The 57,671-nt window shown below is 70.4% G+C and carries 45 protein-coding genes, 3 tRNA genes and 4 pseudogenes (1 of these 52 running past the window's edge); 28 read left to right on the plus strand and 24 right to left on the minus strand.

Annotated features, from left to right (window positions below; all coding sequences use genetic code 11):
• On the plus strand, nt 1–246 hold a 246-nt coding region (locus tag ACFHWS_RS13700), incomplete at its 5' end, for a hypothetical protein (protein ID WP_416568304.1).
• 511 nt (nt 247–757) lie between these two features.
• On the opposite strand, the gene ACFHWS_RS13705 is transcribed toward ACFHWS_RS13700, so the two are convergent.
• From ACFHWS_RS13705 to ACFHWS_RS13730, 6 genes are all read right to left on the minus strand, one after another.
• Complete coding sequence (locus tag ACFHWS_RS13705) at nt 758–1,840, minus strand: Gfo/Idh/MocA family protein (protein WP_416554778.1); 1,083 nt, start codon at nt 1,838–1,840, stop codon at nt 758–760.
• Between the two features lie 18 nt (nt 1,841–1,858).
• On the minus strand, nt 1,859–3,025 hold the full coding sequence (locus ACFHWS_RS13710; RefSeq protein ID WP_416554580.1) for a Gfo/Idh/MocA family protein: 1,167 nt from the start codon (nt 3,023–3,025) through the stop codon (nt 1,859–1,861).
• A 107-nt stretch (nt 3,026–3,132) separates the two neighbouring features.
• The gene (locus tag ACFHWS_RS13715) at nt 3,133–4,446 is read right to left on the minus strand and encodes an ABC transporter substrate-binding protein (protein ID WP_416554582.1); all 1,314 of its coding nucleotides are present in this window, start codon (nt 4,444–4,446) and stop codon (nt 3,133–3,135) included.
• 59 nt (nt 4,447–4,505) lie between these two features.
• Nucleotides 4,506–5,411 carry a carbohydrate ABC transporter permease gene (locus ACFHWS_RS13720; protein ID WP_416554584.1) on the minus strand — a complete coding sequence of 302 codons (906 nt, stop codon included), beginning with the start codon at nt 5,409–5,411 and terminating at the stop codon, nt 4,506–4,508.
• Nucleotides 5,404–6,339, minus strand: coding sequence for a carbohydrate ABC transporter permease (locus ACFHWS_RS13725; RefSeq protein ID WP_416554586.1), 936 nt, complete (start codon nt 6,337–6,339; stop codon nt 5,404–5,406). Before ACFHWS_RS13725 ends, ACFHWS_RS13720 begins: the two co-directional genes overlap by 8 nt.
• Before the next feature lie 224 nt (nt 6,340–6,563).
• Nucleotides 6,564–7,601 (minus strand): LacI family DNA-binding transcriptional regulator, encoded by a 1,038-nt coding sequence (locus ACFHWS_RS13730; RefSeq protein WP_416554588.1) that lies wholly within the window; start codon nt 7,599–7,601, stop codon nt 6,564–6,566.
• 340 nt (nt 7,602–7,941) lie between these two features.
• Here ACFHWS_RS13730 and ACFHWS_RS13735 point away from each other — a divergent pair, with 340 nt between their 5' ends.
• Nucleotides 7,942–11,250: a carbohydrate-binding protein gene (locus tag ACFHWS_RS13735; RefSeq protein ID WP_416554590.1), complete on the plus strand. Its 3,309-nt coding sequence runs from the start codon at nt 7,942–7,944 to the stop codon at nt 11,248–11,250.
• 152 nt (nt 11,251–11,402) lie between these two features.
• Here the strand turns inward: ACFHWS_RS13735 and ACFHWS_RS13740 are convergent, their stop codons facing one another.
• The gene (locus tag ACFHWS_RS13740) at nt 11,403–12,773 is read right to left on the minus strand and encodes a PHB depolymerase family esterase (protein WP_416554592.1); all 1,371 of its coding nucleotides are present in this window, start codon (nt 12,771–12,773) and stop codon (nt 11,403–11,405) included.
• A 171-nt stretch (nt 12,774–12,944) separates the two neighbouring features.
• Between ACFHWS_RS13740 and ACFHWS_RS13745 the strand changes: the two genes are divergently transcribed.
• The 7 genes and pseudogenes from ACFHWS_RS13745 to ACFHWS_RS13775 all read left to right on the plus strand — a co-directional run bounded on the left by ACFHWS_RS13745 (nt 12,945) and on the right by ACFHWS_RS13775 (nt 21,589).
• A complete protein-coding gene (locus ACFHWS_RS13745) occupies nt 12,945–14,075 on the plus strand; it encodes a LacI family DNA-binding transcriptional regulator (RefSeq protein WP_416554594.1) in 1,131 nt (376 codons plus the stop codon).
• A gap of 78 nt (nt 14,076–14,153) precedes the next feature.
• Nucleotides 14,154–16,015 (plus strand): annotated as a pseudogene (locus ACFHWS_RS13750) (alpha/beta hydrolase family protein).
• Between the two features lie 5 nt (nt 16,016–16,020).
• Nucleotides 16,021–16,179, plus strand: coding sequence for a hypothetical protein (locus ACFHWS_RS13755; RefSeq protein WP_416554596.1), 159 nt, complete (start codon nt 16,021–16,023; stop codon nt 16,177–16,179).
• Nucleotides 16,180–16,275: 96 nt separating this feature from the next.
• Nucleotides 16,276–18,153 (plus strand): annotated as a pseudogene (locus ACFHWS_RS13760) (RiPP maturation radical SAM C-methyltransferase); the annotation flags it as partial.
• Nucleotides 18,154–18,235: 82 nt separating this feature from the next.
• Nucleotides 18,236–18,958: a DUF5825 family protein gene (locus ACFHWS_RS13765; RefSeq protein ID WP_416554598.1), complete on the plus strand. Its 723-nt coding sequence runs from the start codon at nt 18,236–18,238 to the stop codon at nt 18,956–18,958.
• A gap of 47 nt (nt 18,959–19,005) precedes the next feature.
• Nucleotides 19,006–20,208: a cytochrome P450 family protein gene (locus ACFHWS_RS13770; RefSeq protein WP_416554600.1), complete on the plus strand. Its 1,203-nt coding sequence runs from the start codon at nt 19,006–19,008 to the stop codon at nt 20,206–20,208.
• A gap of 28 nt (nt 20,209–20,236) precedes the next feature.
• Complete coding sequence (locus ACFHWS_RS13775; RefSeq protein WP_416554602.1) at nt 20,237–21,589, plus strand: MFS transporter; 1,353 nt, start codon at nt 20,237–20,239, stop codon at nt 21,587–21,589.
• 45 nt (nt 21,590–21,634) lie between these two features.
• Here the strand turns inward: ACFHWS_RS13775 and ACFHWS_RS13780 are convergent, their stop codons facing one another.
• The gene (locus ACFHWS_RS13780; protein WP_416554604.1) at nt 21,635–21,940 is read right to left on the minus strand and encodes a carboxypeptidase-like regulatory domain-containing protein; all 306 of its coding nucleotides are present in this window, start codon (nt 21,938–21,940) and stop codon (nt 21,635–21,637) included.
• A 295-nt stretch (nt 21,941–22,235) separates the two neighbouring features.
• Nucleotides 22,236–23,213, minus strand: coding sequence for a trypsin-like serine peptidase (locus ACFHWS_RS13785; RefSeq protein ID WP_416568305.1), 978 nt, complete (start codon nt 23,211–23,213; stop codon nt 22,236–22,238).
• Nucleotides 23,214–23,461: 248 nt separating this feature from the next.
• Here ACFHWS_RS13785 and ACFHWS_RS13790 point away from each other — a divergent pair, with 248 nt between their 5' ends.
• Nucleotides 23,462–23,839: a hypothetical protein gene (locus ACFHWS_RS13790; RefSeq protein WP_416554608.1), complete on the plus strand. Its 378-nt coding sequence runs from the start codon at nt 23,462–23,464 to the stop codon at nt 23,837–23,839.
• Nucleotides 23,839–27,453: a caspase, EACC1-associated type gene (locus ACFHWS_RS13795; RefSeq protein ID WP_416568306.1), complete on the plus strand. Its 3,615-nt coding sequence runs from the start codon at nt 23,839–23,841 to the stop codon at nt 27,451–27,453. Before ACFHWS_RS13790 ends, ACFHWS_RS13795 begins: the two co-directional genes overlap by 1 nt.
• Nucleotides 27,454–27,640: 187 nt before the next feature.
• On the opposite strand, the pseudogene ACFHWS_RS13800 reads toward ACFHWS_RS13795, so the two are convergent.
• Nucleotides 27,641–28,072, minus strand: a pseudogene (locus tag ACFHWS_RS13800) (NUDIX hydrolase); the annotation flags it as partial.
• Nucleotides 28,073–28,139: 67 nt separating this feature from the next.
• On the opposite strand from ACFHWS_RS13800, the gene ACFHWS_RS13805 reads away from it, so the two are divergent.
• A complete protein-coding gene (locus tag ACFHWS_RS13805) occupies nt 28,140–28,796 on the plus strand; it encodes an HAD family hydrolase (RefSeq protein WP_416568307.1) in 657 nt (218 codons plus the stop codon).
• Between the two features lie 191 nt (nt 28,797–28,987).
• On the opposite strand, the gene ACFHWS_RS13810 is transcribed toward ACFHWS_RS13805, so the two are convergent.
• Both ACFHWS_RS13810 and ACFHWS_RS13815 read right to left on the minus strand, forming a co-directional pair.
• A complete protein-coding gene (locus ACFHWS_RS13810) occupies nt 28,988–29,956 on the minus strand; it encodes a phosphotransferase (RefSeq protein WP_416568308.1) in 969 nt (322 codons plus the stop codon).
• A complete protein-coding gene (locus tag ACFHWS_RS13815) occupies nt 29,920–31,263 on the minus strand; it encodes a hypothetical protein (RefSeq protein WP_416568309.1) in 1,344 nt (447 codons plus the stop codon). Before ACFHWS_RS13815 ends, ACFHWS_RS13810 begins: the two co-directional genes overlap by 37 nt.
• 892 nt (nt 31,264–32,155) lie before the next feature.
• Here ACFHWS_RS13815 and ACFHWS_RS13820 point away from each other — a divergent pair.
• Nucleotides 32,156–32,326 (plus strand): hypothetical protein, encoded by a 171-nt coding sequence (locus ACFHWS_RS13820; RefSeq protein WP_416568310.1) that lies wholly within the window; start codon nt 32,156–32,158, stop codon nt 32,324–32,326.
• A gap of 143 nt (nt 32,327–32,469) precedes the next feature.
• On the opposite strand, the gene ACFHWS_RS13825 is transcribed toward ACFHWS_RS13820, so the two are convergent.
• Nucleotides 32,470–32,545 (minus strand) — tRNA-Lys (locus tag ACFHWS_RS13825).
• A gap of 186 nt (nt 32,546–32,731) precedes the next feature.
• Here ACFHWS_RS13825 and ACFHWS_RS13830 point away from each other — a divergent pair.
• Both ACFHWS_RS13830 and ACFHWS_RS13835 read left to right on the plus strand, forming a co-directional pair.
• Entirely contained in the window at nt 32,732–34,012 is a 1,281-nt protein-coding gene (locus ACFHWS_RS13830) for an Ig-like domain-containing protein (protein WP_416568311.1), read from the plus strand.
• Nucleotides 34,013–34,234: 222 nt separating this feature from the next.
• Nucleotides 34,235–35,551 carry an Ig-like domain-containing protein gene (locus ACFHWS_RS13835; protein WP_416554636.1) on the plus strand — a complete coding sequence of 439 codons (1,317 nt, stop codon included), beginning with the start codon at nt 34,235–34,237 and terminating at the stop codon, nt 35,549–35,551.
• 74 nt (nt 35,552–35,625) lie between these two features.
• On the opposite strand, the gene ACFHWS_RS13840 is transcribed toward ACFHWS_RS13835, so the two are convergent.
• A tRNA-His gene (locus ACFHWS_RS13840) sits at nt 35,626–35,701 on the minus strand.
• 131 nt (nt 35,702–35,832) lie between these two features.
• Nucleotides 35,833–36,423, minus strand: a complete 591-nt coding sequence (orn, locus tag ACFHWS_RS13845; protein ID WP_416554638.1) for an oligoribonuclease — start codon at nt 36,421–36,423, stop codon at nt 35,833–35,835.
• A 72-nt stretch (nt 36,424–36,495) separates the two neighbouring features.
• On the opposite strand from orn, the gene ACFHWS_RS13850 reads away from it, so the two are divergent.
• The gene (locus ACFHWS_RS13850) at nt 36,496–37,788 is read left to right on the plus strand and encodes a glycosyltransferase family 87 protein (RefSeq protein WP_416554640.1); all 1,293 of its coding nucleotides are present in this window, start codon (nt 36,496–36,498) and stop codon (nt 37,786–37,788) included.
• Here ACFHWS_RS13850 and ACFHWS_RS13855 read toward each other — a convergent pair.
• Both ACFHWS_RS13855 and ACFHWS_RS13860 read right to left on the minus strand, forming a co-directional pair.
• Complete coding sequence (locus ACFHWS_RS13855) at nt 37,742–38,563, minus strand: YcnI family protein (RefSeq protein WP_416568312.1); 822 nt, start codon at nt 38,561–38,563, stop codon at nt 37,742–37,744. The genes ACFHWS_RS13850 and ACFHWS_RS13855 overlap by 47 nt on opposite strands.
• Before the next feature lie 13 nt (nt 38,564–38,576).
• Entirely contained in the window at nt 38,577–40,241 is a 1,665-nt protein-coding gene (locus ACFHWS_RS13860; RefSeq protein WP_416554780.1) for a copper resistance CopC/CopD family protein, read from the minus strand.
• Nucleotides 40,242–40,413: 172 nt separating this feature from the next.
• On the opposite strand from ACFHWS_RS13860, the gene ACFHWS_RS13865 reads away from it, so the two are divergent.
• Genes ACFHWS_RS13865 through ACFHWS_RS13875 form a run of 3 tightly spaced genes read left to right on the plus strand, consistent with a single transcriptional unit; the run spans nt 40,414 to nt 42,828 of the window.
• Complete coding sequence (locus ACFHWS_RS13865; RefSeq protein WP_416554644.1) at nt 40,414–40,878, plus strand: DoxX family protein; 465 nt, start codon at nt 40,414–40,416, stop codon at nt 40,876–40,878.
• 32 nt (nt 40,879–40,910) lie between these two features.
• Nucleotides 40,911–41,621, plus strand: a complete 711-nt coding sequence (locus ACFHWS_RS13870; protein ID WP_416554646.1) for a DsbA family protein — start codon at nt 40,911–40,913, stop codon at nt 41,619–41,621.
• Nucleotide 41,622: 1 nt separating this feature from the next.
• Complete coding sequence (locus ACFHWS_RS13875; protein WP_416568313.1) at nt 41,623–42,828, plus strand: hypothetical protein; 1,206 nt, start codon at nt 41,623–41,625, stop codon at nt 42,826–42,828.
• Here the strand turns inward: ACFHWS_RS13875 and ACFHWS_RS13880 are convergent.
• From ACFHWS_RS13880 to ACFHWS_RS13895, 4 genes and pseudogenes are all read right to left on the minus strand, one after another.
• Nucleotides 42,808–43,539 (minus strand): annotated as a pseudogene (locus tag ACFHWS_RS13880) (energy-coupling factor ABC transporter ATP-binding protein); the annotation flags it as partial. The gene ACFHWS_RS13875 and the pseudogene ACFHWS_RS13880 overlap by 21 nt on opposite strands.
• 68 nt (nt 43,540–43,607) lie before the next feature.
• Nucleotides 43,608–44,378 (minus strand): cobalt ECF transporter T component CbiQ, encoded by a 771-nt coding sequence (cbiQ, locus tag ACFHWS_RS13885; RefSeq protein WP_416568314.1) that lies wholly within the window; start codon nt 44,376–44,378, stop codon nt 43,608–43,610.
• A 6-nt stretch (nt 44,379–44,384) separates the two neighbouring features.
• Complete coding sequence (locus tag ACFHWS_RS13890) at nt 44,385–44,795, minus strand: PDGLE domain-containing protein (protein ID WP_416568315.1); 411 nt, start codon at nt 44,793–44,795, stop codon at nt 44,385–44,387.
• The gene (locus tag ACFHWS_RS13895; RefSeq protein ID WP_416568316.1) at nt 44,792–45,535 is read right to left on the minus strand and encodes an energy-coupling factor ABC transporter permease; all 744 of its coding nucleotides are present in this window, start codon (nt 45,533–45,535) and stop codon (nt 44,792–44,794) included. Before ACFHWS_RS13895 ends, ACFHWS_RS13890 begins: the two co-directional genes overlap by 4 nt.
• 134 nt (nt 45,536–45,669) lie before the next feature.
• On the opposite strand from ACFHWS_RS13895, the gene bcp reads away from it, so the two are divergent.
• The 3 genes from bcp to ACFHWS_RS13910 all read left to right on the plus strand — a co-directional run bounded on the left by bcp (nt 45,670) and on the right by ACFHWS_RS13910 (nt 46,967).
• A complete protein-coding gene (gene bcp / locus ACFHWS_RS13900) occupies nt 45,670–46,161 on the plus strand; it encodes a thioredoxin-dependent thiol peroxidase (protein WP_416554656.1) in 492 nt (163 codons plus the stop codon).
• Nucleotides 46,162–46,240: 79 nt separating this feature from the next.
• Nucleotides 46,241–46,314: transfer RNA gene (locus ACFHWS_RS13905), tRNA-Leu, on the plus strand.
• A 44-nt stretch (nt 46,315–46,358) separates the two neighbouring features.
• Complete coding sequence (locus tag ACFHWS_RS13910; RefSeq protein WP_416554658.1) at nt 46,359–46,967, plus strand: GNAT family N-acetyltransferase; 609 nt, start codon at nt 46,359–46,361, stop codon at nt 46,965–46,967.
• Here ACFHWS_RS13910 and ACFHWS_RS13915 read toward each other — a convergent pair.
• On the minus strand, nt 46,953–47,951 hold the full coding sequence (locus ACFHWS_RS13915; RefSeq protein WP_416568317.1) for an expansin EXLX1 family cellulose-binding protein: 999 nt from the start codon (nt 47,949–47,951) through the stop codon (nt 46,953–46,955). The two genes, ACFHWS_RS13910 and ACFHWS_RS13915, sit on opposite strands and share 15 nt — an antisense overlap.
• 54 nt (nt 47,952–48,005) lie before the next feature.
• Nucleotides 48,006–48,866 (minus strand): MOSC domain-containing protein, encoded by an 861-nt coding sequence (locus tag ACFHWS_RS13920; RefSeq protein WP_416554782.1) that lies wholly within the window; start codon nt 48,864–48,866, stop codon nt 48,006–48,008.
• Nucleotides 48,867–49,006: 140 nt separating this feature from the next.
• Between ACFHWS_RS13920 and ACFHWS_RS13925 the strand changes: the two genes are divergently transcribed.
• Genes ACFHWS_RS13925 through hutH form a run of 6 tightly spaced genes read left to right on the plus strand, consistent with a single transcriptional unit; the run spans nt 49,007 to nt 57,015 of the window.
• A complete protein-coding gene (locus tag ACFHWS_RS13925) occupies nt 49,007–49,930 on the plus strand; it encodes a MurR/RpiR family transcriptional regulator (protein WP_416568318.1) in 924 nt (307 codons plus the stop codon).
• Nucleotides 49,931–49,951: 21 nt separating this feature from the next.
• Complete coding sequence (locus ACFHWS_RS13930; RefSeq protein ID WP_416554664.1) at nt 49,952–51,691, plus strand: urocanate hydratase; 1,740 nt, start codon at nt 49,952–49,954, stop codon at nt 51,689–51,691.
• Nucleotides 51,688–52,956 carry an allantoate amidohydrolase gene (locus ACFHWS_RS13935; protein ID WP_416568319.1) on the plus strand — a complete coding sequence of 423 codons (1,269 nt, stop codon included), beginning with the start codon at nt 51,688–51,690 and terminating at the stop codon, nt 52,954–52,956. The genes ACFHWS_RS13930 and ACFHWS_RS13935 overlap by 4 nt, the downstream gene beginning before the upstream one ends.
• Nucleotides 52,953–54,302 (plus strand): formimidoylglutamate deiminase, encoded by a 1,350-nt coding sequence (locus ACFHWS_RS13940; RefSeq protein ID WP_416568320.1) that lies wholly within the window; start codon nt 52,953–52,955, stop codon nt 54,300–54,302. Before ACFHWS_RS13935 ends, ACFHWS_RS13940 begins: the two co-directional genes overlap by 4 nt.
• A gap of 5 nt (nt 54,303–54,307) precedes the next feature.
• A complete protein-coding gene (gene hutI, locus ACFHWS_RS13945) occupies nt 54,308–55,486 on the plus strand; it encodes an imidazolonepropionase (RefSeq protein ID WP_416568321.1) in 1,179 nt (392 codons plus the stop codon).
• Nucleotides 55,474–57,015: a histidine ammonia-lyase gene (gene hutH, locus ACFHWS_RS13950; protein ID WP_416568322.1), complete on the plus strand. Its 1,542-nt coding sequence runs from the start codon at nt 55,474–55,476 to the stop codon at nt 57,013–57,015. Before hutI ends, hutH begins: the two co-directional genes overlap by 13 nt.
• Before the next feature lie 121 nt (nt 57,016–57,136).
• Here the strand turns inward: hutH and ACFHWS_RS13955 are convergent, their stop codons facing one another.
• Nucleotides 57,137–57,671, minus strand: partial view of a glycosyltransferase family 2 protein gene (locus ACFHWS_RS13955; protein ID WP_416554670.1) — the 3' portion only. It continues 389 nt past the right edge of the window; only the last 535 of its 924 coding nucleotides appear in the window; its start codon lies off the right edge, out of view; its stop codon occupies nt 57,137–57,139.

Consider the following 57,671-nt stretch of genomic DNA (forward strand, 5'->3'; position numbering starts at 1 on the left):
ACCATCAGCACCCTGCGCACCCTGCGCACCCTGGGCACCATCAGCACCCTGCGCACCCTGGGCACCCTGCGCACCCTGGAAACCCTGGAAGCCCTGGAAGCCCTGCACGCCCTGCGCACCCTGCGCACCCTGCGCACCCTGCGCACCCTGCGCACCCTGCGCACCCTGCGCACCATCAGCACCCTGCGCACCCTGCGGTCCTTGGGGACCACGGCTCGGCTTGTGCCGACGCCATTCGTCCTCTGAGCGCTGCCAACCCTGCGGCCCGAGGCCCGGCTGCCAACGTTCACGGTCGCCGATACCCGGGTCGTCGCGCAACGGCGCAGCGGGATACCAGACAGTGCGATACCCGTTCGGCCCAGGTGTGACGAGCGAAGACTCTGTGCTGGGACGCGCATCCCCCAACGGCCGAACCTCGGCCGCGCTGGCCGGCTGCACCGCTGGTGTCAAGCTACTTGTCGTCGCGGCAAGCAGGAGAAGATAGCCCACCTTGGCAGGGGTTTGTGCTTGTTTGAGTCGTCGACGCAGGCGTCGTTCACTGGTCACCGTTGCTCCCGCAGCGTCCCGAAGATTAGTAGAAATTTCTACACGGGGTGTTGGGGGGGCATCCCGCACTGCGTTGAGCATAAGTCGGTTATCGCCACTATGCGGCTATTCGTCGAAAATCTCCATTATGAGGTCTTTTCACGAAGATCGGGGGGCTCGAGCGCGAGCCGCGGACCTCACTCAAGGAGGCGCCGCTGCTGTGGTCGGTCGGTCAGCGGTCCGCGACGTGGCGGATCACCCTGGCCTGCAGTTGGGCACGGATGCTGAGCTCCGCCGCCTTGAACGCGTGCTCCTGAGTCATGGCGTTCTCGGTCCGGTGCTGGCAGTCGAGGATCAGCTGACCGAAGTACGGATAGCCGACCTGACCAGCTGCGACCAGATGGTGCTCACCTTTGCCGTCAACGAGGAAGACATGGCCGGGACCGGCGTCGGTCGCCACGTTGAGGTACTTACGCAGCTCCAGGTAGCCGTCGGTGCCGAGGATGAAGGTCCGCCCGTCACCCCAGGTGCGCAACCCGTCGGGAGTGAACCAGTCCACCCGGCAGTACCCAGTCGCGCTGGTGTTCAGCACCAGCCCCAACTCGCCGAAGTCGTCGAGCTCCGGGTACTGCGGGTGGTTGAAGTTCCCGACGGTGGAGTGGCTGATCTCGGCATCGGTCGCCCCAGTAAAGTGCAGCATCTGCTCCACGTTGTGGCTGCCGATGTCGCAGAGAATGCCGCCGTACTTCTCCTTGCGGAAGAACCAGTCCGGGCGGCCGGCGGCGGAGAGCCGGTGTGGACCAAGGCCCATGACCTGTACCACCCGGCCGATGGCGCCGCGCTCGATGAGCTGCCCGGCCAGCACCGCCGCCTCGACGTGGATCCGCTCCGAGTAGTAGACCGCGTACTTACGCCCGGTGCGCGCGGTGGCCTTTCGTGCCTCGGTCAGCTGCTCCAAGGTGGTGAGCGGGGCCTTGTCGGTGAAGTAGTCCTTGCCTGCATCGATGACCCGCAGGCCGAGAGCGCACCGCTCCGAGGTGACGGCAGCGCCGGCCACCAGGTGGACCGTGTCGTCGTCGAGGACCTCCGACTCGTCGCGTGCCACCCGCGCCTGCGGGAACCGCTGACGGAACGCGGCGACCTTGGCCGGGTCGGGGTCGTACACCCACTTGAGCGTGGCGCCGGCACCGAGCAGGCCCGCGCTCATGCCGTAGATGTGCCCGTGGTTGAGACCAACCGCGGCAAAGACGAACTCCCCGGGTGTCACCACCGGGGCCGGTACGGGATCCGGCGCGTACGTCGCTCCATTGGCCATCGACACCTGTTCGTCTCCTCAGCTGTCCTGTCGGGGCGTGCCACCGACGGTGATGGGACCGGGCAGGTCGCGCACCGTAGCGGTCTTCTCGAAGAACCGGGGCGCGCGCTGCACCAGGGCACCGTGGTGATAGTAGGGATCGTCCGGGGACAATGGGAGACTCACCGGGCGGCGCTCGATGCCCGACTCGTAGATCGCGGTGACCAACTCGACCGCGTTTCGCCCGTCTGTGCCGCTCACGGCGGGTGCCGTCCCTTCCCGGACCGCACGCAGCACGTCGCCAATCTGGCCGGTGTGCCCGGTATGCGTGAGCGGTTGGTGCGCGTGCACAAGTGCGTCGAGGTCGGCGACCAGGTCCTGGTTGCCGCCCGGCGCGGGAAACCCGTTCGCCGCGCTGCTCTCGGCTACCGCCCGCCACGGCTGGGAAACCCGGGCGTGCGCGCCCTGGATGACGATCTCCTGGTCCTCGCCGTGGTGCACCACCGAGCTGGTGAGCTGAGCCAGTGCCCGGTCGTACTGCAGGATCGCGACGGACAGGTCCTCGACCTCTGCGTTGTCGTGCTGCGCGTTGACCAGCATCGCGGTCACCGCCGACGGGCGGCCGAGCATCCACATGGTGAGATCGATGTGGTGGATGGCATGGTTGAGGGTGCAGCCGCCGCCCTCGGAGGACCAGGTCCCCCGCCACCACAGGTCGTAGTAGGGCCGTCCCCGCCACCAGGACGAGTTGACCTGGACGTGCGACACAGCTCCGATCAGACCAGAGTCCAGCACTTCCTTCAAGGTTGCCATGTCGTCACGGAACCGATTCTGCGCGACGACCGACAGCAGCTTGCCCGACTCCGCAGCGGCGGCGACCATCGCGTCACACTCCTGCAGGGACGGTGCCATCGGCTTCTCCACCAGGACGTTGACTCCCGAACGCAGGGCGGCGATGGCGAGGTCGGCGTGCGTCGACGGCGGTGTCGTGATGCTCACCAGGTCCATGTCCTCGGCAGCGAGTAGAACCCCGATATCGTCGTAGACGCGGGCATCGGTGAGACCGAAGGTGGTCCTGCGTTCCTGCGCCTTCTCAATGGTCACGTCGCAGACGGCGGTGATCCGGCAGTCGTCTGCGAACTTCTGGTAGCCGGCGATGTGTGTGCCCGCGATGCTTCCCGCACCGATGATTCCCACATTGAGCATGCCGTCCTCCATCTCGTTGGCGTGACGTGGAGCACTGATCTGGTGTGCCGTTGCTTCTCGGCCAGGCCCGTCGTCCGCCCGATCCGGAAGCCGCAGCCCGACAGTAGTCACTGAGCGGCGTCGATCGAAGACTGGAGCTCGGCCACGAATGCCTCGGCGGCCTCCTCGGCGGTCCTTCGGTCGAACATGACGTCCTGCAGGTAGCGGACGATGGTCCGTTCGATCTCGCTGGCACCGTTCGGCACGATCTCCGGTGCGTCGCCGAGCAGGTCCTGGATCGACTCCGCGTACTCCACGGCCTGCAGCTCGCCAGGGGTGAGCGAGTCTCTGATGGATTCCAGCACCGTGGTGTTGGCGGGAATGCCCCGCTCGGAACCGATGATCTCGCCGGCCTCTGTGGTGTTCACCAGGAAGTCGATCAGCAGCTCGGCTTCGGCGGGGTGCTCGCTTTCAGCCGACACCGACCAGTACATGCCCGGTTTGAGGTAGCTGAACGGAGTCGAGTTCCCGTCGTCCGTCGGCAGTTTGACGGCGATCAGGTCGGCTCCCCCCGTGGCCTTGGTGTACGCCGCCAGCTGCGTCACGTTGGCGAAGATCATCGCAACCTTGCCGGTGGCGAAGTCCGTCTGATCCAGCGCGGCGCTGACACCCTCGGCGAACTGCGAGGCCGGCACGGAGGCCCCGGCCGTCGCCCAGTCGTGCACCTGCTGGAAGTACCTGGCCAGCGTCGGCACGCTGATGCTGACCTTGCCGTCGCTGAACAGGGCTTCGCCGTGCTGACGGGCGTGGATCTGCAAGGAGAACTCGTTCCAGTGTGGGGTGAATCCGTGCACCTCGCCGCCGGACGCGTCGGTCACCGACCGGCCGAAGTCGGTGAACTCGTCCCAGGTCCAGTTCTCGGTGTCGGGTAGGGCGACGCCCAGCTCGGCAAGCTTGTCCTGATTGACCAGGATGCCCCACGCCGACGTGGAGATCGGCATGCCGTAGAGCGTGCCTCGGGACCGCCCGGTGTCCAGCACGGCCGGCGGCAGGGTCGTCGTGTCCAACTGCGGTTGCTGGGCCAGATCGGCCAGCACGCCGCGGTCGGCGTACGAGGCGAGGTACAGCTGGTCCATCTGGATGACGTCCGGAGCGTTACCGCCGGCAGTCGCCGTCGCGAGTTTGTCCCAGTACCCGGTCCAGTCGCTGAACTCCCCGATCACCTCGATGTTCGGATACTGCTCCTGGAACGCCTCGATTGCCTGCTGGGTCCGCTCGTGCCGCGCGTCAGCGCCCCACCAGGTCAGTCGCAATGTGACGTCGCCGTCGCTGAGCTCCTGAGTCCCGCCGGACGAGTCCGCAGTGCCACAGGCGCCTACTCCGAGTACCGCGACGAGCGCGCCGGCAATCGCCAGCCGACTCGGGAAAGATGACATACGCATTCTACTCTCCGTTCCGATGAATGGAAGTTGTCGACGCAGCTGGACAGGGACAGGCTGGTCTATTTGCCACCAGTGGTTGCGATGCCGCGGATCAGATACCGCTGACCGACCGCGAAAGCGACGACGAGCGGCACGATCGACACCACGCTCATCGCGAACAGCGCACCGAAGGATGATTCCGACTGTGCGTCGACGAACGACCGCAGCGCAACCGGCACCGTGTACAGGCTGGGGTCCGTCAGGTAGACGAGCTGGCTGAAGAAGTCGTTCCAGGTCCAGATGAAGGTGAAGATGGCGGTGGTGGCCAACGCCGGCCGCATCAATGGCAACAGCACCTTGAGGAAGATGGTCGCATGACCCGCTCCGTCGATGCGAGCAGCGTCGTCGAGCTCCCGCGGCAGTCCGCGGATGAACTGGACCATCAGGAAGGTGAAGAAGGCGTCGACGGCAAGGAATTTTGGCAGGATCAGCGGCCAGAAGCTGTTGACCATGTCCAACTGGGCGAAGAGGACGTACTGCGGGACGATCACGACATGGATGGGCAGCATGATCGTGACAAGCATGATTGCAAAAGCGGGCCGCTGGAACCGGAACCGAAGGCGCGCGAAGGCGTAGGCCGCCATCGAACAGCTGATGAGGTTTCCGATGATTGCACCGGCAACGATGATTCCCGAGTTGAGTAGATACCAGCCGAAGGGTTGCGCGAGCGCGTTCCAGCCACGGGGGTAATTCGAGAAGTCGAATGTGTCGAGCACCAACGACGGATTTCCGAAGATGTGGCCGTCGGGCCGCAGAGAACTGACGACCATCCACAACACCGGGTAGAGCGCAACCGCCACCACGGCCAGCAACAGGACGTGTCGTACGCCTCGAACAACGCCTGCTGCGCCGGCCCGCCGCGCAGGCCCGGCCTTCGTGACCGGCGGCCGAAGCCGCGCCGGCTCCCGCGTCATCGAGTCAGTCATCGTAGTGAACCCAATGCCTTGCCGCCCAGAAGTTGACTGCCGTGAGAGCTCCAATGATCACGACCAGAAGCCATGCCATCGCGGAGGCGTAGCCCATTCGGTACGAACCGAATCCCTCCTGGTAGAGATACAACGTGTAGAACAGCGTCGAGTCGGACGGGCCTCCGGTGCCTCCCGACACCACGAATGCCTGCGTGAATGTCTGAAACGCATTGATGACCGCCAGCACAAAGTTGAAGAAGATGATGGGTGTTAGTAGCGGCACCGTGATGTGGCGAAACCGGCTTACCGTACCTGCGCCGTCGACTTGCGCCGCCTCGTAGTACTCCCAGGGGATCTGTCGCAGTCCGGCCAGGAAGATGACCATCGGCGATCCGAAGGTCCATGCGTGCAGGACGACGAGCGTCCACAGGGCGGTCGCCGGGTCCGCCACCCAACTCGTTGTGCTCTCGACCCCGAGGAAGCCCAACAGATCGTTGACCAGGCCATCACCGCCGAAGATGAGCCGCCAAAGAACAGCGATGGCCACACTGGACCCCAGCAACGAGGGTAGGTAGAACGCGGACCGGTAGAACGCCAGTCCGCGCATCCCCCGATCCAGCACCAGTGCGAGCAGCAGCGCCAGTGCCAGTTGGGCCGGCACGCTGACGGCCACGTAGAGAAACGTGACGCCCAGGGAACGGTGCAGTCGCTCGTCGGTGAGCATCCGCTGAAAGTTGTCGAGCCCGATGAAGCTCGGATCCTGGAGCAGGTTGTAGTTGGTGAAGGCCAGATACAACGACGCGAGCATCGGGCCCAGCGTCAGGACGAACAGGCCGATGAGCCAGGGCGCAAGAAACGCTGCGGCCACCCGCGTGTCACGCGCGGCCTGCGGCGGCCGGGCTCCGGGATCACGACGGCTGATCGCTTGCAGCTCGGCGACGCTCACCGCGCCACCCACGCTGACCGCGGCCAGGAGGCTCTACACATGTTCGACCCCTTCCTCCCGCTCGCGGACACCTCGTCGACAGCGGTCCGCAGTTGTCGCATGTCGATCGACGACCTGGGTGCGCCAGCAGGCACGCGACGCTGGGTGCTGCTGCTCGTAACCTCGCCGAATCGGATGTGTGATGCACCATAGTGATCGATCACCCTTGAATGCAAGGGGTCGACTCAAACCGATGCCGGGCCGGTCGAGTCGCGGAGCACCAGCCGCTGCAGGTCGGCTGGGAAGGCCTCGTTCAGGGGCTCACCCCGCATCAGGGCCAGCAGCCGCTGCATCGCCAACCGGCCATGCCGCTCCCGGTCCACCGCCACCGTCGACAGGCTCGGTCTGAAGTACCGTCCGATTTCCTCGTCGTCCCAGCCGAACACGCTGACCTGGCCCGGCACATCGATGCCGACGCTCTGCAGGCCGAGGATGACGCCGAGCGCGACCTGGTCGTTGGCTGCGAACACGGCTGTCGCACCGCAGCCCGCGACCACGGTGCGGGCCGTCTCGTAACCGGATCGTACGGTCCAGTCGCCGTCGACGACGGCACACGATTCGAGGCCCAGCCGCTCGACGGTCGCCTCGTACGCCGCCCGCCGGTTGCGGGCGGAGGCCCACGACGGCGATCCGGCGACGTGGACGAACCGACGATGACCGTTGGCCGCGAGGTACCCGATGATGGCGGTCACGGGCGCCGCGTCAGCCAAATGGCTGCGCCCCCGCATGTTGTCGTCGTACTCCCCGACGATCACGATGGGCACCGGGAACTCCGTGACGTCCGAACCGTCCAAGCTGTCCTGCAACGGCGCGAACGACAGAATCCCGTCCACCGTCTCGGGCTGGAGCAGTGCCCGGGTCCGGGCCGCGCGGTCCGCCGCAGAGCCCTCGAGGCTGACGATGTCGATGTGGAAGCCGGCATCGTGGGCAGCGCCCGCAGCACCCTGTAGCAGCCGGTTGGGAACCAACGGGGTGATGTCCGGCATGACGATCGCGATACGGTCGGTTCGCCTGGTCCGCATCGCCCTGGCCGCCCGGTTCGGACGGTAGTTGAGCAGCTCGACCGCACGGGTGATCTTCTCGACCGTCGCCGGGCGCAGCCCACCGTTGCCACGCAGGAAGCGTGAGACGGTCTGGTGCGACACCCCCGCCTCCTTGGCCACCTCGAAGATGGTCGCCGGCTTCCTGCTTCGCTCCGGCGTCGCCGAGGGCTCTGTCGCCATTGATAGGTATTCCCTTCCTCGCCGGCACCTCGGCCAGCGTTGACACCAAGGTGATCGATCACTATGGTTGCCGCCACAAGTCACAGTCGAGTCGGCATTGTTAACAGACCTACGTTCCGTAGCCCCACGAAGATAGCCGCACCGCGACTCCGGCAGAGCCGCAGCGGTGCGCTGACGGCGGGTCGCCGCCGGCTGGCCCAACTGCTTGCCGGCGGGCGGCGAAACCGAGGCTGACCTTGCTTTCGCTGCCCACAGTACCGCCTCGATCACCGGAAGCACTCGCCCGCCAGCGGTGCGCTGACGATCTCGGAGAGGCCATCAGGAGATGCAGGGAGAGGTCATGACCAGAGGAAGACAACGGGCGCTGGCTGCCCTGTCCGGGGTCGCGCTCGCGCTCGGGCTCATCCCGGCGACCGGATCGCCGGCCGCCGCCGACCCGAGCTACCCCGTCACCGTCGACTACCAGGTCGATGCCGGCGCGATGCGGCACATCGGCGGCGGCAACCTGCACCCGTTCGACGAACGGGGCCCCGCGCAGTGGCTGACCGACGGCATCGACATCAACGCGATCCGCGGGACGGACTACTCCAAACGGACGAGCGTCTACCACGACTACCTCCCCGGGTGGTTCGAGGACGCCACCCGCGACCGGTTGCAGACGATCAACCCGGACGCCAAGCTCATGATCGGTACCTACTACGGGTTCAAGGGCAAGGTGGCCCGCGGCGAGTACGGCGGCAACACCGACTGGAAGGCCCTGGCGCAGATCGACGGGGGCGCCGCCTACAAGGAGTACATCGCCGGAGAGCTCGCCGACGCGGCGGCGAAGGACATCGACGTCTACTCCTGGGTGCTCTGGAACGAGCCTGACCTGCAGTGGAGCAACCAGAACGCATTTTTCCGAGGGTTCAAGAACGGCTACGACGGCGTCAAGGACTTCGACCCGACCCAGCTGGTCCAAGGACCTGAGCTCGCCTCGTTCAAGTTCTCGTACCTCACTGCCTTCCTGACCTACTGCAAGCAGCACGACTGCCTGCCCGACGTGCTGGCCTGGCACGAGCTGACACGGACCCGCACCGCGATCGAGGACCACGCCCGCCAGATCACCGAGTGGATGCGGCAGAACGACATCCCGGTCATGCCGATCGCCATCACCGAGTACCAGGGCACCGGATACTCGACGACGGAGGCCGGACGTCGCAGCCAGGGCAACTACAACCCCGGGCTCTCGGTCTCGTACCTGGGCGAGCTCGAACGCGCGTCGGAGAGCACCAGCCTGGAGTTCGGACTGCGGTCCGCGTGGGGTCTGCCCGGCGACAATCCCAACTCGCGCAGCTTCCTCGGCGAGATGGCCACCTTCGACGACTACGGCAAGATGGCGACCGGGATCTGGTACGTGTACCAGACCTACTGGGACATGACCGGTCGTAAGATCGGAACGACCTTCGACAAAACGTCGGTTGACGCGCTGGCAACCTACAACGACGACTCGACCGTCAACGAGTCCTGGATCCTGCTGGGAAACTGGGAAGAGACGGCGAAGGCCATTCCGGTCACACTGCGCAACCTCCCACCGGCACTCGTCGCCAGTGGCCGGGTGCACGTACAGGTGGACCTGATCCAGGAGACGCTGGCCACGCCGAACTACGGCACGGTACCGGTGCTGCGCCGCAACGTCGCCGCCGCAGCGGGCGAGGCATCGTTCTCCCTCGACCTGCCCGGTCGCACCGCCGCCCGAATCCTCGTCACGCCGCCCGCCGCCGACCCCACGCGCTACAGCGCGGTGCCGGGATCGGGAGCCGAGCCGGTCGAGGTACGCAGCACCGGCACGGTCCAGACCTCGACGGCGAGGCTCGCGGGAACGACCTACACCGCACACACCGGCGGTACGCCGAGCAGCTACCGCGACGGCGACGGCGCGGAGACCGCCATGGAAAGCGGAGACACGGTGACATACCGGTTCGACGTCGACGAGTCAGCCGTGTACCGGCTGCGCACCGACTTCGTCGCCACCGGCAGCGGCGCCTTCGTGCAGCCGTACGTCGACGGTGTGTCGACCGGCACGCCAGTGGACCTCTACTCGGCGCAGCCACGACTGGTTGACCACGAGCACGGCACTGTCCACCTGAGCGCGGGTACGCACGAAATCACCTACCGCATCGTCGGCGCCGGGAAGAACACCGCGAGCACCGGGTACGACATCGGAGTACGAAGCCTCCTGGTCGCCGCGCCCGGGGTGCCGACGACCGACGCGACGGTCGTCTTCGACAGCAACGACGGTCGGGGTGAGCACGCCCGGATCTTCGCGAGTATCGGGGCCGCCCTCGGTGCCCTGCCGGCACCACCGGTACGCAACGGATACGAGTTCGTGGGCTGGAACACCGCCCGGACCGGCGCCGGTGCAGGTGTCGACGCGGACACGATCGTCGCTGGCGACATGACCGTCTGGGCGCAGTGGCTCGAAATCGGTGAGCTCGCCTACCTTGTCGACGCCGGCGACATCGACCCGGCGACCGTCAACGCCGGCTCCCGGCTCGGCACGCACCACAGCGTCACCGACCAGTTCTTCGGGCCTGACCCGGTCACCGGAAGGAACTGGGGTGTGCTGGACACCGCCAAACCGTCGGCGGCCTACCCGAACCTGCTCACCGGCACCTACACCTGGCCCGCGGAAAACCTCGGATACACCGACGGCACACCTGTCGGTCAGACCTACCGCTACGCCAAGGACCAGACGCAACCGCTGGCGCAGCGAGTCGGTGTACCGTACAAGTTCGAGCTGGCCAACGGCCGGTACCGCGTCGACCTCGCCATCGCTACCGGCTGGTCAGCGCAGGTCGACAAAGGATACGAAGCGACCGTCACCCTCAACGAGGGAACCAGCGAGGCAGTGACCGCACTACCGCCCACCAAGCTGTCCAAGGACTGGACCAAACCGGTCCGGGCGTCCGCGACAGTCGCGGTGACGAACGGCTTCCTCACCGTCAACGTCGACATGGCCAACGAGGCGTCGGGATCGGTGATGGTAAACACCATCGAGATCCACAGGCTCCTCGCCGTCGATGTGACGCCCCCCACGGTCACCATCGAGCCGTGGTCCGAGAGCGAGGACGGCAGCTACCGACAGGTCAGCTTCGCGCTGTACGACGAGGGCACGCTCGACAAGGTCGTTGTCAACGGCGTCACCACCGACCTTGCCGACGCCGTACGGACGTCGCTCGACGGCGTCGAGCCGGGCAGGTACGGCGCTGTCGTGGGCACGAACACGCTACGGGTGTTCGATCTGGCGGGGAACGTGACCGAGGTGGCATTCACACTGCTCGAGCCGCCGTCGGACTGGTCCGCGTCGACGGTCTACAACGCCGGCGACGAGGTCACCTACGCCGGATCGGTCTGGGTGGCTCAGTGGTGGACCAGCAACGAAGTGCCCGGGACGAACCCGTACGGCGCCTGGGCCGAGAGCGGAGCCGTGGTTGGCGGCTTCGACGGCACCATTCGCGCCTGGACACCATCATGGATCTACACCGGCGGTGAGACGGTGGCGTACGGCGGGCACCTGTGGACGGCCCGCTGGTGGACCCGCAACCAGGCACCCGGCGCGACGGCCGGGCCGTGGCTGGATCTCGGATCCCGGCAGGTACTGAGCTGATCTCGACGACAAGGACGCATGGATCGGCGCGACACGACACGGACCACGGCGGCCACCGGCTCTGACCGACCGCGGCCAGCGCTGTAGGACGTCGCTGGTCGCGGTCGGTCATCCTGGACCGGTAGCCCCGCAACCAGCGACGTCCGCCTGTGTCAGGCGACGGCGCAGGGAGTGCCGTTCAGGGTGAACGACGTCGGGCTACCGTTGTTGCCGGTGTGGGTGGCCTGGAAGCCGATGCTCTGCGAGCCGTTCGGCGGGATGCCTGCGTTGTAGGACAGGTTGCGGGCGGTGACCGCGCCGCTGGTCGGCGAGTACGTCGCGTTCCAGCCAGAGGTGATGGTCTGCCCGGCGGGCAGGGTGAAGGCCAGGGACCAACCGTTGATCGCGCTGCTGCCGGTGTTGGCGATCGTCACCGAGGCGACGAGTCCGTTGTTCCACGCGTTCACCCCGTAGGTGATCCGGCAGGTGCCCGACGGCGGCGGCGGAGTCGTCGGAGGTGCCGTGGTCGGAGGCGCCGTCGTCGGAGGTGCCGTGGTCGGAGGTGCCGTCGTCGGAGGCGCCGTCGTCGGAGGCGCCGTCGTCGGAGGCGCCGTCGTCGGAGGCGCCGTGCCGTCCAGACCGAAGAAGCGGATCACCTGGGCGGCATCGACCGGGATGCTGTGGCCGGTGCCCTGCATGCTGATCGCCTCGACTGGCGCCATACCGCCGGAGCTACCGTACCGGGTGCGGGTGTAGTTGCCCTGCGGGCTGTCGGTGTAGGTCGGCGTCTGACTCAGCCCGTGCACGTTGGTCCACTGCTTGATCTGCTCGGCGAAGTTCGGGTAGCGCAGCGTCCCGTCGTTGGTGCCGTGCCAAATCTGCATCCGTGGCCACGGTCCGGAGTAGCCGGGCAGACTGTTGCGGACGGCGTCGCCCCACTGCTGGGGGGTACGGATGATCTGCCCGCCGGAGCACTGGCTGTTCCACTCGGAACCGCCAGTGGTGGCGAAGCAGGTGAACGGCACCCCGGCGAAGGACGCGCCGGCGGCGAAGACGTCCGGGTAGACGCCGAGCATCACGTTGGTCATCATCGCGCCGGACGACGTTCCGGTGGCGAAGATCCGGTCCGGGTCGGTGTTGTAGCGCTGCTCCACGTAGCTGATCATCGACCGGATGCCGACCGGGTCACTCCCGCCGCCGCGAGTCAACGCCTGCGGAGAGTAGACGTCGAAACACTTGCTGCTGCGGGTCACCGACGGATAAATGACGATGTAGCCGTACCGGTCGGCCAGAGACGCGAACTGGGTGCCGGAGTGGAACCCGGGTCCGGAGCCCGTGCAGTAGTGCATCGCGACCAGGATCGCCGGACGGGGCGCGACCCGGTCCGGCACGTACAGGTACATGCGCAGGTTGCTGGGGTTGGTGCCGAAGTTGGTGACCTCGGTCAGGGTGGCCGCCGAAGCGGGTGCCGCGAAGGTCAGTGCGGCCGCCGCGGCGGTGACGGTTGCTGCGGCGGCGGCCAGCATCTTGGCCATGAGTCTCATGTGGTTCCTCCGGAACGCACGCAGGATGGGGATCCGACGCGGGGCTGCCCAAGCTCCCGCTTCACTCCGGCTCGAAACAGTTACTAGTATCGATATGAATGGTTCGAGATTCAAGGTCGACGTCGGACTAACATCGACGCACGTGCATAGAAACGCCTGACGCTCCGTAGCATGAGCCGGGCGATGCCCCAGATCAAGCGGAAGGTTGGCGAATCGGTCGTGGACCACGCCCCCACCCAACCGGACCACCCACCGGCGACCGGCAGGCCGCCGGAAGGTCAGCGACGCGCACGCCGCCGTAGCGATCTCTCCGTCGCGACGATCGCCGCGCTGGCCGGCGTCTCGAAACCCACCGTCTCGAAGGTGCTCAACGGACGATCCGGAGTGGCCCTGGAGACCCGCCGCCGAATCGAGGCACTGGTTCGCGAGCACGGCTACCAGCGGCCCGGCTCGGCCTCCCCGACCGCCGGGATCGAGGTCGTCTTCTATCAACTCGAGAGCCACCTGGCGATCGAGATCCTGCGTGGGGTGGAGCTGGTCGCCCGGACCAACGAACTCGCCGTCGGGTTCACCGAGGTGCAGGGCCGCACCGAACCGGGCCGGTCCTGGGCCGAGCAGTTGCTGGCCCGCCGACCGGTCGGGGTGATCGCCGTCTACTCCGCGTTCACTCCGGAGCAGCACGCCCAACTGGCCGCCAGCGCCATCCCCCTGGTCGCCCTGGACCCGGTCGGCGAACCGGCCCACCCGACCCCGTCGGTCGGCGCCACCAACTGGAACGGCGGCATCGCCGCGACCCGCCATCTGCTCGACCTTGGGCACCGCCGGATCGCCATGATCAGCGGCCCGCTCGACATGCTCGGCGCCCGCGCGCGGCTGGAGGGCTGCCGGGCGGCGATGGCGGCGGTTGGCGTACGGCTGGATGACGACCTGGTCCGCAGCGGCCGGTTCTTCTTCGAGGACGGTGAGACACACGGGCGTGACCTGCTCGACCGGCCCGACCGACCGACGGCGGTGTTCTGCGGCAACGACCTACAGGCGCTCGGCGTCTACAGCGCCGCCCGGCAGCTCGGCCTGCGCATCCCGGACGACCTGAGTGTGGTCGGCTTCGACGACATCGACAACGCCCGCTGGTGCTGCCCGCTGCTGACCACCGTGCGCCAGCCGCTGACCGAGATGGCGTCGACCGCCGCTGGGATGGTACTCGCGCTGGCCAACGGTGGCGTGTTGCCACGACACCGGGTGGAGATCGGCACCACCCTCGTCGTCCGATGCAGCACCGCACCCACGCCGGTGACCAGGTGATTCCGCCGACAATCCAACATCTTCTTTACCAATAGAAGCCAATCAATTACACTCGGTGTGGAACGCGACCCGATCGGGGTGGTTGTGAACACACCACACATACCTGCCTTCGCTGCGCACCAGCCGACCAGGGCCGTCGAATTGCATCATTACGGTGACCTTACCCAGGTCCTGGCCTGGAACATCGAGACAGATCGACGTCAGATCCGCACCGCCGCACCGAACGGGGTGTCCGCCTGCGACATCGAGCCCAACGGCCGGCACTTCTGGTGGTTCGACGCGGACCGGACCGATGTCGGTGTCTGGCGCCGCCAGCCGGTCGACCCCGGTCAGACGGCAATCGGCCAGGGCGCGGCAGACCGGGCCACGGCCGGCCCACCGCCGCTGGCACTGACCGGGCTACCGCCCGGCCGGCAGCACGGCATCGCCTTCGACGCCACCGGCCGCCGCGCCGCCATCTGCGTCGGCACCGGCCGGCAGACCCGCTGCTACGTGGGAGAACCGGGCGGACCAGGTCACCTGATGGCGGTCAGTGCCGGCTACACCGCCCTGGTCGACCTAGCCGCCGACGGAAACACCATCGCGCTCGCCGCCCGAGCCGACGCCGCGACCGCGGTCAGCATCGTGCGGCTCACCGACGGGTGGACCGACACCGTCGCCGGCAGCGACCGGCGGCGGATCTGGGCCCTGGAGTTCCACCCCGGCAACCGACCCGATCCGGAACTGCTGATCGTCGTCGAGACGCCGGACCTGTACCAGATCGGCATTTGGCGGCGCGACCGCGGCATCGAACTGTCCCAGGGCCTGTCATTCGAGTCGGAGATCACTGCCCACTGGTACGGCAACGACGGGCGGATCCTCGTCCAGCACGACCGGGCCGGGCGCAGCCAGCTGCTGCTGGCCGACCCCGAAACCGGTGAGCAGATTACCGTCGCCACTCCACCCGGCACCATCCTCGACCTGACCGTCGCCCCGGACGGCGCGATTCACTATATCTGGACCAGCAACTCGGTGCCACCCCGCCGGCTGGTCGCCCACCCCGGTACGGCCACCGCGCAGCCGGCCCGCCGGCGCCGACCCGCCGACCACCCCTCCACCCCCGCCGGGCGCACCGAGCTGTGGACCGACCAGCCGTACGGACGAATCCACAGTTTCCTGGTCACCCCGCCCGGCACCGGACCGTGGCCGACGCTGTTCCTGGTGCACGGCGGGCCGTACCTGCACGACCGGGACGCCTACGACCCGAGGGTGGGGCTGCTGGTACGCGCCGGCTACGCGGTGACGCGCACCAACTACCGGGGATCGACCGGGTACGGGCCACGGTGGCAACGGGACTTCGACCACCGGGTCGGGCTGGCGCAGCTGGAGGACCTGGCCGCCGTACGGCGGAAGCTGATCGACCTCGGCGTGGCCGAAGCCGGCCGGATCGGGCTGTGCGGCTACTCGTGGGGTGGCTACCTGGTGCTACTCGCGATGGGCGTCGCGCCGGCCGACTGGGCGGTCGGACTCGCTGTCTGCCCGATCGCCGACTACCCGGCGGCCTACCACGGTGCCACCGAGGCGCTGCGCGACATCGACGACGAGCTGTTCGGTGGCGGGCCCGACGACGTACCGCAGCGGTACCACGCCGCAGACCCGACGGCTTACCTGGACCGGGTCCGCGGCCCGCTATTCATCGCCGCCGCCACCGACGACGAACGCTGCCCGCCGGACCAGATCCGCCGCTACGTCGCCGCGCTGCGGCACCGGCGGGTGCCGCACCGACTGCACTGGATGCCCGGCGGCCATCACGGCGACGCCGCCGGGCAGACCCGGACCTTCGACGAACTACTCCGGTACGCGGACGCTGCCTTCGCGCCGACTCAGCGCTGCGACCGGGCCGAAGCCGGACGACCGCAGTGGACGGTCGCCCGTACCTGACCAGCCAGGAAGGGAGGTGAATGGTATGAAGCGACGCAGTGTACGTCACGACCCGATCACCACCAGCGAGCGGGAGCGCGGGGCGGTCATCGTCAAGATGCTCCTCGACATGGACCGGGCAGTCCCGGCCAGGCGGCAGGACGTGACCGAGTCGGCGGCCGACAAGGCGCCCGCCAGCGAGTGACAGGTCCGTGCTGAGCGCACGATCGACGGCGTCGTTCCAGAGCGAAGCGCCTGCCGCTCCGGAACGACGCCCACCACCGACGGAAAGGGGCCGGAAGTGAAAATCGTCCTGCTGCACATGCCGTGGGGGTCGATCGACGTGCCGTCGCTCGCGTTGGGCATCCTGCGCGCGGCAGCCGGCCGGGCCGGTCACGACGTGCAGGTCCGCTACGCCAACATCGACTTCGTCGACTGGGTGACCGGGGTCACCGACTTCACGCTCGCCGACTACCGCTACTTCTCTGAGTCTTCCTACTTCCTCGGTGCCGGGGACTGGGTCTTCTCCGGGCTGCTCGACGACGAGGAGCGCCCGTTCGACCCGTACGCCCGGCTGCTCGCCGAAGGCGGCTCGACCGACACCGAGATCGCACTGACCCGGGCGATGCACCGGCTGGTGCCCGGCTTCGTCCGCGAACTCGCCGCCGAACTGGCCGCTGCCGACCCGGAGGTCGTCGGCTTCACCACCACGTTCCAGCAGAACGCCGCCAGCCTCGCCGTCGCCCGCCTGGTCAAGCAGTTGCGGCCCGACGCCCGGATCGTGTTCGGCGGGGCCAACTGCGACGGTCCGCAGGGAGCGGCGCTGCACCGCAACTTCCGCTACGTCGACTATGTGGTACGCGGTGAAGGCGAGGTCGCCTTCCCACAACTACTCGCCGTTCTCGGCCCGGCCGACACCGCCGACGGGTCCGGCCGGATCGGCCCACCGGGGATCGCCGATATATCTGGGCTGTGCTGGCGCGACGCCGACGGCGTCGCGCGGACCAACCCGATGTCGTCCCGGCCGCTGCCGCCCGCCGACATCGTCGCGCCCGACTACACCGGCTACCTGGACCGGCTGGACACGTCGGCGGCAGCCGACTGGGTAGCGCCTCGGCTGGTCGTCGAAGGCTCCCGAGGTTGCTGGTGGGGCGAGAAACACCACTGCACGTTCTGCGGGCTCAACGGGTCGTTCATGCAGTTCCGCAGCAAGAGCCCGGCCCGCTTCCTCGACGAGGTCCTCGACCTCGCCCGGAACCATCAACTGCTCGACTTCATCGTGGTCGACAACATCCTCGACATGGCCTACTTCGACTCAGTGCTGCAACGCCTGGCCGAATCGGAGTACGACATCCGCCTGCATTTCGAGGTCAAGGCCAATCTGCGCCGACGACACTTCCAGCAGCTCAACGCCTCCGGCGCGGTGCAGGTCCAGCCGGGCGTGGAGAATCTCAGCAGCCACGTGCTGCGGCTGATGGACAAGGGCGTGACCGGCTGCCAGAACGTGCGGGCGCTGCGCGACGCACAGAGCGCTGGTGTGACGGTCAGCTGGAATTACCTGTACGGGTTCCCCGGCGAGACGGCGCGGGACTACACCAGCATCGTCAACCAGCTGCCGGCACTGCACCACTTGGAGCCGCCGATGGGGGCCGCCCGGATCGCCATCGAACGGTTCAGCCCCTACTTCGACCGCCCGGAGCTGGGATTCGCCACCCTCCGACCGGCACCGCAGTACGCCGAGATCTACTGGCTGCCCGAGGCGGAACTCGCCGACCTGGCGTACATCTTCACGTCGGTGCCGCACGGCATCGACCGGACCCAGGCCGCCGAGCTCGAGGCTGCCCTGGCCGCCTGGCAGGCTCAGTACCCGGTCAGCCGACTCACCTGTCAGGAACTGCCGGACCGGATCGTGCTGGTGAGCCAACGCGCGGCCTACGACTGGACCGTGCTGGAGCTGACCACGGCACCGGAGATCGCCCTGTTCCGGCTGCTCGATCAGCCGCGTACCGCCGCCGCCCTCGCCGCCAAGGTGCCCGGCGGAGCGGCGGTCGTCGAACCGCTGCTGGACCGCTGGTCGACGCTGGGCATCCTGTTCCACGACGACGGCTACCAGGTGCACCTCGCGGTCGAGTCCGACAACCAGATGCTGGCCCGGACGGACCACCGCCGGAGGGCTGCCGCAGGCACCGCCGGGAACGCAACCGGCGGCAGCGGCGGGCAACCGGGCACCGGCACGACCGGGCAGAGCGAGGAGGAGCCGCATGCCGTCGCCATCGGCTGACGCCACCACCCAGACCAGCCCGAGCAGCCCGCCCGGGTCAACCGGCCCGACCGACTCGACCGGGTATGCGATCGAGATCGCGTTGTCCCGCGACTATCTGCCCGACGCGGCCCAGGTATCCGGGATGTCGTTCGGCACCCGGCGGGTCGCCGGTGCGTGGCGGCCGCTGGTGGCGGACCTGCACCGGGCCGGCGTACGACATGCCCGGCTGCCCGCCCCGGTCGACCTGTGCCGGGACGCCGGGGTCGCCTCCGCCCGCGCCCTGGTGCTGATCCGGGAGCTCACCGCCCGCGCCATCGCGGTCGACTGGGTGGCCCACTGCCACGACGGCTGTGCCGGACAGGGCATGTTCGACCATCTGCTCCCACCGGAGCGGGTGGACGGCGGCGCCAGCGGCGCCGACGACCAGGCGGTACGCGGTTGGCGGGACTCGTTCTTCCTCGGCAAGTGCGTATTCCGGCGCGGGCCCGGGTTCGTCGAGGTCCGCGACCGCCGCGCCGGTGCGCTGGAGCTGTTCACCATCGACGAACCGGAGCATCTGGTCGCCATCGGGCAGCTGACCGAAGGAGTACCGGCCGGGCAGGTGCCCGCGCCGGTTCGGCGGGACCTGGCCGACGCCCGGCTGATCGCGGCCCAGGCCGGGCAGCTGTGGTGGCTGCCGACCCCGGCGTACCGCTGGCCGTTCCCAGCGCTGGCGGTATGAGTACCGCCCGGGTTTCCCTTCACCCGACGGTCTCCGCGAGGAGGGACATGGACACCGTGACCGGTACGGCGACGCAGCCCGAGGTGCCGTACATCGCCGACCCGTACCCGACGTTGGCCCGCATCCGGTCCAACGGCCCGGTGTCGATCCTGCACAGCGACGAAGGGCTGCCGATGTGGGTGATCGCCCGGTACCGCGACGTGCGGGCGGCGCTCGCCGATCCGCGGTTCAGGCAGGACGCCCGGCGCGCCCAGGCGCTCGCCGACGACCGGGTGGCCGGGGTCACCCTCGGCGGTGACGTCGTCCACATGCTCAACAGCGACCCGCCGGACCACACCCGGCTGCGGCGGCTCATCCACGCGGCGTTCACCGCCCGGCGGGTGGCCGCCATGCGGCCGATGGTGGACCGGATCACCACGTCGCTGCTCGACGACATCGCCGGACGCCGGACAGTGGACCTGGTGAAGGACTTCGCCTTCCCGCTGCCGATGCTAATCATCTGTGAGCTGCTCGGCTTCCCGGCCGAGGACCGCGCCGCGTACCGCGCCTGGTCGACGGCGATCCTCACGCACAGTGACGACCCGGCGGACTTCACCACCGCTCTCGGTGAGATGACCGACTACATCGGCGGGCAGCTGCGGCACCGAGGGGCCCATCCCGGCGACGATATCCTGACCGGCCTGCTGGCCGCCCGGGACGCCGGTGAGCTGACCGACGACGAGATCGTCGGGATGGTCTTCCTGCTGCTGATCGGCGGCCACGAGACCACCGTCAACCTGCTCGGCACCGCCACCCTCGCCCTACTGCGCCACCCCGACCAGCTCCGCTGGCTGCTGGCGAACCGGCCGGCGCTGCCGGCCACGATCGACGAGTTTCTGCGTTACGAGTCGCCGGTCAGTATGGCGACGCTGCGGTTCACCACCGAGCAGGTTGACATCGACGGAGTACGGATTCCCGCTGGTGAACTCGTGCTCGTCTCGCTCGGCGGCGCCAACCGGGATCCGGACCGGTTCCCGGACCCCGACCGGTTGATCCTGGACCGGGGCGACTCCGGGCATCTGGCGTTCGGCCACGGTCTGCACCGCTGCCTCGGCGCGTTCCTCGGTAAACTCGAAGGCGAGCTGGCGCTCGGCGCCCTGCTGGACCGATACCCCGGGCTGAGCCTCGCCGCCGACGAACACGAACTGCCGTGGCGGAACACGATCATGCTCCGCGGGCTGGAGTCGCTGCCGGTGGCCCTCGATGGCTGACTCCTTGACCGACCCCGTGACTGAGTCCGTGACCGAATCGGCGCCTGATTCGACGGCTGAGACTGCGGCGGCCGCGACGACGGCTCGGCGGTTCCGGCCGAAGCTCAGTTTCGCGCCGCTGCGCTCGCGCGGCTACCGTCTGCTGTTCGCCGCCGAACTGGTGTCCGTGTTCGGCGACACGTTCCACGCCGTCGCTCTGCCGTTCCTGGTCTACCAGCTCGGCGGCGGTGGGCGCGAGCTCGGCCTGCTGGTCGCCGGTTACGGAGTGTGCCGGCTGGCGACGACACCGTTGGGCGGGATCCTGTCCGACCGGATCGGGCCCTGGCGGGTGATGCTGATCTCCGACCTGAGCCGGGTCGTCTTCACCGCCGGCATCGTCGCGGCCGCCGTCGCCGACAACCCGTCCGTACCGGTGATCGCGGTGCTGGTCGCCGGCACCGGCCTGGGTGCCGGCCTGTTCCAGCCGGCTGCGTACGCGATCACCCCGCGGCTGCTGCCGGCCGATCAGTTGCAGGCCGGCAACGGGCTGCACAGCGCCGCGAGTTTCACCGCCGGGATGATCGGCCCCGGGGTGGCCGGGCTCGTCGTGGCGGCGCTCTCCCCGGCGGTGGCGTTCGGCGTGGACGCGGCGACGTTCGCCGTCTCGGCGGTCTGCCTGGCGATGATCGGCGGCGTCGCGCGGGGCACGGTGCCACCGCCACCGCCACCGCCACCGCCACCGCCGCCGCCGGCCGACGACGGCAGCCCGCAACCGGGCAGGGCGGGACCGGACGGTGGCGCACCGCCGTCGGACGCGCCGCCGGTCGGGTTCTGGCGGCTGCTGCGTGGGTCGGTGCTGCTGCGTACCGTGCTGCTGGTGACCGCCGCCGCCAACCTGACCGTCGGCGGCATGGTCCGGATCGGGCTGCCGTCGCTCAGCAACGGCGAGCTGGCGGCCGGCGCGGGCGGGCTGGGTGGACTACTGGCCGCGTTCACCGCCGGCTCGCTGGTCGGTGGGCTGTTCTCCGCCGGCCTGGCCGGGCTGCCCCGGCGCGGCGCGACGGCGATGCTCGCCGGCATGGTGCTCGGCCTGGCGATCGCCGCGGTGCCGTTCGCCGGCTACCTCGGCGCGGTGGTGGCCCTGGTGGTGGCCGGTCTGGCCAGCACCGTCACGAACGTACTGGTGATCACCACCATGCAGCAGCGCACCGCGCCGCACCTGCTGGGCCGGGTGATGAGCGCGATCGTCTTCGCCGCACTGAGCCTGTTCCCACTGTCGACGGTGGCCACCGGCCTGGTGGTCGACCGGTACGGCAGTACGGCGGTCTTCCTGGCCTGCGGGGCGACGCTGCTGGCCGCGTTCAGCTTCGGTCTGTCCCGGCGCGAGCTGCGCCACGGTTGACCCACGACCGCGCCACGGCCGACGTCGGGCCGGACCGGATGCTGATCAGCCGAGGGTCATCGGCACCCGGCTGGTCTCGTCCGCCGCCACGGTCACCCGCCGGGCCGCGGCGACGTCCTCGCCCGGAACCCGTACGGTGAACTCGTACTCCCCCGGTGGCAGATCGGTCCAGATGTACTCGCCACGCGCGTCAGTCATCCGGGCGATGTCCTCGGACAGTCCTGCGGGCATCGGCCAGTCGACCGTACGGACCTCCACCGGGATCACCGGCAGCGGTTCACCCGCCGGGTTCCGTACCTCGATGATCGCCGTGCCGCGACCAGCTACCGTACCCGGCGACCCCGATGGCACGTCCCGCTGGTCGGAGACGGGGGTGTCCGGACTGTTGGGGACCGACGGTCCGGACGAAGGCGACGATTCAGTCGCACAGCCCGCCATCAGCAAGCTGACGAACAGCACCGACAGAAGTGAACGTCGTACTGGTTTCATGGCCAGTCCTCGTTTCGCGGCCAGTCTTCGCATCACGCCATTGTTCGATCACACAGAGTATCAAGAACCTGTGGCGAGCTGCTGGCGTCGCCGCCGCGCCGACCCCCGCCCGGCGACCGGGTTGCGCGGTCACCGGACAGGGCTGTCATGCGTCGTACTACAGGTCGCGCCAGTAGATGAAGTTGTTGAACACGGGCTCGGTGATCCGCGGTCCGCTGTTGTGGTTGTTGTTCGGCGCCCCGCTGCCGTGCAGGCCATGCGCGTGTACCGCCACGGCGCAGGGGCCGCAGTCGGTCACGGAATACGTGTAGACGGGTCCGCCGCTGTTACCGCCGACCGTGTCGTGATGGTAGAACAGCTCGGTGGACTGGGTCACCCGGATCTGGTCGGAGCTGGCCCACTGGGTGCCGAAGGACTTGTCCCCGCTGTAGCCCCGGTTGTAGGTCGACGTGCCATTCTGGCTGGCGGAGGTCCACATGAACCCGAAGGTCCCGGTGCTGTTGCCGACCGTACAGTTGAGCTTCATCGCACCGTAGTCGTAACCGTTGGTGAAACTGTTCACCCAGCCCGCGACCGAGTGCAGGCTGGCAACGCTGCACGAGCCGTACGGCGTGGAACCGCCGTCGCGTCCCGGCCAGACGGTGAACTCGTTGCGCGGGTACCACGCAGTGCCGTTTCGGGGATAGACGCAGTGGCCGGCGGTGATCAGCGTGTCGGCACCGATCATCCAACCGGTGCAGTGCCCCCGGGTGACCCCACCGGAGGTACGGGTGATGTGGACCGTGGAGCTCGCCGGCCACCAGTCCGCCGGGGTCGTCTGGTAACGGTTGTCCGTACCGATGATGCTGCTGATGCCGATCTCGCCCGGCTCGGTCCTGCCTTCGACCTGGGCGGCGGGCGCCCGGTCCGTCCCGTCAGCGCCGCGCCGCACCGCCGGTCGGGTGGCCTGAACCATCGTCTCGTCGATCCGCTCGGCGAGGATCGCCGGGTTGATGGTTTCGCCCGTGTCGGAGACCGGGGTGACCATGTCGACGGTGCTGGTGGGTGTGGCCGCAGCGGGTGTCGCCGCGGCAGCCAGCGCCAACGCCGCCGTCGCGACGAGGACACCGAGCGTCCGGCGCGCCTTGTTGTCCATGGAACCTCCCGATGATGAGGTGGGTGTCCGGTGATCTCTACTCGGACGCATTCCCATAGGTGAATCTTCATCGTCATCTCCCGACTGGCGAGGCTTCTGTCCTTGAACCAACAGTTATTCGACGGTGGTCGATGAGATCACCGACGGCGGGCATCGACCGGTTGACGGTACGATCGGATAGCCGACAGACGCACCCGGCCGCATCGGCGACTCCGTAGCCTTCTCGTCGCGAAACAGGAGGAGGCTGCGTGTCGCAGGTACGTGTCGAGGTCACTTTCACACCGCTGACCGGCGATGACGATTTCGTTCTCGACCAGCTCACCGAGGAGCTGGCAAACGATCTTCGTGAGGTCGGGGACGTACGGCGCATTCCGCTCGCCCCCGATCCAGCGAGCAAGGGCATCGCGGAGCTGGCTCTGGCAGCCGTCACCGTACTGACCAGCGTCGACCCCTCATACGTACAGTCGCTGGTCGATGTGATCGTGGCGTTCCTGCAACGCCACACCGGCCGCCGCGTCCAGCTCCGCGTCGGCGACGTCGAGTTGACAATCGACCAGCCCACGCGGGGAGAGACCGCCGAACTGATCGAGACGGTACGGGCCGCGATCGAAGCGGGCCACCGCTGATGGGCCGACACGCGCTGCTGCTCGGCACAGCCAGTTACCACGCCGATCGGCGACTCCCGGCGCTGCCCTCGGTACGCCAAGACGTCTCCCAGCTCAAGACGCTACTCGACGGCAGCGGCGGCTTCGACACCGTCGACGCCCAACTGGACCGGCCGGTCGCACACCTACGCCAGGTCGTTGAGGAGTTCTACGGCCGGTGCGGCAGAGACGACCTGGCCCTGCTGTACTACTCCGGGCACGGCGTGCTGCACGAGGACCGGGAGTCGCTGTTTCTCACCGCCACGGATTCCCACGCCGGGCAGCTGCACGCCACCGCCTTCGATGTCGACGGCTCCCTGCGGCATCTGCTGAACAGCACCAAGGCCAGTCAGAAGGTCGTCCTGCTCGACTGTTGCTTCTCCGGAGCCTTCACCGCACGGCACCGGTTCCGGGGCGGCGTACGGGAGGAACCTCGCCGGGGCAAGCGCGAACGAGGCACCTTCGTCCTGACCTCCAGCACGCACATGAAGGCGGCAAAGGCGCAAGGGCCCGATCGGCCGTCGGTGTTCACCGAGGTGCTGCTCGAGGGGTTGCGCGGCGCGGCCGGCGGATCCGCCGACGGCTGGGTCACCACCAACGACCTCGCCCGTTACGCGATGACCGAGATGGCCCGACGTCGGCAGCACTCGCCGGTCGAATCGAGCGAGGGGGTGACCGAACCCATCCGGCTGGTCACCGCGCCGGACTCGGCGGCCGCCCAGGTGCGACCTGACACCGGCCCGACCAGCCCCGCCGACGACGCCCCGTTCGACGCCGACCAGTGGCGCCGCCTGATCACCTACTACGTCAACTGCATGGAGCGCTCGGCCGCCCTGCGGTCCTTCATCGACCCGCAAGCGGTCAGCACATACGCCCCGGCACCGGCCGGTGCCGAGGCCGTGTTCACGGCGGCCTCGCCGGTCCGGTTGACCGGCCGGGCATCCACGCTGGCCGTCCGGGCCCGCAACGACGGCAAGGAGCTGCAGTACGGCTATCCGGTCGTCGCGGTCCGACCCGCCAGGCAGCGGCCGGTACGGTGGACGCCGCTGCTGATCTGCGACGTCACGGTGGGCACCGACGAGGTCGTGCACGCCTCCTTCCCGCCACGACCCGGCCCGGCGCTGCTCGACCTGCTGCAGCTGTCCGACGTGGAGTCCGACGAACTGCTGCAACGGGTCGGACAGGTCTTCGTACCCGGTGACCCGGCGGCCTTCACCGCCACCGTCGACCTGCTGATGAAGACGTTCGGTCTGACTCCGGTGGCGGACCTCGACCCGACTGCGCTGGTCGGCCCACCGCGTCCCGGGCCACTGGACCGGGTGCAGAACGCCGCACTGCTCTACTCCGTCGACGCCACGGCCTCGCCACAGCAGCAGCTCGTCGTCGACCTCCAGGGCATGATCAAGAATCCCCGGCTCATCGACCGGACGGCGTTGGCAACCCTCGCGGCGGGCCCGGGCGAGGAGGCTCCAGTGTCGATGGCGACCGTCGCGCTGGCTCCGGCCAACGAGGCGCAGGAGGAGATCATCCGCGCCGCGATGTCGCAGCCGTTGACCGTCGCGCAGGGTCCACCGGGGACCGGCAAGAGTCAACTGGTCACCGCGCTGCTCGCCACCGCCACCGCCGCCGGCCAGAGTGTGCTGATCGGTTCCACCAGCAACCAGGCGGTGGACGCGGTGTTCGACCGGGTCGGCGAGCTGCTCGGTCCCGGGCTGGTGCTGCGCACCGGGAACAAGGAGCATCGGCTGCAGGAGCCGAAGCACATCGCCGACCTGATCGCCGCGTACCCGTCGGCCGAGAGCCACCAGGCGCCCGACGATCGGACACCGCTGTACGAACTCCGCCTGATCGCCGACGAGATCAACGGCCTGCGGCAGAGCCTGGACGATCAGCGGCTACTCGAACGCGACCTGGCCGACCTCGCAGCCGAGCGCCGACCGGGGCCACGCCACGAACACCGGGACGGCCGCGATGCCGCAGCGGCCGGGCTGCCGGACGACGACGCGGCGCTCGCGCGGCTGTACCGGCTCACTGACCGTGCCCTGAACAGCCGGTGGCTCGGCTGGTGGTACCGCTGGCGGATGCGTCGGCACGGCGCCGGCGACCAGGACGCGATCCGGGCCCTCGGTGAACGTGCCGTCATCGAGCTGCGGTGGCGGGACTGTCGGCGACAGGCCGACGCGCTGCCCGCTGCCGAGACGTCGTGGCGGCGGTTGACCGAACTCATCGGCGTCGAGCGGCCTCGGCGCAGCGTCGAACTACTGCGCGCCCAGATCGCCCAGCGGGTGACGTCCGGGGCCCGACTGCTGCAGAACCGGGCCGACGAGATGGCCAAGGCCAGGCCAGACAGCTGGGCCTACTTCCCGGAGCTACTTCGGGTGCTGCCGGGCTGGGCCGTCACGGCGCTGTCCGTGCGATGGATGCGGCGGGAGCCGGCGATGTACGACCTCGTCGTGATCGACGAGGCCGCGCAGTGCACCGTGCCGGCGATCCTGCCCATGCTGTTCCGCGCCAAACGGGCACTGATCATCGGCGATCCCCGGCAGTTGCCACCCGTCGTCGAGCTTGCCGAGACCGACGATCTCGCCGAGCAGATCAAGGCCGGGCTCGGCACCGGATGGTTGAACACCCGACGGCTGCGCTACGCACGCCATTCGGCGTACGACGCGTTCGCCGCAGCGGCTGGCACGGCCTATCTGCTCGACGAGCACTACCGCTGCCACCCGGACATCGTCGACGCCCCCAACCGGGAGGTGTACCAGGGCCGGCTCACCGTGCTGACCGATCCGGCCCGCCTGACCGCGCCCGCCGAACCGGCCGTACGGTGGCGCGACGTGCCGGGTACGTACAACTACGGACCAACCGGGTCCGGACGCAACGACGTCGAGATCGCGGCGGTGGTGACCGAGGTGGCCGAACTTCGCGCGGCCTTCCCGGAGGCATCCATCGGAGTGGTCACGCCACTCGCCGCGCAGCAGCGCGGCCTGAAGTCCGCGCTCCAGGCCGCCGGCCTGTCCGAGAACCTGCTCTGCGCGACCATCCACCGGTTCCAGGGCAGCGAACGCGACATCATGGTCGTCTCACCGGTCGGTGCCCACGGCATCGGTGACCGGACCCGGGACTGGCTCGCCCACCAGACGAACCTGTGGAACGTCGCCATCACCCGGGCCCGATCCCAGCTCGTCGTCGTCGGCGACCGGTCGTGGTGGTCGGGCCAACGGGGCCTGCTCACCGCCGTGGCCCTCGGCCACAGGTCGACCACAGCGCTGCCGGACGCCGTCCCAGGGCCCGCCGATCAGCTGCACCGTGCCCTGCTCGAGGCCGGAGTCGCCGTACAACGGGACGTCGCCGTTGCCGGGCAGACCGCCGATATCGTCATCCGCCAGGCCGGTCGGGAAATCGCCGTCTACGTCGACGACCCGGCCGGCGATCCGTCCGGCCGCGCCCTGCGCAAGGTCCTTGCCCGCCTCGACGTCGCCGCCCACCACGGCACCGGCCGCCGGGTGCCCGCATGGCGTTGCCTGGCCGAACCGGAGCAGGTGGCTACGGAGCTGGCCGAGCAGCTCCGTCACCTGGATGGTCGACCGAGCAGTTGAACGCAGGTCCGCCCACTCCAGTTCGTACGTTGATCCGGCCGTCGAGGGAACCGTCGTTGTCGTCAAATCGGCGCTGAGACAACCGTGTGGGTTCCCTCGGCGCCGCCGAGCCCTGGTCTCGTCTGGCCATGTCATAGCTCACCGCCCCGACGCCGTGATCGTCGCCCACCAGCCGACAACAAGGCACGGTGCCCGTGGGGTCGGCCCCTCGTGACAGGTAGATGATGTCCTGCTGATCGATGGTGCCGACCATAGGCTGGAATCCCAGCAGCGGTTCCATGCTTCTGGGCCGCCAGCCGGTCTCCTCCTCGACCTCCCGCGCCCCACAGACGACGGGGTCCTCGTCGTGGTCAAGGTAGCCGCCCGGCAACTCTCAGACCCACCGGTCGATGATGAACCGGTGCCGCCACATCATCAGCACCCGGTCGGCGTCGTCCAGGACGATCACCATCGCGGCGGACGGCGACCTGAGTACGTACTGCTCGAACCGGACGCCGTCGGGTAGTTCGACGTCAGCGATGCTCAGCACGGCACGCCTCGTGTCGTCGATGACCCGCTCGTCGTGGATCGTCCACTCACTTGCCCCGCCGAGCACCGGCTCCCATGTACCGCACCCTATCGCCGCATTGCTGGTCCGACTCGCGATGCACGTTGCTCTGGCTGGGCGTGCCGGGCACAATCGCCGGGTGATCGCGAGCGTGTTCTTCGACGTGGGCGAGACCATCGTCGACGAGTCCCGTGAGTACGGGACCTGGGCGGACTGGCTCGGCGTCCCGCGGCACACCTTCTCCGCTGCCTTCGGAGCCGTGATCGCGCGCGGCCTCGACTACCGGGAGACCTTCCAGGTGTTCCGGCCGGGGTTCGACCTGGCCGAGGAGCGGCAACGCCGGACGGCGGCGGGGCAGCCGGAATCCTTCACCGAGGAGGACCTGTATCCGGATGCCCGACCGTGCCTGGCGGCACTGCGTGAGTCAGGGCTGCAGGTCGGCCTGGCCGGTAACCAGACGACGCGGGTGGAGACGATCCTGCGGGCCCTCGAACTGCCGGTGGACGTCATCGGCACCTCGGACGGCTGGGGTGTGGAGAAACCCTCCGCCGCGTTCTTCGACCGGGTGGTCGCCGAAGCAGGTTGCCCCGCCGGCCAGGTGCTCTATGTCGGGGATCGGCTGGACAACGACATCCGACCGGCGCAGCAGGCGGGGATCGCGACCGCCCTGATCCGTCGCGGCCCGTGGGGACACATCCTCGACGACCGGACGGTCATCGACCGTTGCCTGTTTCAGCTCGACTCGCTGGCCGAGCTGCCCGACCTCGTCCGCAAGCACAACGAGTCAGCTCGCTGACTATCCCGAGAGCGCGGCCCGGCCGGCTGTGGTCGCAACATCCCGCCCGCCGGTCTACTTACGTTCGCCGATGAACGATGATCCAGGGACGGCAACCAGGTGTCAAACTAGTTACTCTGAGTAAATGATGCAGGGAAGCGATTGCCGTGACGACGACGCACGCCTGTCGCGACAGCGCCATACCTACGGCTCTACTGCCCCTGCCACCTAGTAGAACGGTCGGCCCGGGACAGGGTGTTCAAGCGGTGAGCGAGCTCGCCTCTGAGCCTGGGGTTGCCCGGAGCGAGCCGGATCAACGCAGTAAGGGTGCTGAGCTCCCGGATGTTGTAGAGGGTGTCGTAGCCGGGCCAATGTCGCAGGTCATGACCGTAGGCGTGGGTGAAGGCGTCGACGGTGGCCGGGTCGACACCGAAACGGGTCTCCGCATAGGTGGGGATGAGATCGATTTCGAGTGGGCCGATGCTGACGGAGTCCCAGTCGCCAAGGACAGCCCGGTGCGGGCCGGCGTTCCAGAGCAGGTTCCCCGTGTACAGGTCGGCGTGGATGAGGCCGTGCCCGAGGGGGAACTGCAGGCCGTCATACTCGTCGCGGAGTTCCTTGATACGGCGGGTGAGCCACGTGTGTTCGTCGTCGGTCAACGCCTGACGGGCGGCGGGTGCCTGAACGGTCGACGTGAGCGTGCGAAGGGGCTGGTACTGCGGCAGCGACGGCGGGTGGTCAGGAACCTGGTGTAGTGCAGCCGCGAGCCGGCCGAGGATCCCTGTGTCAGGCCAGCCGGTGTGCTCGGGCTGCGCGTAGTAGTGCCAGAAGCTGACAACGGTCGGAGTGTCGGCTGGGCCGAGAACCAGTGGCTGATCCTCCCCGCTGGGCAGTTCCGTGGGGGCGGTCGCCGGGAAGCCCTGGTCGAGCAGCCAGCGGGTCACGCTGATGGCAGTGCGCGCCTTGTCAACTACTCCAGGTCCGTACCCGATTCGGGCAACGACTGGCACGGCGTCGAGGAGATACACGGCGTTGGCGAAGTGGCGGATCAGTCGCGCGCCCGATGGGTAGCCGGCCCGGAGGCAGGCAGCGTCCAGGACCGCGTGGAGGTTTTCCGGTCGCCCGTGGCGGTCCGCACCAGGGCTCATGTGCTGATCTCGTTGGCTGAGTGCCGGCGGCACTGCTCGACCAGGTCGTCGATAGCGCCGCGCATCTGGTGCGCGAGTCGCGTGTGCTGGTAGCGCGCCGTTGCGAGTTCACGCTTGAGCACGGTCAAGGGCTGCACGAGGGCCGGGATACGCATCGTCGAGGGCTGGGCATGCACCACAGCGAGGGCTTCAGCGGCGCCGTCCAGGTCGCGCAGCGAGTCGGCGACACGGGCGGCGGCGACGTCGACCCAGGCGAGGGTTTCATCGCCATAGGACCGCTGGTCAGCCGGGCCGCTGGCGTATGCGGCAATAGCGGCCAGCGATGCGTCGTGAGCAGCAGCGGCGTCGCCGAGACGCAGGAAGACCGAGCCGGCGTAGAAGCTCTGCTTGGCCGGGGTGAACTGCAAAATCCCGCCTATGTCGTCGAACTCGTCTCGATGACCAGCGTACTGATCGGCGCTGAGGTCGCTGGCCGCGCGAGCCCGGTCGAGGGCTTCTCTGGCCGCCGGCGCGTTGCCCAAGCTGGCGTACGCGCGCGCCTCAATGCTCGCCAGCCGTACCAGCACGGTACCGGGCACCAGCGCCCGGCGGGCGTGAACGGTGGCCTGCCCTGCCAATCGGACACCCTGCCTGGCCGCGCCATACCACTCCTGGGTCATCGCCTGGTTACCCAGGACCCACGCGGTCAGCGTCGGACTGTCCGCGCGTTCAGCGCAGGCGAGCGCAGCCTGCGTCTGGATCATGGCAGCTTGCGGCGCGCCGAGGTCCCCCGAGGCGTAGGCGAGGACCGCGCACGTGGTCCCAGCCAGCAGGTAGGTCTCCCGCAGCCGGACCGGGTCCGGATGGTTCCGGATCAGGGTGAAGAGATCATCGCGGAGGTCGACCAGGTCAGCGAAGACCGGTGTCAGTGGTGAGTAGACATACGCGTGCGTCAGCGCCGTCAGCCGGGCTCGTAACGAGGCCACCGACAGCTCCCCGAGTCGGGTCGAGTCGGCCCAGAGCGCGAACTTCGCCGAGCCTCGAGCGGCGTCGTCCACCACCCCGGGAGCGATGTCGCGGCCCGCTTGAAGATGTGCCCTGTGCGGAGGGTCTTGTTCGACTGTCAAAAGCTGATCGACGGCGTATCCGAACTCTGCCTCGACGACCCGGCAGGTACTCGGCCGTGGGGCTGTCCCCACCTCGCCACCGAGCCACCGGTCAAGCTGCCGCAGGCTCAACGTGAAGTCGCGAACGCCCAAAACTCGCGCTCGCTTCTCCAGTGCCCTGAGTGTCTCCTCGCGCGTCAGGTGCCGGTCCGTCATGAGTCGTTGCATGAGCGTGATCCGCGGCCGGGCACCCATCACACCTCCCAAAGGTGAACGTAGTTGTCAGTAGACACACCGTAGCGACGGGCAGAAAACCGTTCAACGTCCGCTGCCGGGCCAACGGAAGTCCCGACGCCGCCAGACGAGAAGCCGGCGTGGGGGTCCGGCGCGGCTCCACATGTCAACGCGGCGGCAGTCCGAGGGCGGAGCGCCGTCGTCCCCACGTCCCGCGAACCCGGCCAAGAATGGGCCACCGAACCGGCACGCCCCGACTCGCCGGGTTTGCTTAGTTCCACAAGGTCCGCGCCTGCTCCGGCGTGGACGATTCGCAGCTAAAAGGAGGTTCTGATCATGGCTACTGCAACGGGGACCCAGGCCGACGGCGCGGCCGCCCCCGCGCGCTGGCGCCCAGCCGGTTCGACCGATGTCGAACGGACGGCAGCGGACAGCGTTGAAGACACGATGGTGACTGGACATCACGCATGCTGAACTCCGCGACCTACCTCAGCGCCGAGGCTCTGGACCGCTTGAACAGCGCGCAGCAGGTCGTGAACAAGCATCTCCTCGAGTGCAGCACCTGCGGTACCAACCGGCTTTGCTATGACCGCATCGAAGCCGAGCGCGTCTTCCTCCGCTACGGGCGCCTCCCGCGACGTACCCCCGGCCTCACCGGTACCACCACCAAGCGCCCCGGATCTACCTGGCATCACCGTCTATGAAACTCCCCTGGGACCTCGCCGATCCGCCCGCGAAACCACCAGCCGGCTGCCGAGACGGCCAACGCTGGCGCACCGCCCACGCCCTCTACGCCGAACACGGCCTCGAAGACACCGGCGCGCACTGCCGCTGCGGCGAGTTGTGGCCATGCCCTACTCACCGCCGCGCTATCCGCGCCCTGGCAACCGCGTACTTACAAGCCGGCCCCGTCATGGTCGTCGCTTCAACGACGCACGTGGTCTGCCGCTGGTGCGCCCGCACCATCGTGTTGCACCCGGACCACGGCTGGATCCACCCCTACGACGGATACGTCACCTGCGACCCGCCCCACCCCGACATCTCGCCAGCCGCCACCGCCGAACCAGCCCCCACCACCCGGTAGACCGTCCCAAACGGTGCCCTCGGTCCAGCACCGGCCAGACCGGTCCAGCGGCTCCCGAGCGCCCGGCGAGCACCCGGCCACCTGTACGGCGTACGACAAAGGCCCCGACCGGGCGGTAATCGCCTGGTCGGGGCCTTTGTGTCTGGTACGCCGCGTAGGACTCGAACCTACAACCCGCGGATTAAGAGTCCGCTGCTCTGCCAGTTGAGCTAGCGGCGCTCGCTGACAACGCGGGCAACCCTAGCATGTCCGGCCGTCCAGCTTCCAACCAGTTGCCGGCAACGAGCCGTCTGTCCGGCGGACCTGCCCACGTGCGCGGATCTGGCACCCTTCCGGATCAGGCACGAAGGGCATGGCGGGTGATGCACGATGTCGGCAGGGACGGAACAAGGAACGGGGACTGGCATGCACAAGGTCAGGAGGGGTTGGTCGGTCGCGGTGACACTGGCAGTCATCGCACCGGCGGCACTGGCAGGGTGTGGATCGGGCAAAACGCCACGGTTCGTCAGTGGCCAGGTGGCCACGGCGAGTCCGACACCCTCGCCGGAGCCGTTCGAGTTCGCCATCGCACCGAAGGCGGACGCGAAGAACCTGCCGATCAGCACGGAGATCGGCACCACGGTCAGCGGCGGGGAGGTCACCTCGGTGAGCCTCGTCGAGGACGGTGGCGGCGAGGTCAGCGGCAGTATGCGGGAGGACGGCACCGCCTGGGTGCCGGACAAACCACTCAAGAATCAGAAGAAGTATACGGCGACTGTCGTCGCGACCAGCAGCACCGGGGAGGAGGAGACCAAGACCACGTCGTTCACCACGATGGGTAGATCCGGGTCGCAGACCGGCACCGGCCTCTACCTGTTCGACGGACGGACGTACGGGGTGGCAATGCCAGTGGTGGTCGAGTTCTCCCCCGGCATCCCCGAGCAGGAGCGGGCCAGCGTACAGAAGCGGATGTTCGTCAAGACCGACCCGCCGCAGCCGGGCACCTGGTACTGGGTGTCCAACGGTACCCAGGCGTTCTACCGGGCTCCGGATTTTTGGCAGGCTGGCACGACGTTGACCACTCGGATCGCGCTGGACGGTCACCCGACCGGTGACGGCCGGTACGGAGACATGGACCGGGGCGCCACCGCGAAAATCGGCGAGAAGGTGACCGTGGAGGTCGACAACGCCACCAAGCAGCTGTCGATGTTCAAGGACGACAAGCTGGTCAAGCAGATGCCGGTCAGTCTCGGCAAGCCGAGTACGCCGTCGTCGAGCGGCACCATGGTGGTGATGGACAAGCAGGAACAGACCGTTTTCGACACTTTCGCCGAGTTGGGACCGGAGGAGGGCTACCGGACGGACATCTCGTTCGCCCAGCGGATCACCTGGGGTGGCGAGTTCATCCACGCCGCCCCGTGGTCGGTCGGCGACCAGGGGGTACGCAACGTGTCACACGGTTGTGTCAACTTGTCGATGGCCAACGCCGAGTGGCTGTTCAACCAGACCAAGGTCGGTGATCCGATCACGGTCAAGGGCACCGAGCGGGAGCTGACGGACGGCAACGGCTGGACCGCCTGGAACCTCACCTGGGACGAGTTCGTCAAAGGTAGTGCGTTGCCAGTGCCGGCCGATCTACAGCCGGCAGGGGCTGGTTCGCCGGCACCGACGACGCCGGCGCCGGTACCGACAGCGACGTCCGGATGACGATCGATGCGTTTCCGGTCCACGTCAGGCGGGCACAGTTTGACATCTGAATAACTGCCAACTACGGACGAATGAGACACGGCTGACCGAGCGGACCGGACGATCCGGGGAATATCGGTCAGCCGTGTCGTTGTTGCGTACGTTGGGGCACGAACCCGGGAGTTGCCCCAATGCGTCTTTGATGGACGATGGGATTCGGGGACCGAACTTCGTGAGGGGATCATGCGAGTCAGCTGCTTTCAGGTAGAGCCGCGCACCGGGCGGGCGCGACCGCCCATACCGCGGGTTGTCACGGCCGTCGCGCTCGCCGCCGCGCTCGCGCTCACCGGTGCCTGCACCGGCGCCGGCGACGCCCCCACCTGGCAGGGCGGTACGGAAGCCGACCCGAGCCCGCAGGCCCGAGCGACGATCACCGAGCCGGCCGCCGACGCCACCGACGTGCCCGCGTCGACGGCGATCACGTTCACCACCACCGAGGCGGCGCAGACCACGGTGGAGTTGACCGACGCCGACGGCAACCCGGTGCCGGGCGAGGTCGACGCCGACGGCACCTTCTTCCTGCCGAACGGGCAGTTGGAGTACGACGCCGCGTACACCGCGACGGTGACGGTGACCGGCGACGACGGCGAGACCACCGTGACCAGCCACAACTTCCGGACCATGGCCCAGCCGGGCAACCAGGTACGGGTGTCCAGCTTCCTGGGCGACGGCAACGTGGTCGGCGTCGCGATGCCACTGATTCTGCGGTTCAGCCGGGAGATCCCGCAGGACTACCGCGACGACGTGCAGCGACGGCTGAGCGTCGAGACCGAGCCCGCCCAGGAGGGCATCTGGTACTGGGTGAGCCCTACCGAGGTCCAGTTCCGGCCACGCGAGTTCTGGCAGGCCGGCACCCAGCTGTTCTACAAGGCGCAGACCGGTGGCCTGCCGATGGGCGACGGCTGGTACGGCCGCAACGACCTGGCCGTGGACGCCGAGGTCGGCGCGGCGCTGGTGATGACAGTGGACAACGCCAGCAAGACGATGGTGGTCACCAAGGACGGCGAGACGATCAAGGAGATCCCGGTCAGTCTCGGCAAGCCGAAGACGCCCTCCTCCAGCGGCACCATGATCGTCATGGAGAAGCTGAAGGAGACCGTCTTCGACACGTACGAGGAGCTGGGTCCGGAGGAGGGCTACCGGACGGACATCGAGTACGCCCAGCGGCTGACCTGGGGTGGCGAGTTCATCCACGCCGCCCCGTGGTCGGTGGCCGACCAGGGGGTACGCAACGTGTCACACGGCTGCGTCAACATGTCGACGGACAACGCCAAGTGGCTGTTCAACCAGACCAGGGTCGGTGACCCGGTCACGGTCAAGGGCACCGAGGTTCAGCTCGCCAACGGCAACGGTTGGACGGTGTGGAACCTCAGCTGGGACGAGCTCGTCGAAGGCAGCGCCCTGCCGTACGAGCCCGGATCGACCGAGTCGACCGAGTCGGAGTCGACGCCGGGCGGTGCCGCCGGCGGGTCCGGGACCAGCTCGGACCCGCCGGCCTGACCCGTCCCCGCCCGGGAACGGGTACCGAGCAAAAGCGCCCGGCCAGGATCTGATCCTGGCCGGGCGCTTCGGTATGGGGTGACTGAAGGGACTTGAACCCTCGACACCCGGGACCACAACCCGGTGCTCTACCTGCTGAGCTACAGCCACCAAGAACCACACCCGGCGGACTGCCGCGTGGGGTGCCGACCAATGATAGCCCTACCGGCGGGCATCACGTCGAGCGGGTTCCGCCGGGCCGGCCCCCGGCCGCCGCCCACCGGCCGGTCGTTCGGCGACGGTCAGAGGCCGGCGGCGATCGCCTTGGCCGCGTCGACGTCCGGGCCGGGCAACGGCACGAAGATCGACCGCCGGTAGTACTCCAGCTCCCGGATGCTCTCCCGGATGTCGGCCAGCGCCCGGTGCGACAGCCCCTTGGCCGGCTGCCCGAAATAGACCCGGGGGTACCACCGGCGGCACAACTCCTTGATCGACGAGACGTCGATCATGCGGTAATGCAGGTAGGAGTCGAGTCGCGGCATGTCGCGGGCGATGAACCCCCGGTCGGTGGCGATCGAGTTGCCGCACAGCGGCGCGGTCCTCGGCTCCTGTACGAAGCTGGTCACGTACTCCAGCACCCGGTCCTGCGCCTCGGCGAGGGTGACCGCCGAGCGCCGCACCTCCTCGGTCAGCCCGGACTTGGCGTGCATCTCCCGCACCACGTCCGGCATCCCGGCCAGCGTCTCCTCGTCGGCATGGATCACCAGGTCGACGCCGTCACCGAGCACGTTGAGGTCCGAGTCGGTGACCAACGCGGCCACCTCTATCAACGCGTCCCTGCCGAGGTCGAGCCCGGTCATCTCACAGTCGATCCAGACAAGAAGATCCGCCACGCGGACAGCCTACGCGGCACCGTCCAGCGGCCGGCCAGGTCACCGGCGGCGGTCCCCGCTAGGCTCGCGGGCGTGCCCGCCGACACCCTCCCGGGCGGCTCCGCGCCGCGTCCCGTTGACGACAGATCCCGCACGCCGCGCCGGGTCACCGTCGTCGTCGCGCTCAGCGCCGCCGTGGTCGCCGCCCTTCTCTGGTACGGCAACCGGCACGACTTCTACGACCTGAAGATCTACCTCAGCGCGATGCGCTGGTGGGCCGACGGCAACCCGCTCTACGACTACGTTCAGCCCGACGTGGTGCAGGGCCAGCTCTACTTCACCTATCCCCCGTTCACCGCGCTGCTGCTGCGCCCGTTCGCGGCGGTGGGCGCCGGGACCGCCGCCGCTGTGTTCACCGTCGGCACGCTGCTGGCGGTGGTGGTCACCACGGTCTGGCTGGTCACGCCGATCGCCCGCCGGCGCGGCCTGCCGCGCTGGTGGCTGGCCGGTCTGGCGGTACCGCTGGTGGTGCTGATCGAGCCGACCCGGGAGACGATCTTCCTCGGGCAGATCAACATGCTGCTGGTCGTGCTGATCCTGGCCGACCTGCTGTTCGCCGTACCGAAGCGGTCCCGATGGGCCGGCGTCGGCGTCGGCCTGGCGACGGCGATCAAGCTGTTCCCGGGGATCTTCATCGTCTACCTGCTGGTCACCCGGCGGTGGCGGGCGGCGGGGGTGTCCTGCCTGGCGGCGGCGGCCGCCACCGGGCTCGCCGCAGCGGTCGCCCCGACGGAGTCGTGGCGGTTCTGGCTCACCGAGCTGTGGAGCACCGACCGGGTGGGGCGCAGCGACTACACCGGCAACCAGTCGCTGCAAGGGCTACTCGCCCGGCTGGCCGCTCCGGCCGAGCCGGACCGGCTGGTCTGGCTGGTGCTGGTGGCCGTCGCCGCCGGCTACGGGCTGTGGCGCGCGGCCCGCGCGGTACGGGCCGGCGACGAGCTGGCCGGGCTGACCCTGACCGGCCTGGTGGCCGCGCTGATCGCACCGATCACCTGGCCGCACCACGTCTACTGGTTCGTCCCGGCGCTGATCGTGCTCCTCGACGCGGCGCTGCCGGACCGCCCGCTGGTCGCCGCCGGGCCGCAGCCGGCGGCGGCCCGGAGCGGAGTCCGGGCCGCCGGACCGGCGGCGTTGGTGGCGTTGGCGGCGGCCATCTTCGCAGCGCTGGTCGTCGGTGTCGTGTCACTGATCGACTGGGGGCACGCGAAGGTGCCGACCGACGATCCGGCCACCTTCGTGTTGCGCAACCTGTACGTGCTGGCGGTTGCGCTGCTGCTGGTCAGTCTGCCGATCCGCCGCTACCCGACGTCGGCTCCGGGCGGGTAGCGGCCGCTGGGGCAGTTGCCGCAGCTGGCGTCGGGCGGCGGGTCCGGGCGAACGCCAGCCCGCCGAGTGCCAACCCGCCGAGGCCGGCGAGCAACCCGGCGATCCCCACCCCGAGCGCGGCACCGTTGCCGCCGGTGTCGCTTTCGCCGGTGGCGGTGTCGTCGGCCGGCGCCTGGTCGTCGACCTGTTCCTGACCACCGCCGACGGCCGGGCTGTCCTCATCAGCCGGGGTCAACGTGAGCACGCTGGCCGGGGTGGCCGGCTCCTCCTCGCCGGGCACCGGCACTTCGATCCAACGCACCACGGTGCCGTCGGAGTAGGTCTGCAGCGACTTGAAGACCAGTTGATCGGCCTCCGGCAGCGGACCCATCCGGATCGGAAGGTCCAGGAACTCGCCCGGCTGCACGCTGGCTTCCGGGGTCTCGGCGGTCCACACGACCCGGGACACCGCCTCAGTCACCTGGGCACCGTGAACCTCCAGCGGCGGATCGACCGGCGCTGTCTGCACCTCGACGGTCCAGCCGGGCACCCGGGCCAGCGACACCGAGGCAATCGGCGTGTCCTCCGGCATCACCACTTCGACCTTGGTCGTGCTGTGTTCGTCGCTCTCGTTCGGCACCTGGAAGTCGAGGCGGGCGTAGTCGCCGACGGTGGCCTGCGACGGGTACACCGTGATGTGCGCGGCCGCTGGGGTGGCCAGGCCGAGGACGCCGACGAGGACGGCCGCACCGGTAAGCGCCGCGGCGCGGGCCGGTGTGCGTCGGTGACGGAGCATGAAGTAGCCCTTTCTAGTTGATCTCCACCGTGGTGGTCACGGTCGCCTGATCGATGTCGGAGATCCGGACGGTGATCCGCAGCTCCCAGTCTCCCGCAGCCGGCAGGCTGATCTCACCGGTGGCGTGGTTGTCGGTCAGCGGCAGCAGCGGGATCTCGATCGGCTCGACCCCGCTGGCCGGCAACGCCGCCGTGGCCTGCCACTCGATCACCGGCTGCGGCCGGTTCTCCTCGGTGTAGGCGTACAGGTGGACCGAGTTGTTGCCCCGCCGGGCCGGGTCCACCTCCACCTGCAGCGAGTAGATGTCACTGTTCAGCGTGGTGGAAAAGTAGCCGTTGCCGGCCCGCAGGTCCTCGCCGATGGCGGTCCGGGCCGGCGTGGTCTGCACCAGCACCGCGGTGACCGCCAGCACCACGGCGGTGACGGCCAGTTCGGCGACGACCGCCTGCCGCATCCGGCCGGGACGGCCGGCGGCGCTGCGATTGCGCACCAGCTGCCGCGAGTACGCCGCCACCGCGAGGACCAGCCCGAACAGGCCGATCTTGGCCAGCAGCAACCGGCCGTACGTGGTGCCGAACAGCGCCTCGAGCGTGCCCACCTCGATCAGCGCCTGCACCGTACCGGCCAGCAGCAGGGCACAGACCGCCAACGCCGCCCAGCGCGACCAGATCGGCAGGATCGCGGCGAGTTCCCGCTCCTCGGCCTGCCGGAGCAGGAACACCGTGAGCATCGCCAGACCGCCGAGCCAGACCGCCATCGAGCTGAGGTGTACGGCGTCGATGACGACGGAGACGGCCGGCACCGGCGAGGCGCTCGGGTGACCGGCCAGTGGCCAGGTGAACACCCCGATGACGGCCAGGACGCCGAGCAGGATCTGGTCACTGCGGCCTTCCGAGCCGGCCAGGAACGGCCGCAGCAGCACCGCCGTGGCGGCCAGCACCCCGAGCCGGACCAGCAACGCGGCGCCGATCCCGCTGCCGAGGACGTCGCGTAGCGCCGCGCCGTCGGCGTCGCCGATCCCGCCGCCGGTGACGTACGGGGCCTGCAGCCAGATGGTGGCCAGGGTGGCCGCCGCGACGAGTCCCAGCCCGGCCCAGGTCAGGCGGCCCGGCCCGCCACGGGCCAGCCGGCGCGGCCAGAGCATGCTCAGCACCAGCACCGGGCCGACGATCAGCAGCAGTCCGGCGTACCCGACGAACTTGGCCGCCTGGAGCAGCCCGCTGACCAGCGGATCGGTGTCGGCGCCGCCGTCGTCGGTGGGCACCGCCGACGGCGCGCCAACCGAGTAGGTGAAGCCGCCGCTGACCGGGTGTCCGTCGGCGGAGATCACCCGGTAGCTGACCAGGTAGGTGCCGCGCGACGTCTGCTGTTCGACGCCGACGGTGACCACCGCGCCGTCGAAGACCGGCTCGCCCTGGTCGACCCGCTGCCCGTCCGGGGCGATCACCCGTACCCGGTCGGGGACCTGCCGCACCGATTCGGAGAAGGTCAGCACCACTTCGGCCGGGGCGTTCGGCAGCACCGAGTCGGTCACCGGGCTGGTGCTGACCAGGACGGCGTGCGCGCTGGCCGGCGCGGCGGCGGGTAGCAGGACCACGGGCAGCGCCGCCAGCAGCAGGCCGGCCATAGCCGCGATGCGCGACGTCCATCTATTCGTTGCGGCAGTCATGGGGAATATGCTCGCCGGTCCACCTGGGTCCGCGCGACCCGGCCTCCCCTCATTGGTGGTTGGTCGGCTGGGCGGAAGTCGAAGTTCCAGCGATGCCCGATGTGACGTACGACATCGGATTTTCCGGTTTGTTGGCGCGTCGCCGTGGAACTCGGCACCGGGTGCGCAGCGACTAACAGACATGAGGGTACAACCCTGGGTCGGTGCCGCTGTCCGCCTCGGGCTGGCCGCCGTCTGGTTGTTCGCCGGCGGGTCGAAGGTCACCGACCTGGCCGGGTCCGGCCGGGCTGTCAACGCCTACCAGGTCTTTGCGTACGACCTGGCGATGGTGATCGGCGCCGCGCTGCCCTTCGTCGAACTGGCGCTCGGGGTGCTGCTGCTGATCGGGCTGGCCACCCGGCTCTGCGCGGTCGTCTCAGCCGGCCTGCTGGTCGTCTTCATCGCCGGCATCACCTCCGCGTGGGTGCGCGGGCTGCGGATCGACTGCGGCTGCTTCGGCGTCGGCGGTGAACTGGCCGCCGGGCAGACCCCTGCCTACGGCCCGGAGATCGCCCGCGACCTTGCCTTCCTGGCGCTCGCCGGGTTTTTGGTCTGGTGGCCGCGCACGGCACTGTCGACAGATTCGTGGGTAAACAGCAACAGATAGTCATCTTTCAGGTAGATCGGCGGGTGACGGCGATGAGCCGGCGAGTGGAGCAGAAGAAGGCGGCCCGGGTGGTCCGCGAGCAGCTGGCCCGGGAGCGGCGGCGCCAGCGCGCCCTCTGGACGTCGGTGGCGGCCGTGGTGGCGCTGGTCCTCGCCGGCATGATCGGCTGGGCCGTCTACCAGACCCAGCGCGGCGGCGAGTACACCGCGCCGCCCGGTGCGGTCGCCGACGACTCCGGCATCCCGATCGGGGACGGCCCGGTCACCGTCGACCTCTACGCCGACTTCCTGTGCCCCGCCTGCCGGCAGTTCGAACAGCAGGTCGGCCCGACCCTGGACCAGCTCGTCGAGGATGGCAGGATCACGCTCGTGTTCCACCCCGTCGCGATCCTCGACCGGCTCAGCGACGACGCGTACTCGACGCGGGCGTCGGCGGCGTCCGGCTGCGCGGCGGCCGGCGGCAAGTTCGAGGAGTACGCCGCCGCGCTCTATGAGCAGCAGCCGGCCGAGGGCGGCCCCGGGCTCAGCGAGGAGCAGCTGATCGCCATCGGCGGTGAGGTCGGGCTGGACACCGGCAGCTTCGGCCAGTGCGTCCGGGACGACACCTACGCCGGCTGGCCGGCCCACGTCACCGAGCAGGCCGGCCGGGCCGGGGTCAGCGGCACCCCGACCGTGATGGTCGACGGCGCGACCGTCGCATCGAGCGCCCAAGCCGTCACTGCCGCGGTGGACGCGGCCGGCTGACGTGCGGGTCACCCGACGGCCAGCTGACGCACGGTTCACCCGGCAGCCGGCTGGCCCGCGACTGGTCGGTCGGCTGGCGGTGTTCGCCGGCGTGGCGGCGGTGCTGCTCACCGGTGCCACGGCACCGGCCGCCGCGCACGGCGCGGACGCCCCCGCGGCCACCGACTACCGGGTGGCGGTGACCGGCACCGTGCCTGCCGTCGACGGGCTCACCGTACGGGTCGTCGAGGCCGGCGCCCGACTCGAGCTGACCAACCACAGCGGCCGACCGATCGAGGTGCTCGGCTACGCCGGGGAGCCGTACCTGGAGATCCGACCGGACGGGGTCTACCAGAACCGGCGCTCCCCCACCGCCTACCAGAACGAGACCCTGTCCGGCGACACCCCGGTGCCTGCCGACGCCGACCCGGCCGCACCCCCGGACTGGCGACGGATCGCCGACCGACCGCTGGTCCGCTGGCACGACCAACGAACCTACTGGCTGGACGCCGCCCCGCCGGAGGCGGTGCGGGCCGCACCCGACCAGGTGCACCGGGTACGCGACTGGGTGGTGCCGCTGCGCGACGGCGTCACCCCGGTCGAGCTGCGCGGCACGCTGGACTGGATCCCGCCGCCCGACCCGCTGCGCTGGTGGGGCGGCACGCTGCTCGGCACCGTACTGCTGGCGGTCGCTCTGGTGACCACCGCCCGGCGCGGCCGGTGGACCGCACAGCTGGTCTCCGCCGGCGGGCTGGCCGTCGGCGGCGCGACCGCCGTCGGCTATGTGATGGCCCGCGCCGTCGAATCCGGCACGGGTGGGCCGCTCGGCCTGCTCGGCGTGCTGCTCGACGGGCCGGTCTGGGCGTTGCTGACCGGGCTGGCCGCGCTGGCTGCCGCCGGGTACGCGGCACGCCGCCGGCCCGGTGCCGAGTTGGCCCTCGCCCTGACCGGCGCCTGCCTGGCGCTCTTCGCCGGAGCCGCCAACGCCGCCGTGTTCACCCGGGCGATCGCCCCGGTGCCCGGACCGGCCTGGTGGCCGCGGATCGCGGTCGCCGCCGTCCTGGTCAGCGGGGCCGCCGTGGCGGTCGGCGCGGTGCTACGCCTGCGCGCGGAGCCCGTCACCGGTCCGGACAGCGTCGGTCGAGCCGTCGGCGACGGCCCGGAGGGTGTCGGCCCGGACGGAGGCGAGCTGGCGCGCGGCGAGCAGCGGATCGAAGCCGAACGGTAGCTCCAGCCGGTGCCGGGCCAGCAGCTCCGCGTCGGCGAGCAATGCTGTGGTCGGACCGTCCGCCACCACCCGGCCGCCGTCCAGGATCACCGACCGGTCACACAGCTCCAACGCGTACGGCAGGTCGTGGGTGACCATCAGGATCGTCACCGGCAGCCGGTGCAGGACCTCGGCCAGCTCTCGACGGGCCGCCGGGTCGAGGTTCGACGACGGCTCGTCCAGCACCAGGATCTCCGGACGCATCGACAGCACCGTCGCCACCGCCACCCGCCGCCGCTGGCCGAAGGACAGGTGCTGTGGGGACCGGTCCCGGTGCTGCGCCATCCCGACGGCGTCGAGCGCCTCGTCGACCCGCGCCGCCAGCTCGGCACCGCGCAGCCCCAGGTTCGCCGGGCCGAACGCCACGTCCTCGGCGACCGTCGACAGGAACAGCTGGTCGTCCGGATCCTGGAAGACGATGCCGACCCGGCGGCGCACCTCGGCCAGGGTCGCCCGCCGTTGGTCCACCGGCAGCCCGCCGACCTCGACCTGGCCGGACCCACCCCGCAGGACGCCGTTGAGGTGCAGCACCAGCGTGGTCTTGCCGGCACCGTTGGGGCCCAGCAACGCGACCCGGGCACCGGCGGGCACGGTCAGGTCCACCCCGTGCAGCGCCGGATGCCCGTCCGGGTAGCTGAACCGCAAATCGCGCACCAGCAGCGACGGCGGCACCGAATCGGCAGACTGTGTCGTACCGGCGTCGCCGGCCGGCTGCGTCGAGCCCGCGTCGACCGGATCGCTCACCGCGACAACACCGCCACGGCGGCGATGGTAGCGGCCGTCACCGGTACCGACGCGGCCAGCATCCACTGGCCGGCCGTGGCACCGCCGGTGGCCTGCCAGGCCACCGGCATCCGACCGGTGTAACCGCGGGAGATCATCGCCAGGTACACCCGCTCGCCGCGCTCGAACGCCCGCAGGAACAACGCGCCGACGCCGGCGGCGAACCCGCGTACCTGCCAGAGGAAACGCGGGTCGTCGCCCCGGGAGATCCGGGCGATTCGCATCCGCCGGGCCTCGTCGACCAGCACGTCGACGTAGCGCAGCATGAACGTGGCGATCTGGGTGACGATCGACGGGCAGCGCAGCCGGTCCAGCCCGACCAGCAGTTCGCGGCTGGTGGTGGTGGCCGCCAGCAGCAGCGACGCGAGCACCCCGAGGGTGGCCTTGGCCAGGATGTTCCAGCCGCCGTAGAGGCCCTCGACGGACAGGCTCAGACCGGCGACCGGGATCCGTTCACCGCCGGCCAGCAACGGCAACGCGAACGCGAAGGCCACGAACGGGACCTCGATCAGCGACCGCCGGGCCAGCCAGGCCGCCGGCACCCGGGCGACGACGGCGACCGCCACGACCAGCAGCAGATAGCCGCCGAAGGCCCACAGCCGCTCGCGTGGGGTGGCCACCACCACCAGGGTGAACGCCAGCATCGCGGCGATCTTCGTCTCCGGCGGGAGCCGGTGCACCGGGCTGTCCCGCTCCAGGTGCAGCAGCTGCGCAGGCCCGGCTCCCACCGCTGGTCAGCTCTGCGGTCCGCCGGCCGGCGCCTCGATGGCCGCTGCCTCGGCGGCCGCTGCCTCGGCGGCCGGTGTCCCGGCTGCCGGCCGGCGGCTGCGGGTCAGCCAGAACAGCCCACCGGCGACCGCGAAGGTGAGTAGCACCCCGACCGCGCCGGCGACCGCCGTACCGACGAAACCGTTGTCCACGGCGGTCAGGCCGTAGTCGGCGAACGGGCTGTCGGCCAGCTCGTGGTCCTGCGCGCCGGAGCCCATGCAGGCCCCGCCGACGATCTCCTCGCCGTCGAGTTCGCAGCCCTGGGTCGACGCCGAGTCCAGCCCGTCGGGCGAGCCGGAGGCGAAGTTGCTTACCACGCCGGCCAGCAGCAGCGAGACGAACAGACCAGCCAGGACGAAACCGGTGTTGCGCTTCATGCGGCACCTCCGGTGGACGCGGGCTGGGCGGCGGTGGGGGCGGCCGGCGGGCTCGGCATGGCCGGGCGGCGCAGTCCGCGCAGGGCGTACACCAGGTCCGGGCGGGTCCGGGCGACGGTCAGCACGGTGACCGCGGCGATCAACCCCTCACCCACGCCGATCAGGACGTGGGTGCCGGTCATCAGGGCCAGCACCTGACCGAGGCCGAACTCCTGCAGCTGCGTGGTGCCGCCGATGGCGTACTGCAGCACGAAGCTCAACGCGGCGGCGACCACGCTGACCACCGACGCGACGAAGGCGGTGACCGCCAGCCCGGTCGGCGTGCGTGGCAGCACGCGCAGCAGGACGAAGATCAGCCCGTACGCGGCGGCGGTGCCGACCAGCGCCATGTTGGTGACGTTCGGGCCGATCGCGGTGACCCCACCATCGGCGAACAGCAGTGCCTGCACGATCAGCACGATCGACACGCAGAGCGCGCCGACCCACGGGCCGACCAGCAGCGCGGCCAGCGCGCCACCGAGCAGGTGGCCGCTGACCCCGGGCAGCACCGGGAAGTTGAGCATCTGGACGGCGAAGATGAACGCGGCGACCAGGCCGGCCATCGGGGCGAGCCGGTCGTCGAGGTCCCGGCGGCCGCGGACCAGGCAGTACCCGAAGGCCACCGCGGCAAGCACGGCGTAGCTGATCGCTACGGGGCCGTTGAGCACCCCGTTCTGGATATGGAGTGCGAGGGGGTCCACCTGGTTCCTCCCGGCTGGGCAGTCCGTTGGTCGCGTGGCCAGCCTATTTCGCTACCGCTGCTCTTGCATAGGGCATGCAACTAATCACGGTTGGCGGTCCGACCCGGCCGACGGCCTCGGAGTAGGCTCCGGCCATGACCTCAGCTGCCACCGGCGGGCCGGTCCGCCTCGCGCCGGGCGAACCCGCCCCGGAGTTCACCCTGCCGACCGACAGTGGCGACCAGTTGTCCCTCAAGGAGCTACGCGGGCGCCACGTGGTGCTGTACGCATACCCCTCGGCGATGACCCCGGGCTGCACGAAGCAGGCGTGTGATTTCCGCGACTCGCTCGCCGGACTGCAGGCCGCCGGCTACGAGGTGGTCGGCATCTCTCCTGACAAACCGGAGAAACTCGCCAAGTTCCGCGAGCGCGACGGGCTCACCTTCCCGCTGGTGTCCGACCCGGACAAGACCGTGCTCACCGCGTACGGCGCCTACGGCGAGAAGCAGCTGTACGGCAGGACGGTCACCGGGGTGATCCGGTCGACCTTCGTGATCGACGCCGACGGGCGGATCACCAGGGCGCTGTACAACGTCAAGGCCACCGGCCACGTCGCCAAGCTCCGCCGCGACCTCGGCCTCGACTGACGCAACAGCGCCGCCGGCCCCGGCCCCGGCCGACCGGGATTCGGCTAGCCTGTCCTCGGCACGTAACCTAGAAGCGCTCGGGGCCGTAGCCCAATTGGCAGAGGCATGCGACTTAGGATCGCACCAGTGTGGGTTCAAGTCCCGCCGGCCCTACCCAGCGCCTGACACCCAGGCCCACCCGGAGTCGACACACCGCAATGATTCCCCCGCTCTCCGTACGGCTGGGCTTCGTTCTTGATCCGCCGCTCGTCGACGAGCTGCGCGAGCGGATCATCGCGCTCTGGGCGGACGCGACCAACGCCGGCGGCGCGGTCGGCTTCGTCGCCCCGGTGACCGTCGCCGACGTGCGCCCGACCGCCGATGCGGCGTTCGCCGGGGTCGCCGCCGGCGTCGACCGGCTGCTCGTCGGCCACGACGATGCCGGGCTGGCCGCGTTCGTCTTCGTCACCAGCAACCGGTTCGACCTCAAGGAGCACTGGCGGGTGCTCAAGCGGGTGGTGGTCGCACCGGACCGGCAGGGGCGCGGCTACGGGCTGGCTCTGATGGCCGAGGCGGAGCGGGTCGGCCGGTCGATGGGTCTGTCCGCGCTGCAGGTCACCATCCGCGACGGGCACGGGTTGCCGGCGTTCTACCAGCGGTGCGGCTACCGGGAGGTAGGTCGGCTGCCAAGCGCGCTGCGGGTGGCTGACGGCGACGACCGGGACGAGATCATCATGTGGCGGGAGCTGAGCGGCGCACCGGCGAACTGGCCAGCCGCAGACTGGGTCGGTCAGCCGCAAACCGACGATCGGTCAGCCGCAGACTGACGGCGGGTCGGCAGGAGCTGCAGCCGGCACCGTCGACGGGCTGGCGGCCGCGTCGAGACCCGCTGCACCGGCGGTTGGCGACGGACCCGGCGAGGCCGACCCGGTGGACGTTGGACCTGGCGACGGTGGTTCGGCGGTCGACGTGGTCTGGGCCGCCGGCGGCCGGTCACCGGCGCGGTCGGCGCCGGAGCCGCCGGCGGCCGAGGACGACCCGGACGACCGGGAGCCGGAGCTGGAACCCGATCCGCTGCCGTACAGGCGCACGTCCGTCTGCTGGGTCCGCCCCGGGGCCAACTGGACCCCCGGCACGGTCGCCCGATTGCCGTACACGTCGGTGACCCGCAGGGAGTACGGGCCGGGGCCGAGCCCGTCGTCGGCGAGCCAGTAGTTGTAGTCGTGCCGAACAAGTCCGCGCCACTCCGATCCGATTCGGGCCTCGACGGTCGCGAGCGGGTTGCCGTGGTCGGTGACCCGCACCGCGAACCACCACTGCGACGCGCCCTGTTTGACCCGCACCGCGAGCGGCCCGGTCGGCGGGTCGACCACCGCCCGGTAGCTGAGGTCGACGATGCCCCGCACCGGGTCGGCGATCCGGGCGAACGCCTCCCGGGACAGGTCGAGGTGACCGACGGCGCACTCCGGGCACTGGTCCATGATGACGACGCGGACGGTGCCACGTGGACCGGTGACGTCGAGGTGCCCGCCGCACGCGGCGGCGTCGGCGTACTCGTCCGGGCCGAGCGCGACGTACATCCGGTCTGCCGGCGCACTGTCGAACGAACAGTTGCCGCCCTGCCCCTGCGTGTCGTAGAAGGTGGCCTTGCCCTGATGGATGCCGCCGCCGACGGGTGGTGCCGCGCAGGCCGGGCTGGCGCCGACCTGGGCGGCCAGCAGCAGGCCGAGCAGGCCGGCCCCGGCTGCGGCCGCACCGCCGGCCAGCCAGCGGGTCCGGCCGGCATGGGAGGCGGGTCCGTCGTCGGTCACGTCCAGTGATGCTGCCGTACTGCGACGTACCCGGGCAACGGTCCTAAGTGAGACCTAAGAGTAGGGACCGGCCGCAACCACCACGTTGTCGCCGACGGTGATCCGCCCGGTGCTGTCCGGAATGATGTTCATCCCGAACAGGACACCCTTCGGCCCACGGGGATGTCGGGCGAGGATCCGCAGCGGCTGTTGGCCGCGTTCGCCGGTGTCCTGGTCGGTGGTGGTCACGACGCAGCGGGCGCAGGTCTTGGCCACCCGGAAGGTGACGTCGCCGATCCGGATCCGACGCCCCAGCCAGCCGTCCTCGGCCCAGGCCGGCGCGCCACTGATCACCACGTTGGGGCGAAACCTGTGCATCGGCAACGGCGCGGCCGGGTCGCCCGACTCGACGAGCCAGTCGTTGACCTCGTCGAGGGAGGCCGCGTTGGTCAGCAGCACCGGGTAGCCGTCGGCGAAGCTGACCGTGTCACCGGGACGGCCGTGGTCGGGGTTGACCGCCCGTACCGTCGGGTCGGCCAGCCAGGCCAGTCGGGCCGGTCGGCCGATGACCGCACTGATCCAGGCGTGTGCGGTGGCTTCGGCGAGCCGGGCCGGCACCGCGGCCTTGGCCCGGAAGACGCGGACCTGCACCGGCGGGCCGGCGACCGGCGTGCAGACATCCAGCGTGGGCGCGACCGGTGGGGGGACGTCCGGTGTCGGCCGGCCGGCGGTGTGCAGGGTGAGTCCACCGGCGACGGGCTGGGGGCGGATGTGGACCAGGGCCGGAGCCTCCCGCTGGGTGATGCCGACTCCGTCCGGGTCGATGATCATCCAGCGTCGGTCCCCGGCCAGGCCCCAGGGCTCGACCTGGGCATCGTCGTGGTCGAGGCGGCGACACCCCTTGACCGGGTACGTGTGGAGGGCGGCGACTCGCACGCCGGTCACGACGGCGGCCGGGTACGGACCGGGTTGCGATGCGGCGGTAAGCGTTCCACGCGCTGGTTCTACCACAGCCACCAGTGGTGCCGACGCGGCCACCGTTGCCGACTGAATGAAATATTGCATACAGTGTCAGGGTGAATGACAGCGAGGCCGTCCCGGCCGCTTCGGCCGAACGGGTGCTCGACCTGTTCACCGGTGTCCGGCTCACCCCCACCCAACGACGGATCGCACACAGCCTGGTGCAGCACGCCGGCTCCGCCGCGTTCCTGTCCGCCGCCGAGGTCGCCGAGCTGGCCCGGGTCAGCCAGCCGTCGGTCACCCGGTTCGCGATGGCGCTCGGCTACGACGGCTACCCGGCGCTGCGCCGCCGGCTACGGGAGTTCGCCGTCAATCCGGCTGGCACCGGCCAGTCCGGCGGCCCGGCCGGCCTGCCGGCACCGCGCGGCGAGTCCCGGCGCGGCGGGCGGCGGACCTACGCCGCCGACAACGAGATGCAGCGCGCGGTCCGCGCCGAGGCCCGGCAGCTGAGCACGCTCGCCGACCAGCTGGGTGATCGGGACCGGCTCACCGCCGCCGGCACCCTGCTGGCCGGCAGCACCCCGCTGCCGGTACTGGGGCTGCGGGCCGCCGCGCCACTCGCCACCTACTTCGGGTTCTTCGCCGCCAAGGTCCGCCCGGACGTGCGGGTGCTGGCCAGCGGCGGCAGCCTGCTTCCGGAGCGCCTGGAGCAGACCCGGGAGGCCGGCGCGACCGCGTTGCTGGCCATCGTGCTGCCCCGCTACCCCCGGGAGGCCGTCGACGCGCTGGTCGAGGCGCGCGCCGTCGGCCTGGCCGTGGTGCTGATCACCGACTCCCTGCTGAGCCCGGCCGCCGAACACGCCGACCTGGTGCTGCCCGCCCCGGTCGGCGACCAGCTGGTGTTCGACCTGCACGCCGCGCCGATGGCGTTGGCGATGGTGCTGTTGCAGGCGATCTGCGACGCGGCACCGGGTGAGGCACAGCGGCGGCTGGAGCAGTTCGAGCGCTCCGCCGCCCAGCGCAACGTCTTCATCGGCTGACTACCCGGAAGGGACCGCGACATGGCTGAGCTGATCCGCGCGGCGCGCGGCGCCACCCGTACCGCCAAGGGGTGGCCGCAGGAGGCCGCGCTGCGGATGCTGATGAACAACCTCGACCCGGACGTCGCCGAACGCCCCGACGACCTGGTGGTGTACGGCGGCACCGGCCGGGCGGCCCGGGACTGGCCGTCCTACCACGCGCTGGTGGCGACGCTGACCGAGCTGGCCGACGACGAGACGATGCTGGTCCAGTCGGGCCGGCCAGTCGGCGTGCTGCGCACCCACGAGTGGGCGCCCCGGGTGCTGCTGGCCAACTCGAACCTGGTCGGCGACTGGGCGACCTGGCCGGAGTTCCGCCGGCTGGAACAGCTCGGCCTGACCATGTACGGGCAGATGACGGCCGGCTCGTGGATCTACATCGGCACCCAGGGCATCCTGCAGGGCACCTACGAGACGTTCGCGGCGGTCGCCGCCAAACTGGCGGCGGGCCGGACGGCGGAGCCGGCGGCTGACCGAAGCGAACCCGGCGGGGCCGACCCGACCGCGCCGCCGGCCTGGATCGACCGGGTCGGCGCCGCGTCGCTGGCCGGCACGCTGACCCTGACCGCCGGCTGTGGCGGGATGGGCGGCGCGCAGCCGCTCGCCGTCACCATGAACGGCGGGGTGTGCCTGATCGTCGACGTCGACCCGCAGCGACTCGCCCGCCGGGTCGCCACCGGCTACCTGGACACCGTCGTCAGCTCGCTGGCCGAGGCGGTCGCGGCGACGCAGGCGGCCCGGCGGGACCGGCGGGCGCTGTCGGTCGGCGTGGTCGGCAACGCGGCGACCGTCTTGCCGCAGCTGCTCGCCGACGGCGTCGAAATCGACATCGTCACCGACCAGACCAGCGCGCACGACCCGCTGAGCTACCTGCCGGTAGGGGTCGAGCTGGCCGACGCGGCGGCGTACGCCGGCCGGGCACCGCAGGAGTACACGCAGCGGGCCAGGGAGTCGATGGCCCGGCACGTCGCCGCGATGGTCGGCTTCGCCGACGCCGGCGCGGAGGTGTTCGACTACGGCAACTCGATCCGCGACGAGGCCCGGCTCGGTGGCTACGACCGGGCGTTCGACTTCCCCGGTTTCGTGCCGGCGTACATCCGGCCGTTGTTCTGCGCCGGCAAGGGCCCGTTCCGGTGGGCGGCGCTGTCCGGCGATCCGGCCGACATCGCCGCCACCGACCGGGCGATCCTCGACCTGTTCGGCGACAACGAGGCGCTGGCCCGCTGGATCCGGCTGGCCGGCGAACGGGTCGCGTTCCAGGGGCTGCCGGCCCGGATCTGCTGGCTCGGGTACGGCGAACGGGAACTCGCCGGGGCGCGGTTCAACGAAATGGTCGCCGCCGGGGAGCTGGCCGCCCCGGTGGTGATCGGTCGGGACCATCTGGACTGCGGGTCGGTGGCGTCGCCGTACCGGGAAACCGAGGCGATGGCCGACGGCTCGGACGCGATCGCCGACTGGCCGCTGCTCAACGCCCTGGTCAACGCGGCCAGCGGCGCGTCCTGGGTGAGCATCCACCACGGCGGCGGGGTCGGCATCGGCCGGTCGCTGCACGCCGGTCAGGTCTGCGTCGCCGACGGATCGGCGCTGGCCCGGCAGAAGATCGAACGGGTGCTGCGCAACGACCCGGCGACCGGGGTGCTGCGCCACGTCGACGCCGGATACCAGCTGGCCGGTCAGGTCGCCGCCGCGCACGACCTGCCGGTGCCGATGGGCCGCGGATGACCGGCCCGGCCCCGGTGACCACCGCTGACCCGCTGGCCGAGCGGTTCCGGGCGATGTGGGCGGAGCTGGCCGGCGTCGGGCGTGATCCGGCGACCGGCGGCTACCTGCGCTATGCCTGGTCAACGGCGGAGTTGACCTGCCGGGAGTGGTTCACCGCCGAGGCGGTCCGGCGCGGGCTTGCGGTGCAGGCCGACGGCAACGGCAACCTGTGGGCCGACTGGGTACCGTCCGGCGTGGATCCGGCCGCCCCGGCGGTGGTCACCGGTAGTCACTTCGACTCGGTGCCGCACGGCGGCGGCTACGACGGACCGCTCGGCATCGTGTCGGCGCTGCTCGCCGTCGACGAGCTGCGGGACCGTGGGTTCACCCCGGCGCGGCCGGTGACCGTCGCCGCGTTCGTCGAGGAGGAGGGGGCCCGGTTCGGCCTGGCCTGCCTCGGGTCGCGGCTGCTCACCGGCGGCGTGTCGGCGGCGCACGCGCTGGCGCTGACCGACTCCGACGGAGTGACGCTGGCCGAGGCGATGCGGGCGGGCGGCACCGACCCGGCTGGGGCCGGGCCGGACCCGCACCGGTTGGCCAGGATCGGGGTCTTTGTCGAGTTGCACGTTGAGCAGGGCCGGGCGTTGGTCGACCTCGGTGCCCCGGTCGGGGTAGCCAGCATGATCTGGCCGCACGGGCGGTGGCGGCTGGAGTTCACCGGGGCCGGCGACCACGCCGGGACCACCCGGATGGTCGACCGCCGGAACCCGATGCTGACCTGCGCGCACACCGTACTCGCCGCCGAGGCGCAGGCCCGCCTGCTGGGCGCGCACGCCACCATCGGCCGGATCTCGGTGCGGCCCAACGCCACCAACGCGGTCCCGGCCCAGGTGCACGCCTGGCTGGACGCGCGGGCCGCCGACACCACCGCACTGGCCACACTGGTCGAGGCGGTCGGGGCCGACGCGGCGGCCCGGGCACAGGCGGACGGTACGTCGGTGGCGGTGGTCCGCGAGTCGGACAGCCCGCCGGTCGCCTTCGACCCGGACCTGACCGACCGGATCGCCACGGCGGTGGGTGCGCGGCGGACCGCTGCGGTGCCGGTGCTGCCGACCGCCGCCGGGCACGACGCCGGCGTCCTGGCCGGACACGTGCCGACGGCGATGATCTTCGTGCGGAATCCGACCGGGGTGTCGCACGCCCCGGACGAGCACGCCACCGACGACGACTGCGCCGCCGGGGTGCGGGCCCTCGCCGCCGCGCTGGCCGACCTGGCCGGCGAATGAAGCGGCCGGCGGATCGGGCGGCCCGGATGAGCTGGTACGCCGAACACGCCTGGCTGGGCGGGCCGGCCCCGGCGGCCGGGGTGCTGATCGAGGCCGAGGCGGGCCGGTTCACCGCGGTCACAGCCGGGGTGGCGGCACCGCCGGGCGTGCCGAGGCTCGCCGGGGTGACCCTGCCCGGCCTGGCCGACACCCACTCGCACGCCTTCCACCGGGCGCTGCGCGGGCGGACCCCCGACGGCCGGGGCAGCTTCTGGACCTGGCGGGAGCGGATGTACGCGGTCGCCGGGCGCCTCGACCCGGACAGCTACCTGGCGCTGGCCCGCGCGGTGTACGCCGAGGCGGCGCTCGCCGGGGTGACCTGCGTCGGCGAGTTCCACTACCTGCACCACGATCCGCAGGGCCGGCGCTACGCCGAGCCCAACGTCATGTCCGAGGCGCTCGCGCAGGCCGCCACCGACGCCGGGGTGCGGATCACCCTGCTGGACACCTGCTACCTGACCGCCGGGGTGGACGGGGCACCGCTGACCGGGGTGCAGCGCCGGTTCGGCGACGCCGACGCGGCCGACTGGGCGGACCGGTCCGCCGGGTGGCGGCCCACCGGCGACCACGTCCGGGCCGGCGCGGCGGTCCACTCGGTACGAGCGGTACCGGCCGCCGAGCTGCCGGTCGTCGCCGGGGCGGCGGCGCAGCGGGGCGTCCCGCTGCACGTACACCTGTCGGAGCAGCCGGCCGAGAACGCGGCCTGTCTGGCCCGGTACGGCCGGACCCCGACGGCGCTGCTGGCCGACGCCGGGGTGCTCGGCCCGGACACCACCGCGGTGCACGCCACCCACCTGACCGATACCGACGTGACGCTGCTGGCCGGCGCGCGGGCCGGGGTCTGCCTCTGCCCGACCACCGAGCGGGACCTGGCCGACGGGATCGGCCCGGCCGGCCCGCTGGCGGCCGCCGGGGTCACGCTCAGCGTGGGCAGTGACAGCCACGCGGTGGTCGACCTGTTCGAGGAGGCACGGGCGGTGGAGACACACGAGCGGCTGCGCACCGGCCGGCGGGGGCAGTTCTCCCCCGGCGAGCTGATCTCAATGGCTGCCGAAGCCGGGCACGCCGCGCTGGGCTGGGCCGACGCCGGCCGGATCGCGGTCGGCGCCCGTGCCGACCTGGTCACCGTCCGGTGCGACAGCGTACGGACCGCCGGGGTCGACCCGGCCGGGATGATCTTCGCGGCGACCGCCGCCGATGTCACCGACGTGGTGGTCGACGGCCGACCGGTGGTCGCCGACGGCCGGCATCTGCACGTCGACGTACCGGCCGAACTGGCCGCCGCGATCCGGGTGGTGACCCGGTGACGGCGGTGAGCGGCACGCTGCTGGTGACCGGCATCGGGGAGCTGGTCACCAACGATCCGACCCACGACGGCGGCCCGCTGGGGTTGCTGACCGACGCGGCGGTGCTGGTCGACGGCGACCGGATCGTTTGGGTGGGGCGCGGGGCGCACGCGCCGGCCGCCGACCGGCGGTCGGACGCGGGCGGCCGGGCCGGGCTGCCGGGCTTCGTGGACAGCCACGCGCATCTGGTCTTCGCCGGGGACCGGGCGGGCGAGTTCGCCGCCCGGATGGCCGGCGTCCGCTACGACGGCGGCGGCATCCGGACCACGGTGGCGGCGACCCGCGCCGCCGGCGACGACGAGCTGCGCGGCACCGTCGGGCGACTACGCCGTGAGGCGCTGCGGCAGGGCAGCACCACGATCGAGATCAAGAGCGGGTACGGGCTCAGCATCACCGATGAGGCCCGGTCGTTGCGGGTGGCGGCGGAGTTCACCGACGAGACGACGTTCCTCGGCGCCCACCTGGTGCCGGTCGAGTACGCGGACCGCCCCGACGACTACGTCGACCTGGTCACCGGCGACATGCTGGCCGCCGCGGCCCCGTACGCCCGCTGGGTGGATGTGTTCTGTGAGCGCGGCGCGTTCGACGCCGACCAGGCCCGCGCGGTGCTGGCCGCCGGGGCCGCCGCCGGGCTGGGGTTGCGGGTGCACGCCAACCAGCTGGGTCCCGGCCCTGGGGTATCGGTGGCGGTGGAGTCGGGGGCCGCCAGCGCCGACCACTGCACTCATCTGTCCGACGCGGACGTGGCGGCGCTGGCCGGGTCGGCGACGGTGGCGACGCTGCTGCCGGGCGCGGAGTTCTCCACCCGGGCGGCGTACCCGGATGCCCGCCGGCTGCTCGACGCGGGAGCGACGGTGGCGTTGGCCACCGACTGCAACCCGGGTTCGTCGTACACCACGTCGATGCCGTTCTGTGTGGCACTGGCGGTCCGGGAGATGGGGATGACGCCGGCGGAGGCGGTCTGGGCGGCGACCGCCGGTGGTGCCCGGGCGCTGCGCCGCGCCGACGTCGGCGTGCTGCGCCCGGGCGCCCGCGCCGACCTGCTCCTGCTCGACGCGCCGTCCCATCTGCACCTGGCCTACCGGCCGGGTGTGCCGCTGATCCATCAGGTCCTGCACGACGGAGTACCGACATGTCCACTGTGACGATCGAACCGGACGGAATGACCGCCGCACAGGTGCGGGCGGTGGCCCGGGACGGGGCACGGGTCGAGCTGAGCCCCGGCGCGGTCGCGGCGATGGCCCGCAGCCGGGACATCGTCGAGTCGATCGAACGCGACGGCCGCCCGGTGTACGGCGTCTCCACCGGTTTCGGCGCGCTGGCCAGCAGTTTTGTCGCGCCGGACCGGCGTTCGGAGCTGCAGCACGCGCTGATCCGCTCGCACGCGGCCGGGATCGGCGCGCCGATGCCCGACGAGGTGGTCCGGGCCATGCTGGTGCTGCGGGTGCGGTCGCTGGCGCTGGGCCGTTCCGGGGTGCGGCCGCTGCTGGCGCAGGCGCTGCTGGACCTGCTCAACCATCGGATCACCCCGTGGGTGCCGGAGCACGGGTCGCTCGGTGCCTCCGGTGACCTGGCGCCGTTGGCGCACTGCGCGCTGGTGCTGATGGGTGGAGGCTGGGTACGGGACCCGGACACCGGGGACCGGGTCGACGGCGCGGCGGCGCTGCGTCGGGCCGGGCTGGCCCCGGTGGAGCTGGCCGCCAAGGAGGGTCTGGCACTGATCAACGGCACCGACGGGATGCTCGGCATGCTGCTGCTGGCGGTCGAGGACGCCGGGCACCTGTTCACCATGGCCGACGTCACCGCCGCGCTGGCGATCGAGGCGATGCTCGGCTCGGACCGGCCGTTCCAGGCCGACCTGCACACCATCCGGCCGCATCCCGGTCAGGGCGTGTCGGCAAGCAACATCCACCGGCTGTTGCAGGGCTCGGCGGTGATGGACTCGCACCGCGACGATCTGCTGCACGCGGTGCAGGACGCGTACTCGATGCGGTGCGCGCCGCAGGTGGCCGGGGCGGCCCGGGACACCCTGGCGTTCGCCGGCACCGTCGCCGGCCGGGAGCTGCGGTCGGTGGTGGACAACCCGGTGGTGCTGCCGGACGGGCGGGTCGAGTCGACCGGCAACTTCCACGGCGCGCCGCTCGGCTTCGCCGCCGACTTCCTGGCCATCGCGGCCGCCGAGGTCGGGTCGATCAGCGAACGCCGGGTGGACCGGCTGCTGGACCTGAACCGGTCCCGGGGCCTGCCGGCGTTCCTGTCCCCGGACGCCGGGGTCAACTCCGGGCTGATGATCGCCCAGTACACCGCGGCCGGCATCGTCGCGGAGAACCGCCGGCTGGCCGCACCGGCCTCGGTGGACTCGGTGCCCACCTCCGGCATGCAGGAAGACCACGTCTCGATGGGCTGGGCGGCGACCCGCAAGCTACGTACCGTGCTGGACAACCTGACCAGCCTACTCGCGGTGGAACTGCTGGCGGCGGTACGCGGCCTGCAGCTGCGCGCCCCGCTGCGGCCGTCGCCGGCTGGGCAGGCGGCGGTGAAGCTGGTCGGCGGGGTCGCCGGTCAGCCGGGGCCGGACATCTTCCTGGCCCCGGCGTTGGAGGCGACGCGCGCGGTGGTGGCCGGCACCGAGCTGCGGGCGGAGATCGAGGCCCGGATCGGCCCGCTGCGCTGACCCGATGCGTGTCGCCGTCACGCCCTGCCGGCCCGCCTTCACCGATATCCGCTCGGAGCGCCGGGAGGCACAGCGATGCCCCGCTCGTCTCAGCAGGCCGCTGCGCGCCCAGGCCGTGTCATCAAATTCCCCGGCCGCGCTTGTGCAGGGTACGGAGCACCAGGTCCGGCCGTACCGCCCGGCTGGCGACGGCGAGGGCGAGGTAGGCGCGCGGCTCGCGCGGGTTGCGGGCCAGGGTGTGCCGGGCCCAGCGGATCGCCCCGCGGCGGTGCCCGGCGGCGGCCTCGGCGAAGGCGATCTGACCGGCGACCCGGGCTTCGCCGGCCGGCTCGGTGGCGAACTCCGGGTAGCGGTCCAGCAGCCACTGCAGGGCGGTGGCGATGGTGTCCCAGCGCTGCGCGAAGTAGGACCGTTTGTGCCAGCGGACCAGCACGTACGGCGTCCGCAGGTTGCGCAGCGGGGCGCTGCGGGCGGCCCGGAGCAGGAACTCGTAGTCCTCCGCGTAGCTGCCCGGGATCTCCTCGTCGACCAGCCCGAATCCGTCGACCAGCGCGGCGCGCCGGATCACGAACGTCGACGGGTGCAGCTCGGTCATCCGGTCGCGCAGCAGCGCGGCGAGCGACACGCTGTCGAGGTCGAGCACCCGGTCGTTGACG

This window comes from Micromonospora sp. LOL_013 (genome assembly GCF_048060315.1).
GTDB lineage: Bacteria > Actinomycetota > Actinomycetes > Mycobacteriales > Micromonosporaceae > Micromonospora_E.

What these genes read in the sequence shown, in the direction of transcription:
- ACFHWS_RS13705 (WP_416554778.1), bottom strand. Translation starts at nt 1,840, where the DNA reads ATGGCCAATGGAGCGACGTACGCGCCGGATCCCGTACCGGCCCCGGTG.
- ACFHWS_RS13710 (WP_416554580.1), bottom strand. Translation starts at nt 3,025, where the DNA reads ATGCTCAATGTGGGAATCATCGGTGCGGGAAGCATCGCGGGCACACAC.
- ACFHWS_RS13715 (WP_416554582.1), bottom strand. Translation starts at nt 4,446, where the DNA reads ATGCGTATGTCATCTTTCCCGAGTCGGCTGGCGATTGCCGGCGCGCTC.
- ACFHWS_RS13720 (WP_416554584.1), bottom strand. Translation starts at nt 5,411, where the DNA reads ATGACTGACTCGATGACGCGGGAGCCGGCGCGGCTTCGGCCGCCGGTC.
- ACFHWS_RS13730 (WP_416554588.1), bottom strand. Translation starts at nt 7,601, where the DNA reads ATGGCGACAGAGCCCTCGGCGACGCCGGAGCGAAGCAGGAAGCCGGCG.
- ACFHWS_RS13735 (WP_416554590.1), top strand. Translation starts at nt 7,942, where the DNA reads ATGACCAGAGGAAGACAACGGGCGCTGGCTGCCCTGTCCGGGGTCGCG.
- ACFHWS_RS13740 (WP_416554592.1), bottom strand. Translation starts at nt 12,773, where the DNA reads ATGAGACTCATGGCCAAGATGCTGGCCGCCGCCGCAGCAACCGTCACC.
- ACFHWS_RS13745 (WP_416554594.1), top strand. Translation starts at nt 12,945, where the DNA reads ATGAGCCGGGCGATGCCCCAGATCAAGCGGAAGGTTGGCGAATCGGTC.
- ACFHWS_RS13755 (WP_416554596.1), top strand. Translation starts at nt 16,021, where the DNA reads ATGAAGCGACGCAGTGTACGTCACGACCCGATCACCACCAGCGAGCGG.
- ACFHWS_RS13765 (WP_416554598.1), top strand. Translation starts at nt 18,236, where the DNA reads ATGCCGTCGCCATCGGCTGACGCCACCACCCAGACCAGCCCGAGCAGC.
- ACFHWS_RS13770 (WP_416554600.1), top strand. Translation starts at nt 19,006, where the DNA reads ATGGACACCGTGACCGGTACGGCGACGCAGCCCGAGGTGCCGTACATC.
- ACFHWS_RS13785 (WP_416568305.1), bottom strand. Translation starts at nt 23,213, where the DNA reads ATGGACAACAAGGCGCGCCGGACGCTCGGTGTCCTCGTCGCGACGGCG.
- ACFHWS_RS13795 (WP_416568306.1), top strand. Translation starts at nt 23,839, where the DNA reads ATGGGCCGACACGCGCTGCTGCTCGGCACAGCCAGTTACCACGCCGAT.
- ACFHWS_RS13815 (WP_416568309.1), bottom strand. Translation starts at nt 31,263, where the DNA reads ATGGGTGCCCGGCCGCGGATCACGCTCATGCAACGACTCATGACGGAC.
- ACFHWS_RS13820 (WP_416568310.1), top strand. Translation starts at nt 32,156, where the DNA reads ATGGTCGTCGCTTCAACGACGCACGTGGTCTGCCGCTGGTGCGCCCGC.
- ACFHWS_RS13830 (WP_416568311.1), top strand. Translation starts at nt 32,732, where the DNA reads ATGCACAAGGTCAGGAGGGGTTGGTCGGTCGCGGTGACACTGGCAGTC.
- ACFHWS_RS13835 (WP_416554636.1), top strand. Translation starts at nt 34,235, where the DNA reads ATGCGAGTCAGCTGCTTTCAGGTAGAGCCGCGCACCGGGCGGGCGCGA.
- ACFHWS_RS13855 (WP_416568312.1), bottom strand. Translation starts at nt 38,563, where the DNA reads ATGCTCCGTCACCGACGCACACCGGCCCGCGCCGCGGCGCTTACCGGT.
- ACFHWS_RS13865 (WP_416554644.1), top strand. Translation starts at nt 40,414, where the DNA reads ATGAGGGTACAACCCTGGGTCGGTGCCGCTGTCCGCCTCGGGCTGGCC.
- ACFHWS_RS13870 (WP_416554646.1), top strand. Translation starts at nt 40,911, where the DNA reads ATGAGCCGGCGAGTGGAGCAGAAGAAGGCGGCCCGGGTGGTCCGCGAG.
- ACFHWS_RS13890 (WP_416568315.1), bottom strand. Translation starts at nt 44,795, where the DNA reads ATGAAGCGCAACACCGGTTTCGTCCTGGCTGGTCTGTTCGTCTCGCTG.
- bcp (WP_416554656.1), top strand. Translation starts at nt 45,670, where the DNA reads ATGACCTCAGCTGCCACCGGCGGGCCGGTCCGCCTCGCGCCGGGCGAA.
- ACFHWS_RS13910 (WP_416554658.1), top strand. Translation starts at nt 46,359, where the DNA reads ATGATTCCCCCGCTCTCCGTACGGCTGGGCTTCGTTCTTGATCCGCCG.
- ACFHWS_RS13930 (WP_416554664.1), top strand. Translation starts at nt 49,952, where the DNA reads ATGGCTGAGCTGATCCGCGCGGCGCGCGGCGCCACCCGTACCGCCAAG.
- ACFHWS_RS13935 (WP_416568319.1), top strand. Translation starts at nt 51,688, where the DNA reads ATGACCGGCCCGGCCCCGGTGACCACCGCTGACCCGCTGGCCGAGCGG.
- ACFHWS_RS13940 (WP_416568320.1), top strand. Translation starts at nt 52,953, where the DNA reads ATGAAGCGGCCGGCGGATCGGGCGGCCCGGATGAGCTGGTACGCCGAA.
- hutH (WP_416568322.1), top strand. Translation starts at nt 55,474, where the DNA reads ATGTCCACTGTGACGATCGAACCGGACGGAATGACCGCCGCACAGGTG.